Origin of the sequence: Mucilaginibacter panaciglaebae, assembly GCF_039539265.1 — a bacterium.
Classification (GTDB): domain Bacteria; phylum Bacteroidota; class Bacteroidia; order Sphingobacteriales; family Sphingobacteriaceae; genus Mucilaginibacter; species Mucilaginibacter panaciglaebae.
On record NZ_BAABCV010000016.1, the window covers coordinates 1 to 57,671 of the forward strand.

Sequence of the window (57,671 nt, forward strand, 5' to 3'; positions counted from 1 at the left end):
CTACCTGTTGCACAACCTGCAACTTAAAGGCAAGACTGTAATCGCGCTGACTGCGCCTGATAACTCGTTTTAAGTGTTTCTTCATAATAAGTCAACTTGGATGTCAACTTATTTCAGGACGGGACACTGCTAGTTCAGAGAGGCTTTTCCGTTTTAAAGCCCCTTTTAAAATGGATAGTGCAGGTTTTTAATCCGTTAAGGAAAATTTTACTTCTGTTTGGCATTCGCTGACTTGTACTTGGTGACGGCATTGGCTATTAATATAAAAACATTTATAAAGGTCGTCCGGGTTTTAATTCCGAAAAAACCAGGTCGAAAAGCAATTATTTTGCTACCTTGAAACCACCACGCTTCGAAATAAAAAAATTTGGATAAAGTGATGCTAACATACTTTCTTTGTAGTTGGCGCCTATTTTTAAGAAGAAATTATTTTCTAAGATGACATAATCACCATCTACCGAGTGGATCTTTGATTCGTTTACAAGATGTGATTTATGAATGCGCAAAAATGACGTATTTGATAACTTCTGCTCCAATTCCTTCATGGTTAAATAAGTGACATATTTGCTTTTTTCCAGGTGAATGGTCACATAGTTTTGGCAAGCCTCAATATAAAAAACATCATCATGATTCAGGCGAATCATCTTTCCTTTTGCTTCGCTTTGAATATAAAAATGCCGGGGGCCGTCATTGTGGCGCTCAGGGTATTTGCCGGCTCTTACTTTATCTAAAGTATAGTTCAACTGCGTTAAACATATCGGGTTGATCAGAAAATCGACAGCGTTGTAGCTAAACGCCAGCACCGCATCTTCCGGTGATTGGGAGGTAATGATCAGTGAGGTATGATTCGTTATCAATTCGGGCAGATTGCTTTGATGGGCCGCGCACACTTCAACATTTACAATTACTGCATCAGGGAATCGTTCTTTTTTAAGAATTTCTTCTAAAGCAATATTTGGGTTGTTTTGACTGCCGGCCAGTATAAAATCGGTATGATGGTGTAAATGGTTAGCTATGGCATTAGCTGCCACGCTTTCTTCAATCACGTACAATGAAAATATTTCCGTTTTGGCAAGGTGAGATATCATAAAGGAAAAATTGGTTTAGGTGTTAGTCTTAGAGCTAAAACTAATCTTTTATACGTGTATCGTATAATAAAGTTACTTCGCAGGCGAAAAATTAAGCAGGTATAATTTGTTTAGTTCCCGCGGTTTGGTAACGGTCGACTATATACCAGCAACCTTGTGCAAACTGATAGGTATTTGTAGCTTTTGTTGATTTGTGTATGCAAAAAGCCATTTCGTCATGACAAAACCTGTTGTTCGTGTAATAAAATAAAAAATGAATTTCCTTTTGGTTAATATTGGATAACTGAAAATTAAAAACATGAAAAACTTAAACACAACTATCGAAAAGGCTACTATGCCGAAAGCAAATGCTGTTAAATCAGCGAGCCGCAAATTAATTTGCAGCTTATTAACCGTATTATTTTTGCTTACCTGCTCTTTGTCAACTATGGCAAAATCTGGCTTCACCTACCGACACTTATACCATTACGGCTACGGTTTCTTCTACGGTTCGCAAACCAGCGATAACAGCGGTAAAGACATGAGCAATCCTTATTTATTGCCTTTTACATTAGGCTTCGGCACCAACGACGTAACCTATAACCAAGACACTGAGAGGACTGGGAGTTCTCCCTTTGTTAATAACTATGGGGATCCTACACATTCCGGCAATGATAAATATCTTCAACTCACTGTAAATGACGATGGTTACGTGACTATACAGGGCGACGAATCCGAATTTGACAGCGTTTTCTATTTGTTTGATTCCTCCTGGAACCTAATTACATCCGGCGATGATGGCGCGGGCTCTGGGGATCCCAACCACTTGGCTCTGCAACCCTGGATCGTAGAATACCTGACTGCCGGCACTTACTACGTAATAGTAGATGGAACTGACAAATATGGTGACGCAACCAGCGGCGACATGCTTATCAACTTTTCTATACAAGCCTTTTGATGATACAAAAATTGTTAAAAAAGGAGACCGTCTCATAAGTTAATTATGAGGCGGTTTTTTGTTGTGATACTTTGATCGATATTAACCCAGCTACAACAGCGTGGGTTATAAAGACCATTGCATTACTGCTCTTATAGTAGAAAGTTACTTAACTCGGCAAGCTAAACAAGGTGTTAAAGCCGGGCAGGCAAGTTTATAAAATACAAGGTAGAATGAGGAAATAAATTGATATAAAAATCCCCCTGCAGCTTACCGCCACGGGGGGATTTTCAATTTATAAAGTTTAAACAGACTTTTTTAAGAGGCGTTTGCCAGTAGCATTAATGGCGCAACTTCCGGCTCCAGAGTCTCTTGTTTTGGCCGGCTATCCAGCTCAGCGTATTTATCTCTTAACTTCTTAAAAATTTCAAAACTAAATGCATCTGCTATTGGTAAGTGATATTTACCAACCGTCTTCTCGTGCAATCTCAGCCTATCAAGCGGGACCCTAAGGTTCTCGTGGTTAATGTGCGTCAGCCCGGTCTCGGCATCGGTAGCAAAAATCACAAATGTATCAATCTCTCTTCCCTTGTTATCTGTGTACACTACAGATGCGTTTTCTTCAAATCTTTTCATATTGTTCATTAACGTTTTATCAGTAAAACAAAGAGCATCAATAACGGCCTCTTGTTTGTTTGCAGAGCTATTGTATTAAGCTGCCTTTTTAACCATTTCGCGATTAACGGCTTCGTTGGCGTGTTGTTTGTTTCTGAATCTTTTGATGTCTTCTGACAATAGCTTTTTCAATTCAATATCTAAGGCTTTCAATAATAATGCGGTGTTTTTCATATTGGCTGATATATACTCCCTAAGAAATAAAAATTGTGCCATGAGTTTTCCGAGCGTAAAAAAACCCTTTTACACTTTGTTACGTATGTTTTTGCGTACACATGAGAGCGGCAAAACGTCCAATAAAGAATATGATTTGCTTTTTTTGAGGTGTAAATACCCTGTAAGCCGGTAGTAATTACAATTGTATACTGATATTGAAAATATCCTTCAACGCAAGGATAGCTGCCGCCATGCCGTTGGCCCCGACCCTACTACAATGGTATCATAATCGCGTTTTTCTAAGCTCATTCGTAAAGCAAATATAGAGTATTACAACGCGAGGTTTCTGAGAGCTACTTATGGGTAGTGTCTCAGTTTGAATTTATTTTTTAATGATATAGCATTAGAGGATGGATTTTATTGGAAATACACCCACAATCCAGTTATTACGATAAATGCGATATAGAAACATAATCCATATAGTGTCCATCTAACCGATTCTCTATATTTTCTAATATATCCATCTGCTTTATAAGTTACTGCAAATAAAAGCATCAAAAATCCCGGAAATAAAAAGGCGAATATTTTCGCAACGATATTTAATGGCTCGTTTGCTTTCGTTTCTAAATTCTGCTCTTTTTGTTTTATTTCAGTTTTGGCGGCTGATATTTGGTCGTTGGAAAGATTTCTTTTTTCAAACTCTCTTTTAGCCGCTTCGACTGCTAAAGGTTGATAATCACCAACTGGACTATTAATTACAGACAATAATTCGGCATCTGTCCGTTTTGCCATTACCGCTTCAAATTGGTTACTCATGATCAGGTTTAAAGTGAAAATAAATAGAATAAAAAAAGCCACTTATTAGGTGGCTTAAATATATGAATAAGTTAAGATTGATTAGTCCGCTAACCTTACAATATCTTCAATAGTCATTACATCTTTTGTCAATCCTGCTTCCATTGCAGGGGTAACTCTTAATGTTTTATGGATTTTAGCGAAATTGTAATAAACAAAGTGCAGGGCTATAGCATAGCAATGGTTTTCCATTTTCTTGCTAAATGCATTTGTAAGCCTTGTAAATCTACGCATGTGCATACGCATAGTCAAGATTGCTCGACTAAAAACCTATATAAAGCAGACAATGGATGTTTTGGAAAGCTGCACAGAAGAATATGAGTTTAGAAAAAAAATGTTTGAAATGTATAAAGTACCCCTACAACGGCAATTATTTAGAGATTAATTATCAGAACCCCATCTTTTTTTAGCGGCTCTTTTAGCTATTTCTGAACGTTGTTCGGCTGTGAGGCTATTTGCCCTTGCTTTACCGCCAACAAGTCCGCCCGAGCGACCCTTTACGTCCTTATCGGCTTTTTTTGATTTATTCTTATCTTCGGCATCTCCAGTAGCTATATCTGTAATAAATTTAGCTAACTGATTTATGTCCTTTTTTGCCATGCAGCAAATTTATATATAAGTTGTCAAGCATAAAAATTATTTATTTTTCAAACTGAGACACTACCTACTTATGAGGTTACTCGGATATCGACAATTGCTTTAACAGTAAACCTTTCCACTCCTGGTAAACCGGCTCAAAGGCATCGTTATTTGGCTCAATAAGTTGCAGTGGCTGCATTTGTCTAAAGGCTTCCTGTGGCGAAGCAAATATTCCGGCGCCAATTCCCGCACCTAAAGCTGCACCCACGCTGCCGTCGTTGTTATAGAGTTCGACAGGAATCCCGGTAGCGTTAACAAAGGTTTGTGCAAACAGGTTGCTCAAAAACAAATTGGCTTTACCTGCGCGGATAACCGTTGGGTTCATACCGTTTTCGCGCATAATATCAACCCCGTATCTAAACGCCGAGGCTATCCCCTCTTGCACCGCGCGGAAAATATGTGCCTGGGTGTGCAAGTTTAAGTCGATATGATGAAAATGTACGCCAATTAATTCGTTGTTTAACATGCGCTCGGCCCCGTTACCAAAAGGCAAAATGCGCAGGCCGTCGCTACCCAAGGGTATTTTAGCAGCCTCGCTATTCATTTGCTGATAACTTACCGCAGCGCCGAAGAGGTTCTTTGTCCAGCGATATAAACTGCCGGTGCCATTGATGCAAAGCAGCACACCCAAACTCTTTTGCTGTTCGGTATAATTAACGTGCGCAAAAGTATTTACGCGCGATTGCGGGTCATAGGTCAATTCATCGCTAACGCCATAAATTACACCCGAAGTACCGGCTGTGGCAGCTACTTCTCCCGGATTCAGTACATTTAGTGATAATGCGTTGTTTGGCTGGTCGCCGGCCTTATAGGCGATGGGGATACCGGCTTTTAAACCCAATTGCTGCGCTACCGACGGCAGCACACCCCCATGATTTGAAAAAACCGGCTGTATAGGAGGGAAAAAGCTCTCGCTAAAGCCGTAGTGATTGATGATGTCTTTTGATATAGTATTATTAACAAAATCAAAAAATACGCCTTCTGACAAAGCCGATACAGAGGTAGTGATCTCGCCGCTCAGTTTCATAGCGATGTAATCGCCGGGCAGCATGATCTTATCTATCTTCGCATACACCTCAGGCTCATTTTGTTTTACCCAGGCCAGCTTGCTGGCCGTAAAGTTTCCGGGCGAGTTAAGCAGATGCGACAAGCATTTATCATGGCCTATGGCATTGAAAGCCTGTTCTCCTATCTCAACCGCACGGCTGTCGCACCAGATAATACTGTCCCGCAGCAAATTCTGATCTTTATCAACTAAAACCAGTCCGTGCATTTGATAAGCAATGCCGATGGCTGCTATATCCTGTGGATTGTATTTACCGCTTTGATTACAGGTCTTCAATGCTTGCTGCACATGCTGCCACCACATGTCAGGCGACTGCTCTGCCCAACCGGGTTGCAATGTCGTAATGGCCGATTCTGTTTCGGGATATTGCGCCGATGCTACAGTTTTCTGTGTTTGAGCGTCAACTACTGATACTTTGATAGACGATGTGCCTACATCAATTCCTAATAATAACATGCTGTTAAGCTGAGTAATGGTTTATAATTGGTTAGCGATTAGCCGGTGCAAATTAAATTTTTTTCAGTTTTAAAATACAATCGATTGCAAGAATATTTTTCTAAAGTTTAATAATCCACTTTCAGCTATCATTCAGATCACTCACTTCTGTTTCATTTCAGACCATTCCGGATATCAATTTGCGGTTAGTCTTAATCTGAAAATTTAATATTTTTTCAAGCCAATATTGAACTGGTTAAAAATCAGCCAATTAAAATTTAACAAAAATTAGTATCTTTTTTGTTACAATAAAATAGATTAATTATACTTGTATCTACAAGCCTAATTAATTTAAACTATGAGATACCCCAACCGCATATTGTGGTTGGTTATTGGTGTTTTGGTTTTTTATGCATTTTCTTGCAGCAAAGAAACCAAAATGCCGGTAACCGATCCATATACCCCCAGTACAACAGTGGCGCCGTCATCTCAAGCGGCAGGCGGTAGTCAGGGCTCTTCAGCATCCACCGGGAAAACATCTTCTTCAGGTTCTCACACCTCGGCCCCATACTATGATGTATCAGTGGCCAATCCTGATGACGGCACGCCCTATACCGGCTGCTGCAAAACCGAGAATGTAATTATTATTGTAATGGATGGGCCCCGCTTTAGCGAGACCTTTGGCGACTATACCAAGCAGTACATCCCTAATCAGCAAAAAATGTATACGCGTGGCGCCATGCTGGGTAACTTCAGAAACAATGGCACTACCAATACCGATTCGGGCCATGATGCTATTTGCACCGGCAACTACGAGGATCTGGAAAATACCGGACAGGTGTTACCGCAATACCCCTCTATTTTTCAGCAATATTTAAAGGCAACAGGCAAACCGGCCGAAAAAGCCTGGGTAGTTGCATCGAAAGATAAATTGCAGATTTTAGCTGATTGCCAGACATTGGGCTGGGCCGGGCAGTACATGCCGCGTACAGACTGTGGCAAAAATGGTTTATTTAGTGGGTACCGGTCTGACGATACGACATATCATCATGCTGAAAATATCATAAGTGCTTATCACCCTAATCTGATGTTGATCAACTTTAAAGATCCTGACGTCTTCGGGCATTCAAATCAGTGGGGGCAATATCTGACTGCAATAAAAAAAACCGACGAGTATATTAAAGCGCTATATGATTTTATTGAAAACGACGAGATATACAAAGGCAAAACCACCGTCATTATTACCAACGACCACGGCAGGCATCTAACCGGCGTGGCCGACGGCTTTATGAACCACGGCGATGGCTGCGAAGGGTGTCGTCATATTGAGTTTTTAGCCCTGGGCCCGGATTTTAAACAGGGAGCTGGTATTGATCCACCTTATGAACAGATTGATATAAGCGCAACGGTTGCTAAACTGCTTCATTTTAACATGGACTACGGTAAGGGTAAAGTGATCGACGCTATTTTCAGATAGAACCATTCTAAATATAATCATAATTGGCATCCTCTGTTACTAAGCAAACGTTTACGTAACAGAGGTTTTGCTTTATAGCACATTTTATTGTTCAGGGAATAACTAAAAAAAGTTACTTTTAGCACCAACATTTAAGTTTAACCAATTATTAAACCATGAAACTTATTAACAAATTTGTTTGCTGCATATTGCTGCTATCAGTAGTTAGCGTAAAATTGCGTGCGCAAGGCAAATCTATTAACCTTACATCGCCAAATGGCGAAATTAAGGTAGCCATTACACTGGGCGACAAAATCTATTACTCCGTATCTGACCAGGGCAGAGACCTATTGACCAAAGATCATTTAGCATTAACGCTTCGCGATGGTGTATTGGGCGAAAATCCAAAACTTGCCGGCACCAAAAAAGGCAAAGGCGATGAAGTGATCAGGCCTTATGTACCTGTTAAATTTTCGACTGTAAGAAGCGTATATAACTGGGTATTGTTGACCTTCAAAGGTAACTATGCCGTCGAGTTTCGCGCATTTGACGATGGTATTGCCTACCGTTTCATCACCAGCAAAAAAGGCGACGTAGAGGTTTTGAATGAGGACTTCTCGATCAACTTCCCGCAGGATTATACACTTAATGTTCAACAGCCGGGCGGATTTAAAACATCGTACGAAGATGCTTATACCCACATTTCATCGGCCACCTGGAAACCAACTGATAAAATGTCTACCCTGCCGGTATTGATCGACACCAAACAAAACTACAAGATACTGATCAGCGAGTCTGACCTGAGCGACTATCCGGGCATGTTCCTGAAAGGCACCGGCGAGAATGGCGCTGTAAGTACTTTTCCTAAAGCTCCGCTTGACTTTGGCCCCGATGGCGACCGCAGCTTGAAAATCTTAAAATCTGCCGATTACATTGCCAAAACAAAAGGCACCCGCAATTTTCCGTGGCGCTATTTTGTAATCACCAGTAATGATAAACAGCTGATTGAAAACACCATGACCTTAAGGCTGGCTTCAAAAAGCGTTATTGGTGATCCTACATGGGTTAAACCGGGCCAGGCAAGCTGGGAGTGGTGGAACGATGCTGCTCCTTACGGACCGGATGTAAACTTTGTATCAGGATATAACCTGGATACTTATAAATATTACATTGACTTTGCTTCGAAATATGGTGTTAAATATATTGTAATGGACGAGGGTTGGGCTAAAACCACTACTGATCCGTACACTCCGAATCCTGAAGTTGATGTAAAAGAATTGATCCGTTACGGAAAAGAAAAGAACGTAGGTATCGTATTATGGTTAACCTGGCTAACTGTGCATAATAATATGGGTTTATTTAAAACCTTCCATGACTGGGGTATTAAAGGTGTTAAAATTGACTTCATGGATCGCAGCGACCAGTGGATGGTTAACTATTATGAAGATGTAGTTAAAGAAGCAGCTAAAAATGAAATATTTGTCGATTTTCACGGCGCATTCAAACCATCGGGTTTAGAGTATAAATATCCTAACCTGATATCGTACGAAGGCGTACGCGGTATGGAGCAGATGGGTGGCTGCAGGCCTGACAACAGTGTTTATTTTCCGTTTATGCGTAATGCTGTAGGCCCTATGGATTACACCCCGGGCGCAATGATCAGCATGCAGCCCGAAGCTTACAGCGCCAGAAGGCCGAATGCCGGCAGCATAGGCACACGTGCTTACCAAATGGCGTTATACGTAGTATTTGAGAGCGGTATCCAGATGCTGGCTGACAACCCTACGTTATACTATCGCAATGCCGATTGCACCGAGTTTATTACCAGCGTACCTACTACCTGGGACGAAACCAAAGCACTGGTTGCCGATGCGGGACAGATTGCAGTTGTGGCCAAACGTAAAGGGCAGAAATGGTTTATAGGTGGTATTACCAACAACCAGGAAAAAACCCGCGAGGTTGAGTTGAACTTTGATTTCCTTGAAAAAGGTAAAACGTACACCATGACCTATTTTGAAGATGGCATAAACGCAGGCCGTCAGGCTATGGATTATCGCCGCAAAACAGCGCAAGTAAAAGCTGGTGACAAAATGACTATCAAAATGGTTAGAAATGGTGGTTTTGCTGCCGTATTGCAATAAGATCATATTTAACATAACAAAAGGTCCGGCGCTCCATGAGCCGGACCTTTTTTGTTTATCCCCAGCCCAAAGAACATTCAGGCATATTGATGGTTGTATGGGATATAATGTCAGCCATGAAAAAACTATTCCTTACGCTTATAACAGTCACTTGCTTTACCATTACCACGAAAGCACAGGATACTTTACGAGCTTCTTCGGCCTATCATGATCATTTAGATAAGGTAGTCACTTTATGTGATGTGGTGTATGAGGTAAAAATTATCAGCGATACTGTAGCCTACCTTTATGCAGGCGGATATCACAATAATGCTAAATTTACTATCGCCGTAAAAGGCAACAAGCTACAACTGGACTGGGCTAATCTTAAACGTAAACATTTGTGCGTGACCGGGGTGCTGCAATTATATAAAAACACCTATCAAATTATAGCATCAGAACCCAAACAGATTACGGTTGCCAAATAAAGTTTTCCTTTTTTGCAGATTTTGTAACAATCGCCATTTATAGTTTGAAAAAGCGTGATATAAAGTTTATAATTGCCAAACCAATTTTAAACTTTAAAAATGAATAAGCTGACAACCGGCGACTATGTAGTATTTGCAATCTACTTTTTTGTAGTAGCTTTTTATGGATTATGGGTATACCGACGCAAGCGTAAAGCTGAAACCGGCTCCAACGATTATTTCTTAGCAGAAGGGTCACTGACCTGGTGGGCCATCGGTGCATCACTGATCGCGTCAAATATCTCAGCCGAACAATTTATCGGCATGAGCGGTTCGGGTTTCAAAATGGGTTTGGCTATTGCTACTTACGAATGGATGGCTGCTGCTACCCTCATCATTGTAGCAATATTCTTTATCCCGGTATATCTCAAGAATAAGATATTTACCATGCCGCAGTTCCTGAACCAGCGATATAATGGTACGGTGGCCATGATCATGGCTATTTTCTGGCTTTTGCTATATGTAGTGGTTAACCTAACCTCGATACTCTTCCTGGGTGCCCTGGCGGTAAGTGCAATATCGGGTGTAAGCTTAAATGCTTGTATCTGGGGCATGGCTATTTTTGCGGTAATCATTACACTGGGCGGTATGAAAGTTATTGGTTATACTGATGTTATCCAGGTATTCTTCCTGATCTTAGGCGGCTTAGTTACTACTTATATTGCAGTAAATCTGGTAGCAACCCACTTTGGTTCTCCAGGTATCTTGAATGGTTTAAGCATCATGAAAAATCAGGCTGCCGACCATTTCCATATGATCTTTAACCATGACAATCCGAACTACCTTGACCTGCCCGGTTTAAGCGTGCTGATTGGTGGTATGTGGATAGTTAACCTGAACTATTGGGGCTGTAACCAATACATTACTCAACGCGCTTTGGGTGCCGATTTAAAGACGGCCCGCGGCGGTATATTATTCGCAGCGTTCCTGAAATTATTAATGCCGGTTATTGTGGTATTACCTGGTATAGCAGCTTTCGTTCTGTATAAACATGATGTATTTGATTTTTCACACAAAATAGGTACAGGTGGCGATATGAACCCTGACCGCGCATATCCTATTTTGCTTAATCTGTTGCCATCGGGCTTAAAAGGCTTATCATTTGCAGCATTAACTGCCGCTGTGGTAGCTTCTCTGGCTGGTAAAGCCAACAGTATAGCTACCATATTTACGCTCGACGTTTACAAGAAAATCAATCCGGGCATCAGTGAAAAGCAAACAGTAAACATTGGTAAAATAACGGTGGTTGTAGCCATGTTTTTGGGTATTATTTTATGTACGCATTTGGGTATCGATAAAAAAGGCGGTTTCCAATATATTCAGGAATATACGGGCTTCGTATCTCCAGGCATCTTTGCCATGTTTATTCTTGGTTTCTTCTGGAAAAAGACAACTTCAAACGCGGCACTGTTTGCCACCGTTGGCGGCTTCATTCTGTCTTGCGGATTTAAGGTATTACCTCAATACGTCAATCTGGCTGCACTAGCGCCTTCAGGTTTCGCAGCCAAAAATGCGGACACTGGTATATACGAAATGCCCTTTATAGATCGTATGGGCTTTGTGTTTCTGATCTGCGTTATCGGCATGTATATTATCTCGATGATTGAGAATGCCAAAGGCGATAAAGTGCACGGGCTGGAGGTTGACAGCAGCATGTTCAAAACATCAAAAGGCTTTGCCGTGGGTACTTTAATAGTTTGCGGTATCCTGGTAGCGCTTTATTCATTTTATTGGTAAGATTAAATATATTTATCTTTTTTTGGGGGATAATACTAAACGCCTTGTATAGCAATATACAGGGCGTTTAATTTTAAATAATGTAATTTTGGTTCATCTATCATCATCACACATGATCAATAATTTAGAACAAACTTTCCGTTGGTACGGACCAAACGATGCTGTTACGCTACAGGCTATCAGCCACACCGGCGCTACCGGAATTGTAAATGCGCTGCACCACATCCCTACCGGGGATGTATGGAGCCCCGGGGAAATTAAGAAACGTAAAGACATCATCGAAGCTGCGGGCTTTCGCTGGTCGGTTGTAGAAAGCGTGAACGTGCACGACAGCATCAGAACAGCCACTCCCGAGCGCGACCGGCTTATAAAAAACTATATCGAGACTTTAAAAAACTTATCCGCCGCAGGCATTAAAACCGTTTGCTACAATTTTATGCCCGTGTTGGACTGGACACGGACCGATATTGATTATCGCCTACCCAACGGCGCCTCTGCCCTGCGTTATCACGCCCCAGCCCTGGCGGCATTTGATCTGTATATCTTAGAACGCCCCGGTGCATTTGACGAGTTTAGCCCGGCACAGCAGGAAGCCGCAAAAGCTTATCTGGATAGCATTACGCCTGAGCAAAAACAAGAACTGATCAATACGGTTATGGCCGGCTTACCAGGAACCAAAGACGTACTGACCATAGATGAATTTAAGGGGTTTTTAAAACGATATGCTGACGTCGATGCTACTGCATTGAAGGCCAACATGGCTTACTTTCTGCAAGCCGTTATACCCGACGCTGAGAAACTTGGTATTAAAATGTGCGTTCATCCGGATGATCCGCCGTTCCCGATATTTGGCCTGCCCAGGATCGTATCGACCGAACAAGATCTAAATGATGTGGTAAATGCTGCCCCGTCAAGCAGCAATGGAATTACTTTTTGCACAGGCTCCTTAGGTGCACGTGGAGACAATGATCTGCCGGGAATAGTTGAGCGATTGGGCCAGCACTTTCATTTTCTGCACCTGCGCAACGTAAAGCGTGAAACCGATGGCAGTTTCTATGAGGATAATCATCTGGAGGGCAGCACCGACATGTATGCAGTGATGAGAGCCATTGTGCTTGAACAAAAGAAAAGGCAAGAAGCTGGTCGCGATGATGTGGCCATCCCGATGCGCCCTGATCATGGACACAAACTGCTGGATGATTTTAATTATGATACTTTTCCGGGATATTCAGTTATAGGCCGCCTAAAAGGCCTGGCAGAACTACGGGGCTTAGAGCTGGGCATAAAACGTAGCTTAGTGTAAACCAATGTTACTTATAAATGAAAAACCTGTATATGTAGAATATACGGGTTTTTATTTTTTTTTAAGCCCTTTATCAAAACAATTGGCCGTTTCGCGGGCTTATGTATTGGGCAACTTGAGCCCGTGAAGCCCCGTAACCACAATATGCCTCATATAGCAGCAACATCTACCATAGATCTACCTTATAAAACAAAACAGCAAGACGTTAAGCAACAGGCGAAGGAGCTATTCTCGGCCAACTTTCCGCAAACAGACAGGTTGATATTTGCGTTTGATAACACCGAAATAATAACCCGCAATTTTTGCAAGCCCTTGTCCTATTACACAAAGCAAAATACCTTCGAACAACGCAATAATGACTACATCGAAATTGCGCTCAATTACTCAGTACAGGCTGTTGAAGATTGTATCAGGAAAGCAGGTATCAGTAAAGATGATATTACCGACATCGTGTTTGTATCTACGACAGGTTTGGCTACCCCGAGTCTGGACGCGTTGATCGTCAATAAAATGCACCTTAATCAGCATGTAAACCGCAGTCCGCTTTGGGGCTTGGGCTGCGGTGGCGGAGTATCTGGCATGGCTAAGGCCAATATGGCGGCCATTGCCAACCCAAATGCGGTGGTGTTACTGGTAGCGGTGGAACTATGTTCGCTTACACTTATTAAAACTGATTACAGCAAGAGCAATTTCATCGGCTCAAGCTTATTTTCAGACGGCATAGCAGCCTCTATTATCAAAGGCGATAACTATCACCAACAAAATAACAAAGTAGCTTACGTGGCGGCTAGCAGCAAATTATACTATGACTCGTTAGAAGTAATGGGTTGGGATTTTCATGACACCGGCTTTAAAGTGCTTTTCTCGAAGGATATCCCCACCTTCATACATGAAAATGTAGGGGCTGATATTACCGAATTTCTGACTAAACAGAACCTGCAGCTCAACGATATCAAAAGCTTTATATTTCACCCCGGCGGCAAAAAGGTTTTAGATGCCTACGCTGAGGCCTTGCAGGTTGAAGGAGATTTCCTGAATAAAACCCGTGCGGTAATGAACGACAACGGCAATATGAGCAGTGCCACCGTATTATATGTTTTAGAACGGTTTATTCGTGAGGGATTTGAAGATGGTTACGGATTAATGATGGCTATGGGGCCGGGGTTTTCGAGTGAAATGGTGTTGTTAAAGCTCACTAACGGTTAACATGTATTTCATCCTATTTATTTCTTTCCTCCTTCTCCAGCGTTTATCTGAGCTGTATATATCCAGTAGAAACGAGAAATGGTTGCTGCAAAACGGCGCCGTTCAATATGGGCAAAGCCATTATCCATTTATGGTGTTAATGCATACCCTTTTTGTTCTGTCTGTTATTGCCGAATACAATTGGCGCGGCGGGCCACCAATAAGTTGGTATGCCCTGACCGCATTTTTAGTGGTTCTATCGTTTAAATATTGGGCACTATCGTCGCTTGGCAAATATTGGAACACTAAAATTTACCGTATACCGGGTGTTTATCCCGTTAAAAAGGGACCCTATAAAATTTTCAAACATCCCAACTATATGGAAGTAGTATGTGAGATTGCCATTATTCCGCTGGTATTTCACCTTTATTACACAGCAATAGCATTTACACTGCTTAATGCAATTATGCTAACTGTAAGAATAAAGGTTGAAAATAAAGTTTGGGCACAATAGTTTAAAACCGCAGGGCGCCGGAGCGCACCGCGAAAAGCACTGATAACATTAGTTTTATAATTAGAGGCTAGGGACCTGGGGCAACTAATAATTAGTTAATAATTATCAATTGCGTCTCTAATATAAACGCTTAAAAATCTAAAAATCAAAAATTTAAAGAAAATATACTTTCACATTAAGCGCCATTTACCTTCAGGAAAACTTTTGCCTATTACTAAAATAGCTTTATAGAACAGGCAATTATTTACACTAGGCATTTCAATTACACCATTTTAAACACCGCAGCTGCCAATGGCGGCAAAGTGATATTAATTGAATTGCTTCTGCCGTGCCAACTTACCTCTTCGGTTTGAAGCGGCTGCGTGTTTTCAGTGCCGCTGCCCCAATAGTTTTTATTATCAGAATTAAATATCTCTCTCCATTCGCCGGCAGCAGGCACGCCTATACGATAATCATGGCGCGTAACCGGTGTCATGTTGAGCACCACCAGCAAATCATTTTGCGGATTATTGCCCTTGCGCACATAAGCCACTACCGAGTCATGAGCATTACCGCCATCAATCCATTCAAAACCTTCCGGCGAAAATGCTTTTTCATACAGGGCTGGTTCAGAGCGGTACAGTTTATTCAAGGCCTTAACAGTTTCACTGATACCTCTGTGGTTTGGATATTCCTGCACATGCCACTGCAGCGCAGTTTGGTAGTTCCATTCGTCGCCCTGGCCAAACTCACAGCCCATAAATAACAGTTTAGTGCCAGGGTGGGTAAACATATAACTATACACCAGGCGCAGGTTGGCAAATTGCTGCCATTCATCGCCAGGCATTTTGCGTAGCATAGCGCCCTTGCCGTACACCACTTCGTCATGCGAAAAAGGCAGCATAAAGTTTTCGGTGAACGTATAGATCAAGCTAAAGGTAAGCTGATTATGATGATACTTTCGATTGATGGGGTCTTCAGCGAAATACTTCAGTGTATCATGCATCCAGCCCATCATCCATTTCATTCCAAAACCTAATCCGCCTAAAAACACCGGCCGACTTACCCCGGTAAATGAGGTAGACTCCTCGGCGATAGTCTGCACATTGGGGAAATGGCTATAAACCGCCTCATTAAATTCTTTCAGGAAAGATATAGCTTCCAGGTTTTCATTACCACCGAACATATTAGCTTCCCACTCCCCGTGTTTGCGCGAATAGTCCAGGTAAAGCATTGATGCTACTGCATCCACCCGCAAACCATCTACATGATAACGATCTAACCAAAAAATAGCATTGCTGATCAGGAAAGCCCTAACCTCATTGCGGCCATAGTTAAATATGTATGATTTCCAGTCGGGATGAAAGCCTTTGCGGGCATCTTCATGCTCATACAGGTGCGTACCATCAAATTTGTAAAGTGCCATTGCATCGCCGGGGAAGTGCGATGGAACCCAATCGAGTATCACGCCGACACCTTCCTGGTGAAAACGTTCTATCAGGTACATCAATTGCTGCGGCGTACCATAACGCGACGACGCCGCATAATAACCACTAACCTGATAGCCCCAGCTAGGATAGTAAGGGTGCTCCATTATCGGCATAAATTCCACATGGGTAAAGCCCATATCACGCACATAAGGCACCAGCATATCGGCCAGTTGTTCGTAATTGTAAAACTCGTCCGGGTGGTCGTAATCGCGCGCCCACGAGCCCAGATGCACTTCGTAAACTGAATAAGGTTTATCTAACGCATTATGTTGATGACGGTCGGTCATCCATTTGGTGTCATTCCATTCGTAATAAGTATCCGCTACTATAGAACCTGTAAGCGGGGGCACTTCCCAACGCAAGGCAAACGGATCACTTTTTTCGAGGTCTTCGCCGGTTGATGAGTTGATAAAATATTTATAGATCTCACCATTACCCACATCAGGAATAAAGCCTTCCCAAATACCTGAACCATCCCAACGGTTATATAAAGGGTGCGAACCGCGGTCCCAACCGTTAAAATTGGCTATGACAGAAACATATTGTGCATTTGGCGCCCAAACGGCAAAATAAGTACCTACTACCCCGGCGTGCTCAACCACATGCGAACCCAATTTTTCATACAGCTTATAATGTTTGCCCGACTGAAACAGCGCTATATCAAAATCAGAAAAACGGCTGTAAGGTATAACCCGGCGTACATTATTTAGCTGCGCGATATGATCAACCACCGTTTCGGTTTTGGTTACTTTTTTAGCTGCGGCTTTTGGTTTTGCCGGAGCTTTTTCTTTGGCAGATTTTTCTGTCACTACTTTAGCCTTCGCCGTCTTTTCGGGCTTTGCTTTAGCAGGTTCAGGTTGGGTAGTTGTAGTCTTTTTTGCCATGGTGGATTAGCCTTTGCAGGCGATTAGATAAACTCAATTAAGTTAATGAGTTTAATAATAACAATCAAATATATCATTATTGTTTGGGAGAGGGCAATAAATATCATTACAGTGGGCTACATCCAAATGCTTTGTTAAAATGTTAATATTTTCATTTGAAGTAAAAACAAAAAGCGGGGCTGACTATAAAGTACATCCTTTATGTCAGCCCCGGTTCCTGATATTAGGGTATCACCTGTATCATGATACGGTACTATAAATTCAATGTCCTGATCAATTAATTGCGATCTCGATCTTTTTAAAGTTTTTGCCGTATCTAAACTCTAACAGGCCATTTGCGTTTGTAGTGAAACCTTTAATAGGTTTACCGTCTGCAGTAATTGCCGCCGGTTTAAATGGCAGGCCCGATATAGTGAATGCATAAGTTTCATAACGCGGTGTGTACAACCCTTCCATACTTTGCTGGATAGTCAAGCTGGTTTTATCGCCGTTTGTTACAAATTTCTTTTCCGAGTAGATATCTTGCTCATAGGCAAAGGTTTCACCATAATCCTCAAAAAAGAATGAGTTAACCTCATGTTCAGCGAAATAGATATTAAGTTTAACTTCTTCAATTTCCTTCTCGCCAACATATTGCTGTATAGGATATTCAGGAATAACAGCGCCTGCTTTGATAAAGATCGGGATGGTTTCCAGCGGAGTTTGAACTTCAACCTCCTTACCGCCTTCAACCACTTCCAGCGTCCAGAAATTGTACCAGGTGCCGGTTGGCAGATACACACGGCGGCTTTTCTGACCCGGTTCGAGTACCGGGCAGATCAATATCTTATCGCCATAGGTAAACTCATCCTGACGGAAATAATTATCAGACTCAATCTGTTCCTGCATTACAATTGGCCTCAGGATAGGAAAGCCATAACGGTGGTGCTCCCAAAAGGTTGAGTACAGGTAAGGCAATAATTTATAACGTAATTCGATGAACTTGCGATTGATAGAAGTATACGGTTCGCCAAAGCTCCAGGGCTCGCGCTCCTTGGTATCGCCGGCAGAGTGCGCACGCATAAACGGCGAGAAAGTACCCAACTGTATCCAGCGGGTAAACAACTCGCCATCGGGCTCGCCGCTAAATCCGCCAATATCAGTACCGCAAAAAGGGACCCCCGACATTGACAAACGTTGCAGCTGGATATTACCTAATTTCAAATGCTCCCAAGTGGCTACGTTGTCGCCAGTCCAAACAGATGAGTAACGCTGCACACCCGAATAACCCGCGCGGGTAATAGTGAACGGACGTTTATTTTTCATGATGTTGCGCAAACCTTCGTAGGTAGCACGCACCATTTGCATACCATAAACATTATGCGCCTTACGGTGCGACCCCCGGTAACCATCATATTGGTGGCGAACATCATCGGGAAAGGTACTGGTACCAAATACTGCAGGCTCGTTCATGTCGTTCCAGACCCCGGCTACACCCGCGTCAACCAATCCCTGGAATAAACCACCCCACCATTCACGCACCTCTGGGTTAGTAAAGTCAGGAAACTGGCAACGGCCCGGCCATACGTGGCCTTCCATAAAGTAATCATCACTCCGGCGGCAGAAATAGCGTTTTTCTTTACCCTCTTTAAACACCCAGTAATTATCATCCACACGAATACCCGGGTCAATGATCACTACGGTCTTAAATCCGTCGTTAGACAGATCTTTTATCATCTTTTTAGGGTCGGGGAAATATTTTTTGTTCCAGGTAAAGCAACGGTAACCATCCATATAATCGATATCCAGATAAATACCATCGCAAGGGATTTGCTCCTGACGAAATGTGCTGGCGATCTTTCTGACTTTCGACTCTGGATAATAACTCCAACGGCACTGGTGATACCCCAAAGCCCAAAGTGGTGGCATAGGGTGCGTACCGGTGAGTTTGTGGTAGTTTTTAACCACATCCATCATGTGGGGCCCGTGGATATAATAATATTGTAATTCACCTCCATCGGCCCAGAAACTGGTTTTATCTTTCTCTTCAGAACCGAAATCAAAGTGCGATTTAAAAGTATTGTCAAAGAAAATACCATGCGATATACCTTCATTTATACTAATATAAAAAGGGATGGTACGATAAATAGGGTCCTGGTTCCACTGGAATGAATACGCATCTGTATTCCAGTTTACAAAGCGCTTGCCACGCAGGTTCAGTTCGGTTGGTTTATCGCCCAGGCCAAAGAAACTCTCGTTTGGTAAACAAACCTTGGTACAGAACACATAGTAGCCGCCAAATGCCACATTCTCTTCCCAGTGCATGGGCACTGCATCCATGCTGGTAATATTATCATCAGCATCAGAGAACGAGATAAAGAAATCAGCTTTACGGATATGGCAATTTACAACGCCGGTTGAAACACGAAATTCTGTGTCATTCTCAAATAACGTAAAGACAGCGGCCTTAGATGTTAACTTAGGTACGCCATATGAAAACTCTTCCAGGAAAACGCCATGCGGAGCCAACCTTACCCGAATTATTTCATCGGAAACAACAACGATCTCTACTTTAGCTTCGCCGTCAGTAAAGAAAAATTTATTGGCTATCTGATCGGCTTGATTGGGTACGCCGAGGTACTTTTTTATGATGGGTTTTAAGCCTATTATAGGATTATTTACATGCTGAAATACTTCCTCTTCGGCAGTTTTGTTTAATTCTAATTGGGGATCTATCGTATTCTCTTTCATATACTATACTCGATTCGGCTCTGCACCCACCTTTATTTGCGCTAATAGCCAATACTGGCAATTGCCCGTTTCAACAGCTAATAAACGACTTTTATTCTATAAAGTGACGGAGTGCCTCCGGAAAAGATCGGCAAGCGCGAAAAATTATGAAACTCGTAAATTTCAGTACTTTAAAGTCCGAAATATAGCGATGGGTTTACAACGCATCGCTATATTGTCTTTTTAAATTTATAATGAGCTGAGGGCCGATTTTAAGCCAACTACTGCAGCATCGCTGCTTTTTCCGGTTTCAAATATCTCTGACGATGTCATTTTATTGTTGTAGAAAGCGTGGTTAGCATCTTTATCAATTGCCAGGTTTGAACCATGAATGGATATACCGGCAAACAAACCACGGCTGCGTGAATAAGAATACACTTCGGCTTCTAACTTATAATCTGTAGTAGCCTGCGAGCTGCGACCAACCGGACCCGCCGCTGCTGAGATATCACCCCCAATAGTAAAGTCGCCATTTTTAACTTTTGCGAGCACGCCTTTGTGACGAAATACCAATACTAAATCAGTCGACTGTACGCCTATTTGTAAACCAACACTCCCTCCGGTTAAGGTGATAAACACAGGATCACTCCATTTACCGTCAGGCAATTTAACTAAGGCAACGCCTTTGCCACGTTTAGCACCCACGCCCAAACCGGCATTCAACAGTCCCGGAATAATTACTACGCCTTCATATTCGGACATTAACTGGTGCGGGATACTTTCTTTCATTTTACCAAAGGCTTTCAAAACCTCGGTTGATTTATTTACACGCTCTGCTTCCTTGCTTACATCTGTAGCTGAGGCCAATACAATAAATACGCTTAACAGCATCAGCATTATAAAGAATTTCGGTGTTTTCATTGTTTGAATGTTTTTTAGAGAAACCTGTAATAACAGCAGTTGTTTTTAGAAATATCAGATAGTCGGTCATTTAATTGTCCTATATGTGCCTGGTTTGGCACTTATCTTAACGTCTGCTTATCTTTGCCGCAATGAAGCCCGATAAACAGCAGGTATTTTCTATCAACAGCCGTGCAGCATTTGCTGATACAGCCTTACAGGTTTTCAGGCACCAGGCGCAACAGTGTGCAATTTATGCTGATTTTATTGCCGGTTTGGGAATTGATGCACAAACCATTACAACTGTTGAACAAATTCCTTTCCTGCCTATTGAGTTTTTTAAAGGTCACCATATATTGAGTTCTGAGGATGAGGTACAGGTAACTTTTACCAGTTCAGGTACTACGGGCATGATAACCAGTAGTCACTATATCACAGATATTAGCTGGTACGAAGAAAGCTTCCGTAAAGCGTTTGAGTTGTTTTATGGCGATATCAAAGGCTATACTGTATTGGCCCTGCTGCCGTCTTACCTGGAACGCCAGGGGTCATCACTCATCTACATGGCGCAGGATCTGATTACGCAATCTGAAAATCCTGACAGCGGCTTTTATCTATATAACTATGACGAGTTGGCCGCAAAACTCGCCAAACAGCAAAAAGCCGGCAAGCCTACACTATTAATAGGTGTAACCTTTGCATTGCTTGATTTTGTAGAGCAATATAAAATAAACTTCCCGCAACTGCTGGTGATGGAAACCGGCGGCATGAAAGGGCGCCGTAAAGAAATGATCCGCCAGGAATTGCATGAAGCTTTATGCAAAGGTTTTGGTGTAAAAGCAATTCATTCGGAGTATGGCATGACCGAACTGTTATCACAGGCGTACTCCAAAGGCGAAGGCATTTTTGCATGCCCGCCGTGGATGAAGGTTATTACACGCGATACCAATGACCCGCTGAGTTTAGTTACCGATGGCAAAGCCGGGGGCATCAATGTCATTGACCTGGCTAATATCAATTCCTGCTCGTTCATTGCAACAAAAGATTTGGGCAAGATTTATGCTGATGATAGTTTTGAAGTTTTAGGCCGTTTTGACAACGCCGACGTTCGCGGCTGTAATTTATTGATAGCGTAAAACTTATAAGCAACTAACGGATTTTATATATTTTTGCACCTCATAAATATTAACTCAAATGATAGACAAATTTTTGCGCGACGAGCAAGATCCAAAAGCAGTTGAAAAAATTCACAACCGCCTTGTCGATCTTCTAACATCCGGAGAAGAGATTATATATATCGCTGTACAGAAAAAACCTTTGGTAAATATCCTGCCAGACTGTATTGCTATCACCAATAAACGTGTATTGTTTTTTACTCCTGCTAACCTCGGCCTTTCTATCAAATTTGTTGACTTTGTTTGGAAAGATATTGTAGATGTTTATACTAAGGAAGAGATTATCGGCGCTATTTTCAGTGTAAAAACAACCAACGGCGCCGAAATGGGCGTTGACTATCTGCCTAAAATACAGGCGCGCAAATTATATCAATACGCTCAGGAGCGTAAAGAGGCTGAACGTGAGGCCCGTCGCCTGCGCGACCTGGAAGAAAAACGTGCAGAGTCGGGCGCAGTGCAATTTGAGCATCAGGCGCAGGCATTCCAGCCAACTCCCCCGGTATCCCCATCGCAACCAGCGCCTGTGGTTCAGCAAGACGAAGTTAAACCTGACGTTTTAACCGAAAAATTGAAAAAGCTAAAAACCTTATTCGATAACGGTTTAATATCTCAGGAAGAGTACAACCAAAAGAAACTGGATTTGCTGAGCGATTTGTAAATTGTCAGGGAAGTCGTGAATCAAAGAAAAACGGCTCGATAGATATGATCTTTGCTTCAGCCGCTTTAGGATGAAGCGGATTAAACAAAAAATTAAACTCTTGCTTAACAATTGCCGACGGCACTTTAAGCAGGAGTTTTTCTTTTTTAAGCAGGAAATTATTACCTATTTGTTAAGTACGTATTGATCGTCGTAATGTTCCCAATTTCGAGGCAATGTAGCGGCATCCAATTCGGTGGCATCATCAGGAACTTCTACCTGCATCAGGCATAAATAATTAGGGATGTTAGTTGGTTCTAAATGCACCAGCGCCTCCAGCATCGCCAACGAGCGCGATGAAGCCAGGTAAACCGCTGCTTTACCCTCGCTGTTCCAGCGCCCGCTATATAAACGCGAACCCGTACCGCTTAGATCGGCAAAGTCCTTTCGGGTAATACGATAAAGTAACATTAAGCAAAAATGCCGTGCTCAATACGCCCCAACTCTTTAAAAACAATATCAAATCCAACCGAGGTATCCAGAAGAGACACAGGTGCTTCACCATTAAAAACGTAAAGTGGGGTTTTCATCCAGGTTTTGAATTTGTCAAGAGAGCCAAATACTTCTTCGCCACGGGTATACAGGCGTGCCAGTTCAACGGCTTTCTCGGCATACTCAGTTTTTATTATAGCATCATCATCATAGCGTTGTAAGGTACGCTCAGATATATGCATGATGTTTGAAAACTCCTGAATAGTTAATGAGATTTTCTTTGCCAAAGCCATTAAGCCACGTTTAGGCAAGCCTTGGCGACTTAATTTTACAAGCTCCTGGTTACCCATAATATTAAATTGCCTTGCCGCAGTACTCAATACTGTAGCAAACAAATTAGGTTGAGTGCCATAAGCCAGCATCGGTTCATTGAGTTGGTTATTTGAAGTATCGTCGCTCATAAATCAGACATTTGTACAAATGTCAAAACATTTTGTCTGATATCAGAATTATTCTACAACAATTAAAAAATAATTTTTCTTCCCTTTTTGGGCTACCAGGAATTTCCCACCAATCAGGTTATCAGCATTATAAATATCCTCCGGCGTATTTATTTTAATTTTATTAACAGCTACTCCACCGCCCTGAATCATCTTTTTAGCTTCTCCTTTTGATGGGAATATTTGTGTATTTGCGGCTAGCAGATCCGTCGCATTAATACCCGCTTTCAAATCGCTCAGTGCAATTTTAAAATTAGGCACCCCTTCAAATATTCCTATTACTTCAGCCTCGCTTAGTTCATTCAAAAACTCGATGCCCGTGTTACCAAATAAAAACTCAGACGATTTAATAGCTTTTTCATATTCAACCTCGCCATGAACGCGAATGGTGATATCTTTGGCTAATGCCTTTTGCAGTACACGCAGGTGTGGGGCGGCATCGTGCTCGGTTTCCATAGCCACAATTACCTCGCGGTCAAGCAGTGTAAATATGCGTATATAAGATTTAGCATCTGCATCAGTAGTATTTAGCCAAAACTGGTAAAATTGATAAGTCGACGTACGTGCCGGATCAAGCCAAACTGCTCCGCTTTCTGTCTTGCCAAACTTGGTACCGTCCGCTTTTTTAATCAACTGCGTAGTTAGTGCATAAGCTTCACCCCCATCTTTCCTGCGGATTAGTTCGGTACCGGTTACAATGTTACCCCATTGGTCAGATCCGCCCATTTGCAGCACACAATTATTATGCTTCCATAAATAGTAAAAATCATAACCCTGAACTAACTGATAGGTAAACTCAGTGAATGACATCCCGGTATCGCCTTCAAGCCGCTTTTTCACCGAGTCTTTAGCCATCATATAATTCACCGTAATGTGCTTACCAACATCACGTATAAAATCAAGAAAAGTAAAGTTTTTAAACCAATCGTAATTGTTAACCATTTGGGCACTATTTGCCCCGCTGTTAAAATCCAGAAATTTTTGCAGCTGTAGTTTTACAGATTCAAGATTATGTTGCAATACATCTTCTGAAAGCAAATTACGCTCGGCAGATTTACCAGATGGGTCGCCTACCATACCGGTAGCGCCCCCAACTAAAGCATAAGGTTTGTGGCCGGCGCGCTGAAAATGAATCAAAGTCATGATCTGAGTAAGGTGCCCCACATGCAATGAATCAGCAGTTGGGTCAAACCCGATATAGCCTGATGTCATGCCTTTATTTAACAGTTCTTCCGTTCCGGGCATAATATCATGCAGCATGCCCCGCCAGCGTAATTCTTCAACAAAATTCATCGATGTAGTATCTTTTTAAATACCCGTGACTATCGGGCCGCCAAAGATAACAGATTTACACCTTTATACAGATTGATACACAAAGAATAACCAGGCAAGGTTTATTTACGTTTAAATACTACAGGCTAATTAAAACATTTTTTTTATTTTTAGCTGAGGCCTATTTATGAATTTTTTATCCCATTTTTATTTCGACCGCGAGGCTACCGACTGCTATTTTATATTGGGTACGGTATTGCCAGACCTATTAAAAAATGCTGATAAAAGCATCGTTCTTCACCCAGAAAAGCTGCATCATCCTAACCCCAAAGTAAACAGTATAGTTTCCGGATGGAATAAACATCTGGATGTTGACCGTTATTTCCATTCGTCTGATTTTTTTTTAACGCATTCGCATCAACTCAAAAAAGAGCTGAACCCGGCCATTGCAGGCTCGCCGGTTAAGCCCTTCTTTTTGGGTCATATCGGTATCGAGCTAATTCTTGACAACCTACTAATTACCACCGGCAAAATAACGGTCGGAGATTTTTACGATCATTTAAAGAGCTGTGATACAAATGTTATCCAGTTTTTTTTAACAGCAGCGGGATTGGAAGACTGCAGTCGCTTTTTTCGTTTTTTTGAGGGATTTAAACACGATGCATACCTGCACACCTATTCTGAGACCGAACATATTGCCTATGCGCTTAAACGCATCTGCATGCGCGTATGGGAAAACCCTTTTACTGCGCAACATGAGACGCAAATGAACCAGATACTTGTAGCATACCGTCAATTATTACTACCCCATTTTATGTCTATCTTTAATGAAATAGAAAATAAATTATAGAGGCAATGGCTTATTTTAGATGTTCTAATAAGCTGTTAGTGAATAATATCCCTAAAGTACTTCTATGAATGCGCAAAAACCCCTAAAAATCAGCAGATAACATCAAATTAAATTTTACAGAATAAAATATAGTCGTACCTTTGCAGTCCCAATTAACAAATTGGGAAAAGGAGATAAATTAATTAATGGCAAAAAAACAAGAAGCAGAAAAAGAATTAAAAGCTAAACAAGCTGAGCTGGAAACAGTAAAAGCTGGTGGCGAAAAAGAAACTATTGAATCAGAAGCTGATTCGATATCGATCGAAGAGATTAAATCTCAAATTGCTTCAGTACCTAATGCAGATTTTGATTGGGACGCTGATGACAAAAAATTTGGTAACTACAGCGACAGCGAGCGTGAGAAATTAGAGAAATTGTATGATGGAACTTTCAGTTCTATCACCAAAGGCGAAATTATCACTGGTACTGTTGTAAGTGTTAACAACAAAGACGTAGTATTAAACGTCGGATTTAAATCTGATGGTTTGGTATCAGTTTCTGAATTCCGTGACACACCTGATCTGAAGATCGGTGACACAGTTGATGTTTTTGTTGAGTCGCAAGAAGACGCTAACGGTCAGTTAGTATTATCTCGCAAACGTGCGAAAACTCAAAAATCATGGGAGAAAATTAATTCGGCACTGGATAACGACGAGATCATTACCGGTTTTGTTAAGAGCAGAACTAAAGGTGGTCTGATTGTAGACATCATGGGCGTTGAAGCCTTCTTACCAGGTTCACAGATCGACATTAAACCTATCAGGGATTATGACGTGTATGTGGGCAAAACAATGGAATTCAAAGTTGTTAAGATCAACCACGAGTTTAAAAACGTGGTAGTATCGCACAAAGTGTTGATAGAAGACGACTTAGAAAACCAAAAAACCGAAATCGTTGCCAAACTTGAAAAAGGTCAGGTATTGGAAGGTACAGTTAAAAACATTACCGACTTTGGTGTATTCATCGACTTGGGTGGTGTTGACGGTTTATTACACATTACAGATATTTCATGGGGCCGTATTGAGCATCCAAGAGAAATTTTATCATTGGATCAAAAAATCAACGTTGTTGTGCTTGACTTTGATGATGAGAAAAAACGTATCGCTCTTGGCTTGAAACAATTGACTCCGCATCCTTGGCAATCACTTGACGAGACTATCCAAATTGGCTCGAAAGTTAAAGGCCGCATAGTTACTGTTGCCGATTACGGTGCTTTCTTAGAAATCATCCCGGGTGTTGAAGGTTTGATCCACGTGTCAGAAATGTCATGGTCACAAAACCTGCGCAACCCACAGGAATTCCTGAAAGTTGGTGACGAAATTGAAGCACAAGTACTGACATTAGACCGCGATGAGCGCAAAATGTCATTAGGTATCAAACAACTGACTCCTGACCCTTGGCAAAACGCTGCTGATCGTTACGCAGTTGGTACTCAACACGTAGCTACAGTTAAAAACATGACCAACTTTGGTGTGTTTGTTGAACTGGAAGACGGTATCGACGGTTTGATCCATATCTCTGACCTTTCATGGTCTAAAAAAATCAACCACCCTAATGAGTTCACCAAAGTTGGTGAAAAACTGAATGTGGTTGTATTAGAGCTTGACGTTGAAAATCGCAAATTAAGCTTAGGTCACAAACAATTAGAAGAAAACCCTTGGGATACTTTTGAAACTGTCTTCACTATCGATTCGTTACATGAAGGTACTGTGTTGAAAGTAACAGACAAAGGTGCAATTGTTGCTTTACCTTATGGTGTTGAAGGCTTCGCTCCTACCAAACACCTGGTTAAAGAAGATGGCAAAAGCTTAAAAGCTGACGAAACTGCTGAATTCAAAATCATCGAGTTTAACAAAGAAAACAAACGTATCGTTATTTCACACTCACGTATATGGGAAGACGCCCGCGCTGACGCTCGTGTACAAGATTTCGAAAACCGTAAAAAAGAAGCAAAATCTGCTAACAACGCGGTTAAGAAAGTGAAAGATTCAGTTGAAAAATCAACTTTAGGTGATTTATCTGTACTTGCCCAATTGAAAGAACAAATGGAAGGTGCAGAAACTAAAGCAGCCGCTAAAAAATCGGCCGCTAAAAAATCTGAAGAAGAAGCTAAATAAGCTTTAACCCATATTTTTCGAAGCCCTGCTGAGTAATCGGCAGGGCTTTTTTGTTGACCTTTCATCCTGAGCAGTAAAATACCAGCGTCGCTATGAAGATGGAATGACATATTTAAACTGGTCATGCCAAATTATTTCGGCGTCTCACACATTAAGCAATTCAATTTTTTCTCCTTTATATAGATGCTGAATGAATTCGCACCTCTGTGAAAAGAGTGATGTTAGGGAAGCATTGAAGAGTTATACAGTGATAAACGACGGTGTCTTCCGATAAGGTTTATAATTGTCCGCAATGATTGATATTAATAACGATCGAACTGAAACTATTATCGCTATTGCTTTTCGCAACTAATAACTAAAATTATTACCTTTGCCCAAATCCACCCATACGATGCAAAACCTTACGCTGCTCGACGGTCAGAAATTTCAAATCACTATACAGCGTTTATGTCGTCAGTTAATTGAGAATCATAACGATTTTTCGCAGACAGTGTTAATTGGTATTCAGCCACGTGGGATTTTCCTGGCTAAGCGTGTCGCTGAAGAATTACGTAAGATTTTACCAGAACATACTATTGAGCAAGGCGATCTTGACATTACGTTTTATCGTGATGACTTTCGCCGCCGCGAATCGCCGCTGGTGCCTAATCAAACCAAGATCGATTTTATTATAGAAGATAAAAAAGTGGTTTTGATGGACGACGTACTGTGGACCGGTCGCACCATCCGCGCCGCTATGGATGCCATGCTGGCCTTTGGCCGCCCGGAACGTATAGAGTTGCTAACACTGGTTGATCGCCGTTACTCGCGGCATATACCAGTTGCAGCCGATTACATAGGTATTGAGGTTGATTCTATTGCATCGCAAAAGGTAGTAGTAAGCTGGAAAGAAACAGATGGAGAGGATAAAATAGTTTTGGTATCAGAAGCAAAATGAAATTAGAAATATCGACTGACAAGAAACTTCATCATTCAAAATTCAGTATTCAATATTCGATATTATAATAACTCACATGGCAGGATTAAGCACACGTCATCTACTTGGAATTAAAGGTTTAAACGCAGCTGATATTCAGTTGATCTTTGAAACAGCCGACAATTTTAAAACGGTACTGAATCGCCCTATAAAAAAAGTTCCGTCATTACGTGATGTGACTATCGCCAACATTTTTTTTGAAAACTCAACCCGTACCCGCCTATCGTTTGAGCTGGCCGAAAAGCGTCTTTCTGCAGACGTAGTAAACTTCGCAGCCTCTTCCTCCTCGGTAAGCAAGGGCGAAACGCTGATTGATACCGTAAATAACATTCTGGCCATGAAGGTAGACATGGTGGTAATGCGCCATCCGTATGCCGGTGCGGCCACTTTCCTGTCCAAACACGTAAATGCGCAAATCGTCAATGCAGGCGACGGCGCACATGAGCACCCTACCCAAGCCTTACTCGACGCCTTTTCCATCCGCGAAAAATATGGCGACGTAGCCGGCAAAAAAGTGGTTATTGTGGGCGACATCCTGCATTCGCGGGTGGCGCTTTCAAATATTCTTTGCCTAAAGCAATTGGGGGCCGAAGTAATGGTCTGCGGGCCGACTACACTAATACCAAAGTACATTGGCACCTTAGGGGTTAAGGTTGAGCACAACCTGCTCAAAGCCCTAAGCTGGTGCGATGTTGCCAACATGCTGCGTATTCAGTTGGAGCGCCAGGATATTAAGTACTTCCCGTCGTTACGTGAGTACACCATGCTTTATGGCCTGAATAAACAAATACTTGACTCGCTCGATAAAGAGATCACAGTCATGCACCCCGGCCCGATTAACCGCGGCGTAGAGATAACCAGTGACGTAGCTGATAGCAAGCAATCTATTATACTTGATCAGGTAGAAAACGGCGTTGCCATCCGTATGGCGGTACTTTACCTGTTGGCCGGTCAAACTCCATGATTTATGCCTAGAGTACTGCGTGGGGTATTGATTTGTGGGATGGGTTTATTGTTAAACCTGGGCGCAAATGCACAAGCACGTCAACTGCGCAAAACTGATTCGGTTTTTGCACGCATCAAACAATACATCATCACCAAAAATGCCGATGCCATTTATAACCTGGCCGACGCGCGATTTAAAAAATCCATCCCGCATGCAGATTTTAACGATTTCTTAGATCGGGAGCTGTTCCCTTTGGGAATAGTGAAGAAAGATTCGCTTATAAGCTTTGTTAATAATGTTACCGCAGCTTACAAAGTACAGTTTGATGTCCTGACCATGCTGCTGACTATTAGCCTGAGCGAAAACGACAAGTTATCATACTTTAAGTTAGAACCTTACAAAGAATCGTCAGTTAATAAACCATCACTGGCGGCATCGAACAATCAGTTAAAAACCCGAACCGACAAGGTGGTTGATTCAATAGTGCGTAAATACATCCAACGCTCAAACACGGTAAGCCTAAGCATTGGCATCATAAACAAAGGCGACGTGCGCACCTATAATTACGGCGAAATAAAGAAGGGAAAGGGCCAATTACCCAACATCGGCACCATTTACGAAATTGCCTCTATCAGTAAAACCTTCACGGCCACGCTGCTGGCCTGGTATGTAAACGAGGGTAAGCTGAGTTTGAATGACCCAATTACCAAATATCTTCCCGACTCGGTTGCCGCTAACCCTGCGTTAAAAGACATCAAACTGGTAAATCTAAGTAACCACACAGGTGGCCTGCCGGGCCTGCCTTCAAACTTTTCGGCGCAAAAAGATTATAACGATGCTAATCCGTATAAAAACTATACCCGGCAAATGCTTTTTGAGTACCTGAAAAGTTGCACGTTAAGGAGCCAGCCGGGCACAAAATATGCTTATTCAAATTTGGCAGTGGGGCTACTAGGGGTAATTCTGGAACGCGTAACCGGCAAGCCGTATGAGCAGTTAGTTAACGAGATAATTTGCCAGCCGCTGGGAATGAAATCAACCCTACAACATTTATATCCGCTTATTGCACCCCGATTGGCTGCTGGTTATAATGAAGATGCCAAACAAACCACTTCGTGGGACTTTGATGCACTGGCCGCCTGTGGATCACTTAAATCAACCATTAATGATCTGCTGATCTATGCCAGGGCTAACATGACTAAGTCTGACACTAAGCTCTCAAAAGCCTTTCAGCTAGCTCATCAGGTAACTTTTAATAATGGGGACAGCCAGGTAACCTTGGGCTGGCATATCATAAAAATAGACGGTATAAGCTATATTTTTCATAACGGTGGTACAGAAGGAAGCAGCAGCTTTTTGGCTTATAATATTGAGAAAGGCCTGGCGGTTGTACTGCTGTCAAATGCAGGCGCCAGTACCGACAATACCGGTGTAAGCCTGATCTCTAAACTTCAGTAACTGCAAGATACCTTTTAATTAAATGGTAATACTATCGCCTACCTTATAAATATTATGAAATTTGATGCCTTGTTTATCAAAGTGTTTGGTGTAAGCCTCGTACCGTTGTTTGATAAAAAACTCTTTGGCATAACCATCATGTACCGGCAAAATTTGTTTCGGTTGTAGCTTATCTGCAAAAGTGGATATGCGAACCTCGTTAGCAAAAGGCGCCATGGTTACCATAATAAGCAGCTCAATCCCTTTATACCGTAACAGCTCATCTTCCATCGAGTCAACCGGATGCAATATCGTATCATTAATCACAAAACCCATCATCTGCGGCAAGGGATTATCCATAATTAGTTCATGCAGAACAGTTACGGCCTGCAATTTAAACGGCCCCAATTGGTGAATACCATCCTGCCACACCGTATGCGCCATAGCTTGTTTTTGCAATACCTCGCCTACCTGCTCATTAGTATAAACAGCAGCACCGCTCAACTCAACTATCTTCTTCAGATTTTCAGTATCCAGGTGATCAGGATGTAAATGCGTAATGATAACAGCATTTACATCTGCAAACATAGCGGCGGTCACATCACCCTCAGCAAAACTAAACTTACCCGGATCAAACAATAACTTATAGCCGTCCAGTTCAAAAACGAGACAAGAATGCAGGTATTTAGATATTTTCATATTGACAGTATGTATCAATTCAACTCTGCGACGACAGAAAGGTTTGGGTATTACAGCAATCCAGCCAGTTCAGTCAACGACGACACAGTGGCGATCTGCCCCTCGTCAACCTTGCCAAAACCATAGTTTACAAAGATAAAGGGAACACCGGCTTTAGTAGCTGCATTATAATCGCCCATAGTATCGCCTATATAAACAGGCGATTTCAGGCTATGGTCATTCACAATATCGGCAATATTCTCAGCCTTCGGTTGATTTTTGGTACCATAACACTGATGGCCCGCAAAATAATGTTCAAAGCCGCTGATCTTGAAAAATACTTCTATATAACCGCTCTGACAATTGCTTACAATAAATAGTTTATATTTTGCTGACAGCTGTCTCAGTGCCCTTTCTAAACCCGGATAAAGCTCGCCGCCTTTTTCGTACAATATCTCCAGCTCGTACTTACCCGCCAGCGCTTTAAACTCTTCGCGCTGCTCTTCGTTCAGGTAGGGTAATAAAGTCTCGAAGATAGCCTTGTAGGTCATGCCAGTTATCGAGTGGATCATGGGACGGGTAAAATCTTCTTTGATATAGTTAACCTGCTCTTTGGCGGTTTGCCAGGCCACCACTACATTAGCCGAACTATCCCAAAGCGTACCATCCAGATCAAAAATTATGCTGTCGTATTTGTTTTTTAGTGAAGTATCCATCGCCGCAAAAATAGTGTTATTGCGCGTAGTTGGTAAAATCTTTTATTGGTTTGGGCTCAATATAAACAACCTGCATTTCGGTCAGCACTCCGGATCGGGTCGCCTTATTCAGGAAAACCGGCTTTAGCCTGCTTATCCAATAGCGTTCAAATGATTTTAGCAGCTTTATATGCCAGCCCAGTTGGCCCAATTGCTCAATTCTTTGGGCGGGAGCATAAAGTATAAAAGGTTGCTTAGGATAATTGATAGGGTTGTCATCAGTGACAGTAATGAGCGGCTGCGTGATATAAAAATTAAAAGACGATTGGTATTCGTCATTCAACTGTACAACTTGCAATTGTCGGGGGTTATTCTGATTGACCCACATAGCGGCTTCGCTGCCAGCCTGATATCTTAACAGCGAACTATAGAACACTGTATTTAAATAGACATTGATAAAAAACGACACCAGTAATGTCCGCAATACTACTTTGGATATAGTAGCTTTTACAATATCCTGAGGCAAAAACAATAGTGCAACAAGCAAGGTCAACAAGCATATGCCAATGGTCGCCGTCAACGTTTCTGGCTCATAGAAATAGTTTAATACTACAATGGTAGCCACTAACAAAAATATAACTGCCGTTTGTGTGATACGGATAGCACGGATGCTTTTGGCCAGCTGTACGGTATACAGGTACTGCGCAGTAATAATGGCAAAAAACGGGTAGACAATGTTCAGATAATGCGGTAACTGAAATTTAGAAGCCGAAAAAAGCAGCGTAGTAATTAATGCCCCTGAAATGCAATACCACTCAATGTTCTTAACCTGCTTAATACCTTTTTTTATAAATTGAAAAACAGCCACAAATAGTAAAAATGACCATGGCAAAAAGGCCCAAAGTGTAGTGTGAATAAAGAAAGTGGGGTCGCCATGCCCTTTAATGGGGCCGGTATTAAAAAAGCGGCCAAACTGACTATCCCAAAAAAAGAACCGCACACCGGAGACATAATATCTGCCAAACATCAGTTTTTCAGGGTGCATATCGAACTGCTGGTAAAGGCAATACAGCTCGGGCAGGATGAAGATCAGCACTAAAACAATAGCTACTAACCAACGCCGGTTAGACACTTCTTCCCACTGCCTGGTGATAATGAAATGTCCCGCAATCGCCCCGCCAATGGGTATAACGGCAAACACTCCTTTGGTCATAACAGCGCAGGCCGCGAAAATGCATCCCCATAGTAATTGCCAATAGCTATTGGTGCTATGCGCTTTATATAGGTGATATACTGAAGCAATGATCAGGCCGGTTAGATAAGGCTCGGCACGAACATCATTATTCGACAGGACGATATGCTGGGCTGTCAGCAAGATGAGCGTGGCCCACAGGCCAACTTGTTTATTATAAAGCGTCTTGCCAAACAGATACGTATAAAAGGCGCCCATCATCATAAACAGTATGCCCGGCAGCTTATAAGCCCAGGTATTGATGCCAAAAAGTTTAAACGAAAGCGCAGTTACCCAGAATGGAAAATGAGGTTTATCCAGCCAATCCTGGCCATAGGCATATAAGTCGACAAAATTATTGGTCTTTGCCATGGCTTTGGCAATAGAGGCATAAAGCGTACCGTCGGGACCAATAATGGGGACAAACAATCCGCTAAAATTCACTATGACAGCTATACCAATAAAGAGATAGAGCCATTTAGTGCTAATTGTGGGATTTTGCTTATCTATCTGGAATGACATCTTTATTTTTGTATGTTGCTCAATAACCGGTATCCGACCAATTCATCCCAACGGCCACTTACCGGGCGATAATAAACCAGCAGCTGGTATTCATTCTCCGTTTCGAAATGACTGCCTTCAATCGGTACATCATCGGCTTTGCCGGTGTTTTTATCTACCCACACATACTCGTAATCATAAACGCCCTGCTTTAAAAACAGGCTGGTAAAAAAGCGGCCTTTTATAGGATCGAAATCCATTTTACTGTTATCGTCCAGCTTATAATCGTTAAACTTACCTACGATGTAAGCAGCGCCTTCTTTATCGGTTTTATTAGCAAACATGCTGAAATACATATGCGCATAATCCGCATCACGGCGTGGCTCGCCACTGCCGTCCTGGTTTAGAATGAAGAACTTGCCGTCGTTATCATAAAGCAGCGTATAACCTTCCTGGTTAGGTGCCGGGTCAGTCAGCAACGTAACGGTATAAGCTGTATCGCGGTAGATATGACCTATCCTTTCTGAGTTAAGTCGCAAACTACGTGTATCGAAATGCCTGAACTCATTACGGCCGGCAAAATCATTGGTATTAATGTCGTTGTAAACTAACTGCGTACCGCGGATGGTTGACGGCACACTATTCCAGATAGCGGTTTCATAACGGGCGTTTTGCATCAACAAAACTTTGATATCGGTATTAGGATTCTGCACATTCAAACCGGCATACGCTACCTGAAAATTGATCTTTTGGTTTTCTTGTCTTAATGACGGATTGCTAGACGGCACGATATTGGCCGCAACTGAAACTTTAGCATCAATAACATACAAACGGCGTGTCAATACCGTTTTTGATTGATCAGCATCCTCATAAACCTTAAGGATATAGTTGCCTGATATTTTTGGTTTGATATTACTGTTAGGCACCTTCAGCTCGTAATGAGTATATTTTTGCAGTGTAGAAGTTGAATAGGTATAATCCAGCAAACGATCATCCTGAAAGCCCTGTAAATACTCGGCTTTTGATATGTTTGACGGCTGCCAGTTACTGCTGCAGTGCTCTAAGGTGTAATAATAATTGCGAGTGCCGCCGCGCAAATCGTCAAAAGTGAGCAGGGCCTGCTCGCCTTGCAGGGCAATTACCGGGAAAGACATCTCCTTCTTAGTGTTATAAAACTGAACCGTTTTAATATGAGCATTGTAAACACTGTCGGTATAGGTTACTTGCGCCAGCGCATTCAGACTAATGAACATTAACAGGATTACAACGCATTTTCTCATAATGCAAGTATACATACTTTTCCTTTCTGTCATTCTTTGCTACGCTCGGAATGGCAGAAGGTTTAAAAACAAAGCCACCAATCTACCGACTGATGGCTTTTTTAAATTATATTGAACGTTTACGCTTCCAGCTCCATAATTTGCTCGGCCAGTTCCTCCCATTTTTGCTGGGTTTGTTTTAGCTCCGTCTGCTTTTGAGCGTATGCGGTATCTGCTTCTTTTAACTTAGCCGGATCGTTATAGATTTTATCGTCGGCCAGCTTTACTTCCAGGTCTTTCACTGCTTTTTCTAAAACTGAAACCTGCTCTTCCATTTTTGAAAGATCCTGATTCATTTTCTTTAGTTGCTGCTGTTTGTTATCAGATGGTTGCTGTTTAACCGGTTCCGGTTTTTTTTCTTCCTTTTTTGGTTGAGAAGCCGGTAGACCTTTTGGTTCTATCTTACGTTTAGCAAACCATTCATCGTACTCGGCATAGGTACCCGGATATTCTTTGATCTTTTGATCTTCAATGAACCAAATTTTGTTAGCTACGTTATCCAGAAAGTAACGGTCGTGCGATACGACGATCACGGTACCTTCATACTGCTGCAGTGCCTGGATCAATATATTAACCGATGCCATATCAAGGTGGTTGGTAGGCTCATCGAGTACCAGGAAGTTAGCATCGGCAGTTAATGCTTTGGCTAAAGCCACGCGCGACTTCTCGCCACCCGACAGCACTTTGATCTTTTTAAACACGTCATCGCCGGTAAACAGGAAGGAGCCTAATATAGAGCGCAATTCTGTATCGGTGTGTTTTGGAGCAAATGCCTGCAGTTCCTGTAATATCTGGTTTTCAAGGTGCAAGCTCTCCAATTGGTGCTGCGCAAAGAAAGTTTGCGTAACATTATGGCCCGTTATTGCTTTACCTTCAAATTCTTTATCGGCACCGGCTATAATGCGCAGTAAAGTTGATTTACCACGGCCGTTAGCACCTATCAAAGCAATTTTATCGCCTTTTTCGATGATTGCCTCGGCATCATCCAAAATATCAATTGCCGGATATTTTTTGGTAATATGTTCCAATGTCACCACGTGCCTGCCAGATTGTTTACTGAATTTAAAGCTGAAGTTAACCTCGGGGTTATCGTCATCTACATCCTCAACACGCTCCATTTTATCCAGCATTTTGATACGCGACTGCGCCATTTTTGCTTTGGATGCCTTGGCACGGAAACGTTCAATTAAACGCTCTTCCTGTTTTATTTTCGATTGCTGATTTTTAAACTCGCCGCGCTGAATCTCTGCACGCAGTGCTTTTTCTTCCAGATAGAAAGTATAATTGCCGGCATAAACATTCAATTTACCCTTGCGTGATTCAACCGTGCGGTTAATTACTTTATCCAGGAACCATCTATCGTGCGACACGATGATAATAGCACCTGTAAATGCTTTCAAATAATCTTCCAGCCATTGTATTGACGGTAAGTCTAAGTGGTTGGTAGGCTCATCCAGCAACAGGATATCAGGTGCCTGTAAAAGTATCTTAGCCAGCATAACACGCATACGCCATCCACCCGAAAAGGTATTTAGCTTCCGATGGCAATCAGCTTCGCTGAAACCCAGACCGGCTAAAATTTCGTGCGCTTTGTATTCAATGTTATAACCATCAAGCGCTTCAAATTCTGATTGCTTATCGCTCAGTTTATGGATAAGATCCTCCGTATAATCGGTTTCTAACTTTTTAAGTAAGGCTTCGATCTCGTCATGCAATTGGTTTTGGCGCTCAAAAGCCTCCATAGCCACATGCACAATATTTTTGTCGGACGAGTAAGACAACAGATCCTGGTTAAGGTACCCCATGGTGAGGTCCTTAGCCATTGATATAGTACCCGACGTCGGGGTATACTCACCCGTAATAATTTTTAGAAGGGTAGTTTTTCCGGTTCCGTTAGCGCCAATAAGGCCTATCTTTTCTCCCGGTTTAATATGCCAGTTGGCTTCGTCATACAATGCCCGCGCACCAATCTCGAACGTAAGGTTATTTATAGCAATCATTTGCGCACAAAGGTACGCTTTTTAAGCTTAAAGGCGAAAGCTTAAGGCTTACGATTCGAAGATAAGCTTTCGCCTTTCTGCTTTACGCTTCTAGCTTATTTCACCGCCTCCAGCCAGGTATGCGCCATCAGGGCTGCGCCTGCTACCGATGGATGTACACCATCACCTGTCCAGTAGGCTGGCGGTGCCTGGGTTATGGCTTTGTCGAAGGCGGCCTGGTAGGGTACAAATGGTGCGTTGTACTGGTCGGCTATGTCCCGTGCCGCTTTTTTGAATTGATTAAAAGTAGGATACCAGGCATCGGTTACGGACTTTACCCCAAGTACGCCGAATGGCTCACAGATAATCAGTTTTACATTTGGCAAAGCCTCTTTGGTACGGTCAAGTAATTTTCTATAATCGCTGATATAATTATCGATAGTGCCGGTATAACCGTTGGTTAGCGTGTGCCAATAATCGTTTACGCCAATATGGATGCTCAATAGGTTAGGTTTGATAGCCAATGTGTCGGCATCCCATCGTTCGGCCAGTTGATAAACTTTATTTCCGCTGATGCCTTTGTTATAGATTTTTAAATCTTTACCTGGGTTTTGCAATAGCAATTGACTGGCAGCAATCATGGCATAACCATTGCCTAGTGCGCCGGCGTTATTTGGCGAAAAAGCGTTGCGGTTATTTCTACCCGCATCGGTTATAGAATCGCCCTGAAACAGAATCACGTCGCCCGGCTCAATACTAACTTTTTTGCCTTTTGGTACAGCAGCCAAAGCTGACGATACAATTTGCGGAATACTGATAGCGGCAATAGTGCCTATTGATGCGTTTCTGATAAAACTGCGACGATTGTTGTCTTGATTTCCCATAAGTTTAAATTGGTTTGTTCCTGAATAGGAGTACCGAATTTACAGATTTATTTAAGAAACCAAACTTTAGCAGAAAATAAGCTGATTTAAATTTTGAGAGTAATAATATTGAAAAACCGATGCATTTTAACGAGCCGTGATGCCATCGCCTGAAAAGGACGTTCTATAAATAGCATTACTATATAACTCATAGCAATGGTTAAGAAAAGCCCGGTAATTACTGCAAGGTATGACCCCGACCAAGCTATCATGATTGACGACAGCGTCAGCAAAATCGGGAAATGCATCAGGTAAAAACTATAACTTATCGTCCCCATAAAAACAAACGGGCGTTGTTCAAAGAAATCAGATAGCCTGCTACTTGCAAGTACCAAAGCAATTATCACAGCACTGCCAATTGCCGGCAGACAATAAATAAATATGACATAGTATGCAGATGCATGCAGATTTAAAAACTGCATACCGGCATTATACAAAATCAGCGCCACCAGGGCGAGCAATATTTTAATAGTCATGGACCAACGTCTTATAGTACTTATGATCGGTTTTCTGTGCTTTGCTAAAACAACGCCGAGATAAAATATACCTGCATGAAAAGTAACATAGGTATGGCTGGTGTACGACCAATAGGAAAGCAGTATAAATATCCCTGCATTGATAATGATGTGGCAGCGCGAAGCGATCAGGATAAAAAACGGAATAAAAAAAGCCATGATCATTTCCACCGCGAGCGACCACATCGGCGGATCGACCAGCTTGAACTTAATATGGGGCGCTACCAGCAACAGCGTGTACAAAATTTCTTTAAAGTTGGCAACATTCATATCCCAAAGCCAATATTGGTTCAGCCACAAGCCCCCGGTCGGTTTAGCATGAGGCAGAAATACAAACTCTTTTAAAACTATTGCCACTATAATTGCCATTACGAATGCCGGATAGATCCTGAAAACTCTTTTAGTATAAAATGCCAGGAGATTCAAAGGCCTTTGACCGTCAATAAAAGGCAGGCTGAGCACAAAGCCGCTAAGCACAAAAAAGAACATTACAGCCGCATTGCCATTAATAAAAATGCTTAAAGGGGTATGCAGCAGCTTAATTAATAGCGGCAAACCAATAATACCTGCAATACTGTGACCTCCAAAAACAGCTAAAGCCGCCAATCCCCTTAAACTATCCAATTGTGTAAACCTGTGTTTGCCGGGGGAAAGATTGTGCATAAATAGAAACTTGTTTATACACATACGGGGTTAATGCCGGATAGTTGCCTGGGGTAGGGTTATGCTGTAAAATTGCTAACTTTGCCGTTATGTACAAGTTGATCAAACCTATCTTCTTCCAATTTGACCCTGAAAGCATTCACTACTTTGTAACCCGTAACCTGAAACGCTTTAATCGTGTTCCGGGCGGCGCGGCTGTGAGCAGGGCGGTTTGGGATATCAAGGACCACCGATTGGAAAAAGAAGTTTTCGGCTTGAAATTTATTAATCCGGTTGGCCTGGCCGCAGGTTTTGATAAAAATGGCGAGGTGATCAGCGAGATGGCTAACCTGGGCTTTGGTTTTATTGAGGTGGGTACGGTTACTCCCCTGCCCCAGCCGGGTAATCCAAAGCCCAGGATGTTTCGCAGTCCGCGCGAGAAAGCGTTGATCAACCGCATGGGTTTTAATAACCTGGGAGTTGATGTAGTAGCAGGGCGCATCGCCGCTTACCGCAAAAAACAACCGTCTGCACAAAAAGGGCTGATCATCGGTGGCAACATCGGCAAAAATAAAAACACACCTAACGAGGATGCGGTGAGCGATTACATTAAATGCTTTGACCGCCTGTTTGATGTAGTTGACTATTTTGTAGTAAATGTAAGTTCGCCTAACACACCCGGCCTGCGTGAGCTACAAGAGAAAGGGCCCTTGATGGCGATTTTAAATACTCTACAGCAACGCAACAACAAAACCGGCATCAGCAGACCTATCCTGCTCAAAATAGCACCTGACCTGACTAATGAGCAATTAGATGACATTGTGGAAATCGTTCAAGAATCAAAGATCGCCGGCGTTATAGCTACTAATACTACTATTGATAAATCATCATTGTCAAACCCCATACTCAAAGAAGAAGCCGGCGGTCTCAGCGGCGCGCCGTTGACCAGGCGTTCAACAGAAGTGATTCGTTACCTTACAGATAAGTCAAACGGTTCTTTTCCCATTATTGGTGTCGGCGGCATACACTCGGCAGAAGATGCACTGGAAAAACTAGAGGCAGGCGCATCACTGGTGCAATTATATACCGGATTTATTTATGAAGGGCCGGGATTAATCAAGAAGATTAATAAAAAATTATTATCCTAATCGTAGAGACTCAACATTTTGCGTCCAATTATGCAAATCACAGAAGCAAAACATTGCGTCTCTACGGGTCATAAAAAAAAGTCCCGCCGGCATCGCCAACAGGACTTTCTATATCTGAATGTCTTAAATTAAATTATTTAAGAGCGGCAGCAGCTTTAGCCAAAGCATTGTTGTTGATGTTAATCTGGCTATTTGCTGACTCGTGAGAACGGCTTCCTGCTTCCAGGTTAGTAGCGTTCTTTAAAAACTGAACTTCTAATCTTGAGAAGGTTTTGTTTCTTCTATCTTTTCTTTTTAAACGTGTTACGCCCATGACTTTGTTTTTAATATCTGTTAACCCTGAGGTCGGAAGCGGATTCGAACCGCTGTAGGAGGTTTTGCAGACCTCTGCCTAGCCACTCGGCCATCCGACCCTATTTTTAAAGGCTTGCAAAAATAGCAATTATTTATTGTCAACCAACATTTATTTAAGCTTATTTCTGTTTATTTCTGAGCAAAATATAGCTGTTGCTATAGCAACGTTTAAAGATTCTGCCCTGCCACCACGTGGAATAGTGATAGCCCGGGTAACAAATTGCTTCACTTTATCGGTTAAACCCTTGCCCTCATTACCCATTACAATTAAACCTTCCGTGCCGAAATTGGTATTATAAATATTTTCGCCATCTAATAACGCACCATAAACCGGCAGTTTGGTGTTTGTGAGTATTGAAGCAAGATGGATATAATGAACATTAATACGTGATAAAGAGCCCATGGTTGCCTGTACCACCTTAGGATTGTATACTTCTACACAGTCTTCTGAGCAGATAACATTCTCAATGCCATACCAATCGGCCGTGCGGATAATGGTGCCCATATTGCCGGGATCTTGAATGCCATCCAACACAATCGAGAATTTTTTGTTAAGGGTATCATGAACTAAGGCCGGCCATTGGGGTATCTTAACTGTCGCCACAACATCGGCAGGGGTTTTTAGGGAACTTATTTTTTCAATTATGGCAGATGATATCTCGATTGAGTTTATTTTCTGCGATAATTTAAGCATTTTTGGGGCAGTGGCTGCCGTATGGTAAACAGCTTCAATTTGATAAGCCGAATCAGCAAATTCGCTTACAGATTTGTAGCCTTCAACTAAAAACAAGCCATGTTCCCTGCGAAACTTTTTTTGTTGTAAGGACTGTAATAAACTAATATTAGATTTTGAAAGCATATATAGGCACAGCTAAATACCGTATTGCAATATTAAGTATTCTTCTGCTTTTTATAGGCTCAGGTTGCAGTTTAACACGCGGACTAAAAGGAAATGAAAAACTGGTACGCAAAGTCACCATTAAAGGCATAGACGAAGAGTTTGAGGAGCAGGCCCTTAATTACGTTGACAAACAACAGCAGCCCAACAATGCCTTCAACCTGCAGCTTTATTATTTGTTCAATAAAAACGGTAAAAAAAATATAGGTGAGCCACCGGCGATATTAGATAGTGACCTGGTTGAGTTTTCGCGTCTGCAGATCGAAAAATTCACGCAAAGCAAAGGTTACCTTAAAGCTAAAGTTGAGGATAGCATCACCATAAAAAAGAAAAAAGCGTTTTTAACATTTACCGTTAACGAAGGGCCAATGTTCAGGATACGTAAGATACAGGATAGCATTGCTGACCCCAGAGTACGTACACTTTATCGCAAAACCCGTCTGGTATTTTCGCACCTGCAACCCGGCGGAAGATTTGATGCAGACAGTTTAGCGTTTGACCGAGATGCGTTTTTTCAGGAGATGAAACGCAATGGTTACTATGACTTTTACCGCCAGTATCTGAATTATACCGTTGATTCGACATACAATAGCGGTGTGGTTGATCTAACCCTGTTTATTGATAATCCTGCCGATAAACTTGCGCACCCCATTTATACCATAAACAACACCTTGATAACCATATCAAACAGTTATGGGCGGTATAACGGGAAAGAAGACACATTAAAGGTTGATTCGCAATTTAAATTCGTGGACTTTTCGCACCGTTTTAAGCCGCACCCGGTAGTTGATTATGTTTTGCTGAAAAAGGGACAGCTGTATAATGCCGATATGCAAACTGCTACTACTTCGCGCTTGTCAGAGTTAAATGTGTTCAGAAATGTGCCTAACCCCGAATACACCAAAACGGCAGACAGCACCAATCGTCTGAACATGGTATTAAAGCTGATACCGCTTAAACGCATGTCTGACCGCGTAGAAGGTGAATTTTTGTTTGCCGATGGCCGGTATGGCTATAATATCGGCAACACTTTTACCGACAGGAACATTTTTAAAAAAGCTGTTACCCTACAGGTTAAACTTAACTTAAGTGTACTATACGACAATGGCAGAAACACCTCCAGCAATAAAAGCATTGTAGAGAACCAGGATTTTAAGGTGGGCGCCAGCTTAATTTATCCCTGGATAGTTACACCGTTTAATTTTGCCAAGCCTGGTAAATACGGCGTTCCGCACACGACATTTTCAAGCAACTATTCATTGTTCTTCCAAAAAGGGCTGGTTCAACGCACCAGTTTGGTTAACTCTGTTACTTATGATTTCCTGGAGACGGCAAACAAGGTACATAGTGTAACCCCTATCAATATCGAATTCTCCAGAGGCATTATTGACCCTGAGGCTTATCAGGAATTATTGAAAAAAAACAGCTATTCATATATCAAACTAATTGGCCGCACCGTTTTTACAACGGGTAGCCAATACACTTATCAGGCCAATGGCAACCTGTTAAATACCTATCAAAACTTTACCTATTTTAAAGGATCATTAGATGTGGGCGGCAACATGCTTTCGCTTGCCGCAAACACTTTTAACACGCCAAAAGACACGCTGGGTAAACGCAAACTTTTTGGTTATACTTTTTATCAGTATGCAAAAACTGAAATAGACCTGAGGTTCTATCATAGTTTTGGCGGCGAGCGTCAGTTTATATTCAGGGTAAATCCGGGCATTGGCATCCCCTATGGCAATAGCGATCAGCTGATATTTGAAAAAAACTTTTATGCCGGTGGCGCTAACGACATACGGGCATGGCTTCCGCGTACATTAGGCCCTGGCCAGTTTAATCGCGGCACTTATTATGGGGGCGACACTACGCTGCGCAGCCGGTTAAAATACATCGACCAGTTTGGCGAGATCAAATTCATCACCAATGCCGAGTATCGATATAAGCTGGTCAACAATTTCTTTGGTTCGAAGTTGAAAGGTGCCGTGTTTATAGATGCCGGCAACGTATGGCGGTTACACAAACAGCCGGAAAACCCGAATGGAGAGTTCAGGTTTGGTAACTTTTTGCAATCAACTGCTATTGGCATTGGTACCGGTTTACGTTTTGACGTAAGCTTCTTCGTCTTCAGGCTGGATGCTGCGTTCAAGTTTAAAGATCCGCAGTTTAGCGGTTCAGATCAATGGGTGTTGCTTAAGCATGGCAATGAGTTGTTTCATCCCGGCGCATTTAAGCAAGCTTATCTTGATGCTAACCGCGTGGGCGTTGATAAGAACGGCCGATCCGTTGGCGATACCTACAACTTTATGCAGCTAAACTTTGGCATAGGAATGCCGTTCTGATGTGCGGCATCCGCAAATCAAAACATCCCTTTTAATCCATCAAAAATACTTTCGAAGAAGGTAGGCATACTCAGGCCATTGTGGTGATTAAAGTAGATAAAGATCAGGAAGATCACTATGGCGATGATGATAAAGCGCTTAAACATATACCCCAACAGCACCAAAGCCAGCGGAATGATAACCAGCAACGTCCAGCTCACATGCAGGGGCTTCAGCTTGCCATCTTGCTTATAAATGTAATATAGCATAGAGTGCGTACCTGCGTTATTAATATGCTTAACATAGAAAAAGCTTGACTTATCTAATTTATGGCGATAAAAAGCTGTTCCCTTTTCAAACTGCATTTGTTCTTGAAAACCATTTATTGTGAAAGCAAAAACACCGTCCACGTTTTCCTGTATGTTACCGAGGCTATCGGTAGCAACTATAGCTAGTTCGCTATCGGCAAACGGATTTTCTTTTACTACAAAATGTTTGATGCTCACAGAATCTGCATAAACAAATTTACCGGCAAATAATAACAAGGCAGCCACAAATAATATCTTTTTCATTTTTTAGTATTAGGTTTGAAACTTAAAAACAACCCGCAATAAATTTAGTTAATATATCTTATCAAATTGAGTTTGTAACAAGCGGATTTTCAACTAAAGCAATAAATACCGAACAACCTACTAATGTTTAAATTTTTAACCTTATTTTTTTTAACGGGCATTATAGCCCAGCCCGTTAAACCTAATAGTGACGCCGACCGTATTTGCGGCAAATGGATATCATCAAACAAAAACCTGATTGTACAGATTTACAAAAGCGGCAACAGTTACCGTGGCAAAATGGTTTGGTTTAAAAGTGATGACAACAGCAAAAGTATGGAAGAGTGGACAGACAAGCACAACCCCGACCCTGCCCTGCGCAGCCGCAAAATATTGGGTATGGATGTAATTAGCGGTATTGTGTACGATACAAAGTCAGAAAGTTGGGAGAACGGCAAAATATATGAGGCGCAAACCGGGCACTACTGGAGCGCATCGGCTCGCCTGGATAAAGACGAGGTTTTAAAAGTCATTGGCTATTGGCATTTTAAGTTTATCGGCAAGACCATGGTCTTTAACCGGATGCCATAAAAAGAGCCGGTGAACAACATCGCTTACCGGCTCTTTCTTTTCCGAGTAATTTTACTTCCCTTCGTTCAGATTCGGCAGATCATTCTTGCCTTTCAGGTATTTCTCCAGGTACTGAAATTCAACATTGTATATTAACATGTAGCTTTGCAGATCATAAGCCGCACCATGCGCGCCCTTTGGATAGATACGCAGATCAACGTCTTTGCCTGCTGCGGTTAATGCAGTAAGCAGTTGCATGGTATTAGCCGGATGTACATTATCATCACTCATCGAGTGGATCAGCAGTAAACGATCCTGCAGACTACCGGCATGCATAAGCGCAGAGCTTTGGTTGTAGCCCGCCTCGTTCTCGTTCATCAGGCCCATATAACGCTCGGTGTAGATGTCGTCATATAAACGCCAATCGGTCACTGCCGAATTTGCTATGCCTGCAGCAAACACACCCGGATGTGTCAATAACGTATAAACCGTAGCAAAACCGCCGTAGCTGGTACCCATAATCGCTATCTTACCTTTATCTACATAAGGCAGTGTATTCACGTATTGAGCCGTTTCGGCAAAATCGGCGCTTTCATATTTACCCAATTGTTTGTAGCCGATTTTTAAGAAAGCACTACCATAGTTAGAGATACCACGATTATTAACATCGACAACAATATAGCCGCTTTGAGCCAGCCATTGCTGCCACGGGTTCGCCGAGAATTTGTTATAAAATGAGTGCGATTCCGGTCCGCCGTATACGGTAAGTACTACCGGATACTTTTTCGTGGGATCAAAATTGAACGGCTTAATCATATAAGCGTCCAGCATAACGCCGTCGTTGGTTTTTACCTTGAATGGTTCGGGCGCAGAATAAGCGTGCGTATTCAAGAAATTGGTTACGTCTTTATTATCCTCCAGCATTTTCAGGGCTTTGCCGCTATTATCAAATAAACCAACATGTGTTGGCGTACTGATACTACTATAGCTGTCAATGAAATACCTGGTATCGGGCGACATATTGACGGCGTGAAAACCATTAACCTGGCTTATCTTTTTCTTGCCGCTGCCATCAAACTTAATGCTATAAAGCTCCTGTGCCAGGCCTGAAGATTCTGCCGACAAGTAATAGATACTTTGGGTTTTAGTGTCTATGCCCTCAACCTTGATCATATCCCAGTTGCCTTTGGTTACTTGGTTGATCAGCTTGCCGCCGTAACTGTATCGATAGATGTGATAATACCCTGAACGGTCTGACACCCAGAAAAACTCTTTGCTATGTTCGGGGAAATAGATCATATCATTCACATCGGTATAAAAATCGAATACTGCTACCCAGGTGTTATTCTTTTCATCAAGTACTACCTGATGTTCACCCGTCTTTACGTTGAAAAAGTATAACTTCATGTGGTTCTGTTGGCGGTTAAGCGTCATCAGCGCCAGCACATCGGGGTTACTTGTCCAATATATGCGGGGGATGTAAAAATCGCCGGTTTCGTCGGGCTTTAACCAGATTTTTTTGCCGGTGGCAACATCGGCTACACCTATCCTGACACTCGGGTTAGCATCGCCTACCTGCGGCAGCGGGATGTGAACAATCTCACTATGATGACCTTCAAAATTGGTCATTTCAAAATCGGGCACTTTATGTTCATCAAACTGCCAGTAAGCTATATACTTACTGTCGGGCGACCAGTTCCAGGCTTGCGGTTGGCCAAACTCTTCTTCATACACCCAATCATAATGGCCATTGAAAATACCTTTATCGCCCGTAGCATCGTTGGTTAGTTGTTTTTCTTTACCGGTAGCAAAGTCATATACATACATATTACCCTTGCGCTCTACACCAACCTTTTTTCCATTTGGCGACAGCTCGGCAGAACGCGCATCTTTTGCTGCCTGTTTAAGCTGTTTGCTTTGCAGGTTATATATGTAATAATCGGCTATGCCTGATTTACGGTAAATAGGTCTGAAATTAGATTGAAAAACCAGATTCCTTGAATCGTGCGACCATTGGAAAGAATTATAAGCGAACGGATTTTTTGTACCCGGAAAGTTCAAGCCTTTTTTATCGAAGATAAGCTCATCCTTCAAAGTGGCCGGCTCCATCGACCTAATCTCTTCGCCGGATATGTAGGAATACTTTTGGCCCTCGTTTATCCAGTTTACACTTTGTGGACCGGATTTGCCGTGTAGTTGGCCTGCAGACATTAAGGCTTCGCCAAGATCTTTGTATTCTTTTTTGTCTTGTGCCTCTGCGGCATGGGTGAAAATGCCCAGTGAAAAGAGCGCAATGCACAGGTATTGTGCAGCAATTTTATTCATAGTTCGGTTAATTTGGCTAAAGCTAAAGTATTTGCTGCATTTGGACAATTATATCAGGTTTTAGTTACATTATAGCCGTATATTTACCTTCAAACATATACCTATGAATACCAAAACGCCCAAAGATTCGCTTACTGTTATGAATGAGTTGGTATTGCCTAATGATACCAATATGCTAAACAATTTAATGGGTGGCCGCCTGCTGCATTGGATGGATATTGCAGCCGCTATTTCGGCGCAGAAACATTGTAATCGCATTACCGTAACTGCCTCTGTTGATAATGTGTCTTTTAAGCATGCTATCAAACTAGGTGATGTGGTGACTATCGAAGCCAAAGTAACACGGGCTTTCAATACCTCGGTGGAGGTGCGCCTGGATGTGTGGGCGCAAAATGTACCGTCGGGTACCCGGGTAAAAAGCAACGAGGCCTACTACACCTTTGTGGCGCTTGACCAGGATGGCCATAAAATAGAAGTGCCGGGCCTTATCCCTGAAACGGCTGCGGAAAAAGAATTATTTGCCGGAGCCTTACGACGACGCCAGTTGCGCCTGGTGTTAGGCGGCAAAATGAAAGCAGATGAGGCTACCGAATTAAAAGCCTTGTTTATAAACGACGGGAATAAAGGCTAACTGCCCAACTCAACGATACGATCGAACTCCTCTCTTTTCATTCCCATTACCGATAAACGCCCCTGGCGTACCAAGCCGACATCTTTTAAACGCTCATCGGCTTTGATTTGCTCAAGGGTTACCGGCTTCTTTAGCGTCTCTACTGGCGATAGATCAACAACCAGCCAGTTCGGGTCGGTGGTGGTTGGGTCTTGATAGGCGGTTTTAACTACTTTGGCTATACCTACAACCTCTTTGCCCTCATTACTGTGGTAAAACAGCACCAGGTCGCCCTCTTTCATTTCACGCAGGTTGTTACGCGCCTGGTAATTGCGCACGCCATCCCAAAAGGTACGGCCATCTTCATTAAATTTTTCCCAGCTATATTTATGAGGTTCGGATTTTACTAACCAGTAGTTCATTGATGTTCTTTGTTTTGATAGTGTTAAAGTACATTCCTATATCGTTAGACGAGCTATCGACAAAAGTGGCGACAAATTAAGCAATATCCACGAAACGATTAAAAAGTCGCTTCAGATTTAGCGAGCCGAAGATTATGGGCTTCAATTACGTCTTACCTATTTTAAATTTCGGCGCCGGTCGCTTCTTCCCTACAGATTTCTTTAACGTTTCTGCAGTTTTCCAGTCAACGTCTTTCTTCATTTTCATCACCTTCTTTATGTCGTTACGAAGCTCCTTGCTATTGTAATAATTGATACAACTCATAAAGATCGCCTTTCGTCCTTCCGTACGTGGGGCCACATCTCCTTCAAGGTCAGGGGGAAGCTTAGGAGGAAAGAAGATAGATTTAACCCTTCTTGCAACTAACGAATCCAAATATTGAGCAATCTCACCGTTTGAAATGGTTCCTTCACTTAGCTCATCATAGATACCTATACTCAGATCGTTTGAAAAAAGAACTTTTGCATCAAGCCCCTTTTCAAGACAGCGATACAAAACGTAGTCTCTGTAGGTTCTTTCGGAAAGTTCAGAGGAATCATAAGGCTCTATTGTTTTGCAACTTATAGCTACAAAACAATAAAACAGGCTGATAGAAACGATACTTCTGTTCATCATGGTAATTTATTATTTGCACACGTCGTTGCCCATTCTTTCCGCAATCAACGGCGCCCTAAAGTGCTAAAGCATCAATGCAATATCTTAAACATCAATTCCTTCATCAATCCGCCATGATCGGTGTTTGATTCAACACCCTTGCTTTTCACATCATATTCGCGCAGGTAATGGATGATCTGCATCGTTTTTCCGTAAGGATAACTGCGCGCCGCCTGCTCATAATCCTTCACAAAAAACGGGCTGACACCCAGTTCCCTCGCCAGGTTTTGCTGCGATTTATCTTTTACATAATGATAGACAAGCACTTTGGTAAAAAAGTTATTCAGGTTACCCAATACCAAAACAATCGGATTATTCTTCGGATTAGCCTCAAAATAATTAATGATCTGATTAACTTTCAAAGCATCCTTTCGGCCTAGTGCGCTTTGCAGTTCAAATACATTATATTCTTTGCTGATGCCGATGTTGTCCTGAATTAATTTGAGGGTGATCTCCTGTCCCGCCGCTACATTCAACATCAACTTGTCTAACTCGTTAGCTATTTTTGAAAGATCATTGCCGAGGTACTCTGATAGCATAGCCGACGACTGTGCATTGATCTTGTATCCCTTTTCTGCAATATAACCTTCTATCCAACCCGGTATCTTACTGTCATATAAAGCCGCCGACTCGAACACCAATCCATTTTTTTCTATCGCCTTGTAGACCTTTTTGCGCTTGTCGAATTTGCCATATTTATAGCAAAATACCAGTATAGTGCTTTGTAATGGGCTCTCCAGATAGCTCAGCAGCGGATTGATATTTTTTTTATCATCGCTCTCTGTGCCCCATTTCATTTCCTGGGCCTCTTTCACTAAAACTACCTGGCAGTCTGACATCATCGGGTATCGCTTGGCGGCATTAAGCACCGTCATTACATCCGTATCCTTACCGTATAGCACCGTTTGATTAAACCCCTTCTCAGCATCCGACAGTAAACTACGCTCTACATAATCACTTACCAGATCGATAAAATACGGCTCATCACCATGTAATAAGTATACCGGTTTCAGTTTGCGGTTTTTAATATCCTTGATAATATCGGCAGCAGTCATCGAAGTCAAAATTAAAAATTCAAAAGGCAAAAATAGGATGATTGATAAATAAACTTCAATGCATTACACGTTGAGCGTCATTGCTTCGTCGTTCCTCCTCGCTATGACGCGGTATAGATTAGATTAAACCCCAATAATCATTTTGAATTTTTACTTTTACTTTTTGAATTTCCACAAATGCTCCAGCCTTTAAATCTGCCACCTTACCCTTTCAAGATCACTGATCAGGACGGAACTTTAATTTTGTTTGATGAGATACGTAGGCGCAACATCGTCATCACGCCTGAGGAATGGGTACGACAGCATTTTGTGCAATATCTTATTGGTCATAAAAATTACCCTAAGGCTTTGTTAAGGTTAGAAGGGGGGCACAAACTTTATGGCAAACAAAGACGGTCTGACATTATTGCTTTTAATTCGGCGGGCCATAAGGTTTTAATGGTGGAATGCAAGGCGCCGTCTGTTACTATTGATCAAAAAGTATTTGATCAGGTGGCCCGCTATAATATGGTGCACAAAATTGGTCTGCTGGCCGTAACCAACGGGTTACAGCATTATTACTGCCGTATTAACTTCGAACAAAACAATTACCAGTTTATTGAGCAACTACCTGACTATCAGAAAATATAAATGAGCCGGCTGGCGATTTAACCAGCGTTTGTATCTTTTCAAACAACTCATTAGGTTTGAATGGTTTTGATACATAATCGTTCATCCCCGACTCATACACACGTTCGCGGATATCAAATAAAGCCGACGCTGTAAGCGCTATAATAGGTATGCTTGATTTTTGGTGGTCGCGGATATTACGGATCTCTTTGGCGGCATCAAAGCCGTTCATCACGGGCATCTGCAAATCCATTAGTATAATATCAAAGTTGCCATATTGCACCAGTTCAACAGCACACTCGCCATTTTCGGCAATAGTTGGTATGATACCCCATTTTGAAAGCAGCTTTTTCATCAACATCACGTTTACGGGGTTATCTTCAGCAATCAACATTCGCACGTTGCTTAATTTATCACTATTTTCAGGTGATACCGGTTGTTGATTTAGCACCGGCTCAAATGCTTCAGTCGATACCGGGAATTCCATATTGAATGAAAACTCAGAGCCCTGGCCTACCGCGCTGCTTACCTTTATTTTTAGCCCCTGCAATTCTAAGAGGCGTTTAACTATGGTAAGGCCTAAACCCGTACCGCCATACTGACGAGTGGTACTGATCGATTCTTGTATAAACGGCTCAAATATGATAGCCAAGCGGTCTTTTTCAATACCAATACCTGTATCTTTTACGCTAAAATTTACCGTAACGCGATTGTGGCGGTCTTCAATGCAACCTATCTTAACAAATACACTGCCCTGCGCAGTGAACTTAATAGCGTTGCTGATCAGGTTAAATACAATCTGGGTAATTCTGGTGGGGTCGCCAAACAGTACTTTACGACTAAGCGCAGTGTCAACATCCAGTTTAAATTGCAAACCTTTAGCTTGCGCAGTCAACGCCTGCCCGCCACAGATATTTTGCATCAGCTCGATCATATTGAACTTAATATTTTCAAATACCAATCTGCCTGATTCAATTTTATTAAAGTCGAGTACGTCATTTACAATCGACAAAAGGTTACCTGCCGAAAATTTCAATACTTCCAGGTTTTCACGCTGATCAGGCCTCGGGTTGCCGCTGATCAACAGATTACTCATACCAATAACGGCATTAAGAGGTGTCCTGATCTCATGCGACATCGTCGACAAAAAATCAGATTTAGCTTCTGCCGATTTCTGTGCTTTTTCCATTGCCGCTTCAAACTCGGCAGTCAATTTGCTCTGTTTCTTGCTGGTATCCTTAAGCTGGGTAAAGGTTCTGATAAATGCAGTATAAAAATGGCTGATCATAAAGGTTGTCAGCGCAAAACAAGCAAACATAGCTACAATAGATGTAGTTTGGTCTACCCTTTCTGGTTTAAGAGATAACACATAATTACTGCTGTATTGAAGCAACATTAGCATCAATACGGGTATAATATTGAGTAAAGAATAAATCAATCCGTACTTCTGACCCAGCATATAAAAGCCAAAGAGCAGGATCATGATCACTGCCCCGACCGTAACAATATCGACGTTTTGAATAGCAATAAAAATATCAACGATATTAGTAACTGTAGCAACAACAAGTATAAGATGCGAAATGAGCGTCCAACGCGGGCGAAAAGTTAAAAATTTAAACAGCACCGCCACTGTTATCAGCATTACCGCTGTAGTAATACTCAGAATAACATGATGTTGATAAAGCACATCGGCTAATATTACCGAAAGCGTAAAGAAAGCTAAGGCTAATCCATAGTAAAGCATGCGCAGACGGGCATTATCCAGGATCGAAAGGTCCTCGGACAAGACGTTACGCAGCGAAAAATTAAAAAAGCTTATATTTCTATTCATATCCAGTGGTTAGCATACGCCATATCAATGGGATTTTTAAATTAATATTTACGGTTAGTTAACCGATTAATTTAAAATATCAAAGATGCATCAACCACTGATGCAATTAATTTGCCAATCCCAGTAACCCCTCGTCTATGATCCTTAATTTGGCCTCAGCATCGGCTTTCTTTTTTTGCTCAGCCTCAATGATTTCGGGTTTGGCATTAGCCATAAATCTTTCGTTGCCCAGCTTGGCATTAACAGATTTCAGGAAGCCCGTTAGATATTCTTTTTCTTTTTGCAGTCTCTCACTTTCGGCTATGGGGTCAATGGTTTCATTAAGCGGCACATAACATTCGTCTGTTGACACTAAAAAGCTGCTTGCACCTGCTAATTTATTATCAACCAAAGTCAACTCGCTTAAATTTGCAAGCCTCGTTAAAATAGTTTTGTAAGCCAGGTAATCAATACCCGAGTTTGATTTAATTGACAGCTGCAACGCCTCTTTAGGCGACAATTGTTTGCTGTTACGAATATTTCTAACCTGGGTTATTATTTGCTTAACATTTTCGACGTCGGCTAAAATGCGAGAATTAATTTCCCCATTAGCAGGCAATTGTGCAACAATGCAACAATCCAGCCCGTTGCGCCCCCCGAATAACTCGTCATGCCACAACTCTTCAGTGATGAAAGGCATAAACGGATGCAGGATTTTAAGGATATTTTCAAAGAAGGCAATAGTCTTGTTATAAGTGTCCCGATCTATAGGCTGCAGATAAACCGGCTTGATCATTTCCAGGTACCAGGCGCAGAAATCATCCCAAACTAATTTATAAGTTGCCATAAGGGCTTCTGATAAACGATATTGCACAAAGTTATCCTCAATTTCGATCATAGCCTGATTGAAACGGCTTTCAAACCAATCAATCGCTATCTGGTTTGGATTATCCAGCTTATCGTCAACCTCCCAGCCTTTTACCAGACGGAAAGCATTCCACACTTTGTTATAGAAGTTACGGCCTTGTTCGCAATGACTCTCGTCAAACATCAAATCGTTACCCGCGGGCGAGCTCAACAACATGCCAACCCTGACGCCGTCTGCCCCATATTTCTCAATCAGATCCAACGGATCGGGCGAATTACCCAGCGATTTAGACATTTTACGGCCCAGTTTATCACGAACGATACCGGTCAGGTAAACATTTTCAAACGGAATTTTACCTTTGAACTCATGTCCTGCCATAATCATTCTGGCAACCCAAAAGAAAAGGATTTCGGGCGCCGTAACCAGGTCATTGGTTGGATAATAGTAGCTGATGTCGGCATTTTCGGGATCTTTAAACCCATCAAACACCGATATCGGCCATAACCATGAAGAGAACCAGGTATCAACTACGTCTTCGTCCTGAACCAGTTCTTGAGTAGTGAGCCTTGAGTTTTGAGTCAGTTGTTGGGCTTGTTCAAGTGCTTCGTCAATGGTTTTGGCAATGATATAACGTCCGTCCGGCAGATACCACGCCGGTATCTGTTGTCCCCACCACAACTGGCGGCTGATACACCAATCCTTCACATTTTCCATCCAGTGACGGTAGGTATTGATGAATTTCTCAGGAATCAGTTTGATATCGCCTGCCAATACATAATCAAGCGCAGGCTTAGCCATTTCTTCCATCTTGCAAAACCATTGCATAGACAGTTTAGGCTCAATAACCGCATTGGTACGCTCAGAAAAACCGACTTGCGATTTATATTCCTCTACCTTCTCCAGCCCCCCGGCCTCTTCAAGCATCGCCGCGATCTTTTTACGCGCCGCAAAGCGGTCTTCACCAACTAAGATCTGCGCTTTAGTGTTCAGCGTACCGTCGTCATTTAAAATATCAATTACCGGCAGATTATGTTTCTGGCCAAGTTCGTAGTCATTCAAATCGTGCGCCGGGGTAACCTTCAAACAGCCGGTACCAAAATCCATTTCCACATATTCATCCAGGATAACGGGTATCTCCCGATTAATTAATGGAATGAATACCTTTTTGCCATGCAGGTGAGTATAGCGCTCGTCATTAGGGTTAATGCAGATTGCTGCATCTGCCATGATGGTCTCAGGCCGTGTCGTCGCTATGGTTAAAAACTCAGAGCTTCCTACGATGAAGTATTTGATATAATATAGCTTCTGGTTTACTTCCTTACGGATAACCTCTTCGTCGCTCACTGCAGTTTTACCCTGCGGGTCCCAGTTTACCATGCGGATGCCGCGATAGATCCAGCCTTTTTTATACAGGTGAATAAACGTATCAATTACCGCATCAGACAGATCATCGTCCATGGTAAAGCGCGTGCGCTCCCAATCGCATGAGGCACCTAACTTTTTTAATTGATCAAGGATAATGCCGCCGTATTTTTCTTTCCACTCCCACGCGTAATCCAGGAACTCAGCACGGCTCAGATCTTTTTTGCTGATACCTTTTTCTTTAAGCATGGCAACAACCTTAGCCTCGGTAGCAATACTGGCATGGTCTGTACCCGGCACCCAACAGGCATTTTTACCTTTCATGCGGGCGCGGCGTATCAGCACATCCTGTATAGTATTGTTTAACATATGGCCCATGTGCAGCACACCGGTAACGTTTGGCGGCGGCATAACAATGGTATACGGTTCGCGGTCATCAGGTACAGATCTGAAAAAGTTATTTTCTAACCAGTAGTTGTACCATTTTTCTTCAGCTTCTTTAGGCAGATATGTTTTAGCAATACTCATAAGTCCACAAAAATAAGCTTTTGCCGCAAACTTTGCAGATAGATTATCGGGCGATAATTGTTGGCTTGTTGCTTCCGTTTTACTTAAAATAATTATTAATATTGTAGTAAATAACTGACTCAATTATTCACATGAAACCAAGAATCACTCATTTGATTTTAGCTGGGGGCGTATGTCTTGCTGCCAGCGCTTTCGTTATCGACAACGTAAAGCCCAAACCTAAATTTATTGACCGGGCCAACATGGACTTTTCTGTAAAGCCCGGTGACAATTTCTGGGAGTATGCCAATGGCAACTGGATTAAACATCACTCCATTCCTGCTAAAAAAACCAGTTGGGGCGCTTTTAATATTCTGGCTCAACAAAATGTTGACCACGTGGTAGCCATCCTCAAAGAAGCTGGTAAAACACCGGCGCCAAAAGGCAGCGTAAAACAACGTGTGGGCGACTTGTTTGCCAGCGGTATGGATAGCCTGGCTATAGAAAAATTAGGCTATGCACCAATTAAAGCAGATCTGGAACGCATTGACCGTGTTAAAACTACTGATGATGTGGTTGTCGAAATTACTTATCAACGTGTTCATGCACTGTCAAGCCCGCTGTTCTCATTCGGCGTTGGCCCCGACTCTAAACATCCCACCGTAAACATTGCCAGCTTCCATCAGGGTGGCACTACTTTGCCCGATCGCGATTATTATTTAAAAGATGATGCGCGTACAGTCAAAATTCAAAACGCCTACAAGCAATATATAGTTAACCTGTTCACTTTAACCGGCGAGGCTGACAATGCCAATAAATATGCCGATGTTGTGTTTGATATCGAAAGCAAATTAGCTAAGGCACAATTAAGCCGCACCGAATTGCGCGACCCCAACAAAAGCTACCACAAGCTTTCTGTGATCGACTTTAAAAAGTCCACTCCGCACTTTAACTGGGTAAAACTGATGGTGGATATGAAAGCGCCCGGTCAGGATAGCGTGATTGTAGGCCAACCCGACTTCTTTAAGTTTGAAGACGACCTGGTAGGCTCAACAACGGTTGATGACTGGAAAGTTTACCTGAAATGGCAGATTCTGAAAAACACTGCCGGTGAACTAAGCTCCCCTTTTGTAAAAGCAGCATTTGACTTTAGCAGCGTACTAAGCGGTCAGAAAGTTCAAACTCCCCGTAACGAGCGTATGGCTGCTCAGATTGACGGCAGCCTGGGCGACTTATTAGGCCAGCTATATGTTGCCAAATACTTTAAACCTGCCGCAAAAACGTACATGATTAACCTGGTAAACAACCTTAAAAGTGTATTTGCCGATAGGATAAAGCGTGCAGAATGGATGAGCCCTGAAACTAAAACCCGTGCCCTTAAAAAACTGGCTGCATTCAGCGTAAAAATTGGCTATACCAACAAATGGGAAGATTACAAAGGATTGGTGATTGTGCGTGACGATTACGAAGGCAACCTGCGCAGAATAGGCGAATGGCGATATAATTTTAATGTTAGCCAATTGGGAAAACCGGTTGATAAAAACCGCTTTAACATGACGCCGCCAACAGTTAATGCTAATTACAGCCCAACCAAAAACGAGATCACGTTTCCGGCAGGTATCCTTCAGGCCCCTTTCTTTGATTTTGCAGCGGATGATGCTGTGAACTATGGTGCCATTGGTGCTGTTATTGGCCATGAAATGACGCATGGTTTTGATGATCAGGGCCGTCAATATGATGCTGATGGTTCATTACACGACTGGTGGACCAAAGATGACGCCGACAAGTTCAAAGCACGTGCTGATAAAGTGGTTGAGCAATTTAACTCTTACACAGTTAATGATACGCTTCATTTAAATGGCCGCCTGACTTTAGGTGAAAACCTGGCCGACCTGGGCGGCGTTAACATTGCTTACGAAGCTTTCAAGAAAACCAAACAAGGAAAATCAAATGTAAAGATTGACGGTTTTACACCCGATCAGCGTTTCTTCCTGTCGTTTGCGCAG

At 42.3% G+C, this 57,671-nt stretch carries 49 protein-coding genes, 1 tRNA gene and 1 pseudogene (1 of these 51 running past the window's edge); 21 read left to right on the forward strand and 30 right to left on the reverse strand.

Annotated elements, in window-relative coordinates:
• Positions 1 to 323 precede the first annotated feature (323 nt).
• Positions 324 to 1,088: a LytR/AlgR family response regulator transcription factor gene (locus ABD772_RS16880; RefSeq protein WP_345107174.1), complete on the reverse strand. Its 765-nt coding sequence runs from the start codon at positions 1,086 to 1,088 to the stop codon at positions 324 to 326.
• A gap of 298 nt (positions 1,089 to 1,386) precedes the next feature.
• On the opposite strand from ABD772_RS16880, the gene ABD772_RS16885 reads away from it, so the two are divergent.
• Complete coding sequence (locus tag ABD772_RS16885) at positions 1,387 to 2,025, forward strand: hypothetical protein (protein WP_345107177.1); 639 nt, start codon at positions 1,387 to 1,389, stop codon at positions 2,023 to 2,025.
• Positions 2,026 to 2,322: 297 nt separating this feature from the next.
• Here ABD772_RS16885 and ABD772_RS16890 read toward each other — a convergent pair whose 3' ends face one another.
• From ABD772_RS16890 to ABD772_RS16915, 6 genes and pseudogenes are all read right to left on the reverse strand, one after another.
• Complete coding sequence (locus tag ABD772_RS16890) at positions 2,323 to 2,640, reverse strand: hypothetical protein (protein ID WP_345107180.1); 318 nt, start codon at positions 2,638 to 2,640, stop codon at positions 2,323 to 2,325.
• 75 nt (positions 2,641 to 2,715) lie between these two features.
• Entirely contained in the window at positions 2,716 to 2,853 is a 138-nt protein-coding gene (locus tag ABD772_RS16895) for a hypothetical protein (protein WP_345107183.1), read from the reverse strand.
• Positions 2,854 to 3,252: 399 nt separating this feature from the next.
• Positions 3,253 to 3,651, reverse strand: a complete 399-nt coding sequence (locus tag ABD772_RS16900) for a hypothetical protein (RefSeq protein WP_345107185.1) — start codon at positions 3,649 to 3,651, stop codon at positions 3,253 to 3,255.
• Between the two features lie 81 nt (positions 3,652 to 3,732).
• Positions 3,733 to 3,951 (reverse strand): annotated as a pseudogene (locus ABD772_RS16905) (IS1 family transposase); the annotation flags it as partial.
• 120 nt (positions 3,952 to 4,071) lie between these two features.
• The gene (locus ABD772_RS16910; RefSeq protein ID WP_345107188.1) at positions 4,072 to 4,290 is read right to left on the reverse strand and encodes a hypothetical protein; all 219 of its coding nucleotides are present in this window, start codon (positions 4,288 to 4,290) and stop codon (positions 4,072 to 4,074) included.
• A 76-nt stretch (positions 4,291 to 4,366) separates the two neighbouring features.
• Positions 4,367 to 5,851 (reverse strand): xylulokinase, encoded by a 1,485-nt coding sequence (locus ABD772_RS16915; RefSeq protein ID WP_345107191.1) that lies wholly within the window; start codon positions 5,849 to 5,851, stop codon positions 4,367 to 4,369.
• Positions 5,852 to 6,188: 337 nt separating this feature from the next.
• On the opposite strand from ABD772_RS16915, the gene ABD772_RS16920 reads away from it, so the two are divergent.
• From ABD772_RS16920 to ABD772_RS16950, 7 genes are all read left to right on the forward strand, one after another.
• Positions 6,189 to 7,307, forward strand: coding sequence for an alkaline phosphatase family protein (locus tag ABD772_RS16920; protein WP_345107194.1), 1,119 nt, complete (start codon positions 6,189 to 6,191; stop codon positions 7,305 to 7,307).
• Positions 7,308 to 7,462: 155 nt separating this feature from the next.
• Positions 7,463 to 9,427 carry a glycoside hydrolase family 97 protein gene (locus ABD772_RS16925; RefSeq protein WP_345107197.1) on the forward strand — a complete coding sequence of 655 codons (1,965 nt, stop codon included), beginning with the start codon at positions 7,463 to 7,465 and terminating at the stop codon, positions 9,425 to 9,427.
• Between the two features lie 116 nt (positions 9,428 to 9,543).
• A complete protein-coding gene (locus ABD772_RS16930) occupies positions 9,544 to 9,894 on the forward strand; it encodes a hypothetical protein (RefSeq protein WP_345107199.1) in 351 nt (116 codons plus the stop codon).
• A gap of 99 nt (positions 9,895 to 9,993) precedes the next feature.
• A complete protein-coding gene (locus tag ABD772_RS16935) occupies positions 9,994 to 11,670 on the forward strand; it encodes a sodium/sugar symporter (protein ID WP_345107202.1) in 1,677 nt (558 codons plus the stop codon).
• Positions 11,671 to 11,782: 112 nt separating this feature from the next.
• Positions 11,783 to 12,973, forward strand: coding sequence for a mannonate dehydratase (gene uxuA / locus ABD772_RS16940; RefSeq protein WP_345107205.1), 1,191 nt, complete (start codon positions 11,783 to 11,785; stop codon positions 12,971 to 12,973).
• Positions 12,974 to 13,117: 144 nt separating this feature from the next.
• Positions 13,118 to 14,179, forward strand: a complete 1,062-nt coding sequence (locus ABD772_RS16945; RefSeq protein WP_345107207.1) for a type III polyketide synthase — start codon at positions 13,118 to 13,120, stop codon at positions 14,177 to 14,179.
• 1 nt (position 14,180) lies between these two features.
• Entirely contained in the window at positions 14,181 to 14,672 is a 492-nt protein-coding gene (locus tag ABD772_RS16950; RefSeq protein ID WP_345107211.1) for an isoprenylcysteine carboxyl methyltransferase family protein, read from the forward strand.
• A gap of 262 nt (positions 14,673 to 14,934) precedes the next feature.
• Here the strand turns inward: ABD772_RS16950 and glgB are convergent, their stop codons facing one another.
• The 3 genes from glgB to ABD772_RS16965 all read right to left on the reverse strand — a co-directional run bounded on the left by glgB (position 14,935) and on the right by ABD772_RS16965 (position 20,655).
• Positions 14,935 to 17,025, reverse strand: a complete 2,091-nt coding sequence (gene glgB, locus ABD772_RS16955) for a 1,4-alpha-glucan branching protein GlgB (protein WP_345107214.1) — start codon at positions 17,023 to 17,025, stop codon at positions 14,935 to 14,937.
• Positions 17,026 to 17,298: 273 nt separating this feature from the next.
• Positions 17,299 to 19,755, reverse strand: a complete 2,457-nt coding sequence (locus ABD772_RS16960) for a glycoside hydrolase family 31 protein (RefSeq protein ID WP_345107217.1) — start codon at positions 19,753 to 19,755, stop codon at positions 17,299 to 17,301.
• Between the two features lie 228 nt (positions 19,756 to 19,983).
• On the reverse strand, positions 19,984 to 20,655 hold the full coding sequence (locus ABD772_RS16965; protein WP_345107219.1) for a lipid-binding SYLF domain-containing protein: 672 nt from the start codon (positions 20,653 to 20,655) through the stop codon (positions 19,984 to 19,986).
• A gap of 131 nt (positions 20,656 to 20,786) precedes the next feature.
• Here ABD772_RS16965 and ABD772_RS16970 point away from each other — a divergent pair, with 131 nt between their 5' ends.
• Positions 20,787 to 21,770: a LuxE/PaaK family acyltransferase gene (locus ABD772_RS16970; RefSeq protein WP_345107221.1), complete on the forward strand. Its 984-nt coding sequence runs from the start codon at positions 20,787 to 20,789 to the stop codon at positions 21,768 to 21,770.
• A 58-nt stretch (positions 21,771 to 21,828) separates the two neighbouring features.
• Positions 21,829 to 22,467, forward strand: coding sequence for a PH domain-containing protein (locus ABD772_RS16975; protein ID WP_345107224.1), 639 nt, complete (start codon positions 21,829 to 21,831; stop codon positions 22,465 to 22,467).
• Between the two features lie 165 nt (positions 22,468 to 22,632).
• On the opposite strand, the gene ABD772_RS16980 is transcribed toward ABD772_RS16975, so the two are convergent.
• Genes ABD772_RS16980 through tyrS form a run of 3 tightly spaced genes read right to left on the reverse strand, consistent with a single transcriptional unit; the run spans position 22,633 to position 24,731 of the window.
• Positions 22,633 to 22,917, reverse strand: coding sequence for an RES family NAD+ phosphorylase (locus ABD772_RS16980; protein ID WP_345107227.1), 285 nt, complete (start codon positions 22,915 to 22,917; stop codon positions 22,633 to 22,635).
• On the reverse strand, positions 22,917 to 23,399 hold the full coding sequence (gene parS, locus ABD772_RS16985; protein ID WP_345107230.1) for a type II RES/Xre toxin-antitoxin system antitoxin: 483 nt from the start codon (positions 23,397 to 23,399) through the stop codon (positions 22,917 to 22,919). The genes ABD772_RS16980 and parS overlap by 1 nt, the downstream gene beginning before the upstream one ends.
• A 48-nt stretch (positions 23,400 to 23,447) precedes the next feature.
• A complete protein-coding gene (gene tyrS, locus ABD772_RS16990; protein ID WP_345107234.1) occupies positions 23,448 to 24,731 on the reverse strand; it encodes a tyrosine--tRNA ligase in 1,284 nt (427 codons plus the stop codon).
• Between the two features lie 166 nt (positions 24,732 to 24,897).
• On the opposite strand from tyrS, the gene ABD772_RS16995 reads away from it, so the two are divergent.
• The 5 genes from ABD772_RS16995 (at position 24,898) to ABD772_RS17015 (ending at position 31,096) form a co-directional block, all read left to right on the forward strand.
• The gene (locus tag ABD772_RS16995) at positions 24,898 to 25,560 is read left to right on the forward strand and encodes a hypothetical protein (RefSeq protein WP_345107237.1); all 663 of its coding nucleotides are present in this window, start codon (positions 24,898 to 24,900) and stop codon (positions 25,558 to 25,560) included.
• A gap of 185 nt (positions 25,561 to 25,745) precedes the next feature.
• Positions 25,746 to 27,716: a 30S ribosomal protein S1 gene (rpsA, locus tag ABD772_RS17000; protein WP_345107240.1), complete on the forward strand. Its 1,971-nt coding sequence runs from the start codon at positions 25,746 to 25,748 to the stop codon at positions 27,714 to 27,716.
• 391 nt (positions 27,717 to 28,107) lie between these two features.
• Complete coding sequence (gene pyrR / locus ABD772_RS17005) at positions 28,108 to 28,653, forward strand: bifunctional pyr operon transcriptional regulator/uracil phosphoribosyltransferase PyrR (protein ID WP_345107243.1); 546 nt, start codon at positions 28,108 to 28,110, stop codon at positions 28,651 to 28,653.
• A 76-nt stretch (positions 28,654 to 28,729) separates the two neighbouring features.
• A complete protein-coding gene (locus ABD772_RS17010) occupies positions 28,730 to 29,656 on the forward strand; it encodes an aspartate carbamoyltransferase catalytic subunit (RefSeq protein ID WP_345107245.1) in 927 nt (308 codons plus the stop codon).
• A 3-nt stretch (positions 29,657 to 29,659) separates the two neighbouring features.
• Positions 29,660 to 31,096, forward strand: coding sequence for a serine hydrolase domain-containing protein (locus tag ABD772_RS17015; RefSeq protein ID WP_345107246.1), 1,437 nt, complete (start codon positions 29,660 to 29,662; stop codon positions 31,094 to 31,096).
• 18 nt (positions 31,097 to 31,114) lie between these two features.
• On the opposite strand, the gene ABD772_RS17020 is transcribed toward ABD772_RS17015, so the two are convergent.
• The 7 genes from ABD772_RS17020 to ABD772_RS17050 form a co-directional block, all read right to left on the reverse strand.
• Positions 31,115 to 31,774, reverse strand: a complete 660-nt coding sequence (locus ABD772_RS17020; RefSeq protein ID WP_345107249.1) for an MBL fold metallo-hydrolase — start codon at positions 31,772 to 31,774, stop codon at positions 31,115 to 31,117.
• Positions 31,775 to 31,824: 50 nt separating this feature from the next.
• A complete protein-coding gene (locus ABD772_RS17025; RefSeq protein WP_345107252.1) occupies positions 31,825 to 32,469 on the reverse strand; it encodes an HAD family hydrolase in 645 nt (214 codons plus the stop codon).
• 16 nt (positions 32,470 to 32,485) lie between these two features.
• Positions 32,486 to 34,201: an ArnT family glycosyltransferase gene (locus ABD772_RS17030; protein WP_345107255.1), complete on the reverse strand. Its 1,716-nt coding sequence runs from the start codon at positions 34,199 to 34,201 to the stop codon at positions 32,486 to 32,488.
• A 2-nt stretch (positions 34,202 to 34,203) separates the two neighbouring features.
• Complete coding sequence (locus tag ABD772_RS17035) at positions 34,204 to 35,460, reverse strand: type IX secretion system plug protein (protein WP_345107258.1); 1,257 nt, start codon at positions 35,458 to 35,460, stop codon at positions 34,204 to 34,206.
• Between the two features lie 119 nt (positions 35,461 to 35,579).
• Entirely contained in the window at positions 35,580 to 37,499 is a 1,920-nt protein-coding gene (locus ABD772_RS17040; RefSeq protein ID WP_345107261.1) for an ABC-F family ATP-binding cassette domain-containing protein, read from the reverse strand.
• Positions 37,500 to 37,594: 95 nt separating this feature from the next.
• A complete protein-coding gene (locus ABD772_RS17045; protein WP_345107264.1) occupies positions 37,595 to 38,362 on the reverse strand; it encodes an SGNH/GDSL hydrolase family protein in 768 nt (255 codons plus the stop codon).
• 86 nt (positions 38,363 to 38,448) lie between these two features.
• Positions 38,449 to 39,579: an acyltransferase family protein gene (locus tag ABD772_RS17050; RefSeq protein WP_345107267.1), complete on the reverse strand. Its 1,131-nt coding sequence runs from the start codon at positions 39,577 to 39,579 to the stop codon at positions 38,449 to 38,451.
• A gap of 89 nt (positions 39,580 to 39,668) precedes the next feature.
• Between ABD772_RS17050 and ABD772_RS17055 the strand changes: the two genes are divergently transcribed.
• Positions 39,669 to 40,706 carry a quinone-dependent dihydroorotate dehydrogenase gene (locus ABD772_RS17055; protein ID WP_345107270.1) on the forward strand — a complete coding sequence of 346 codons (1,038 nt, stop codon included), beginning with the start codon at positions 39,669 to 39,671 and terminating at the stop codon, positions 40,704 to 40,706.
• Between the two features lie 133 nt (positions 40,707 to 40,839).
• Here the strand turns inward: ABD772_RS17055 and ABD772_RS17060 are convergent, their stop codons facing one another.
• The 3 genes from ABD772_RS17060 to ABD772_RS17070 form a co-directional block, all read right to left on the reverse strand.
• Entirely contained in the window at positions 40,840 to 41,019 is a 180-nt protein-coding gene (locus tag ABD772_RS17060) for a spore protein (RefSeq protein WP_345107273.1), read from the reverse strand.
• Between the two features lie 29 nt (positions 41,020 to 41,048).
• Positions 41,049 to 41,119, reverse strand: a tRNA-Cys gene (locus tag ABD772_RS17065).
• A gap of 50 nt (positions 41,120 to 41,169) precedes the next feature.
• Entirely contained in the window at positions 41,170 to 41,919 is a 750-nt protein-coding gene (locus ABD772_RS17070; protein WP_345107276.1) for a TrmH family RNA methyltransferase, read from the reverse strand.
• On the opposite strand from ABD772_RS17070, the gene tamL reads away from it, so the two are divergent.
• Complete coding sequence (gene tamL / locus ABD772_RS17075; protein ID WP_345107279.1) at positions 41,910 to 44,303, forward strand: translocation and assembly module lipoprotein TamL; 2,394 nt, start codon at positions 41,910 to 41,912, stop codon at positions 44,301 to 44,303. The genes ABD772_RS17070 and tamL overlap by 10 nt on opposite strands.
• Before the next feature lie 17 nt (positions 44,304 to 44,320).
• Here the strand turns inward: tamL and ABD772_RS17080 are convergent, their stop codons facing one another.
• The gene (locus ABD772_RS17080; RefSeq protein ID WP_345107282.1) at positions 44,321 to 44,854 is read right to left on the reverse strand and encodes a hypothetical protein; all 534 of its coding nucleotides are present in this window, start codon (positions 44,852 to 44,854) and stop codon (positions 44,321 to 44,323) included.
• 123 nt (positions 44,855 to 44,977) lie between these two features.
• On the opposite strand from ABD772_RS17080, the gene ABD772_RS17085 reads away from it, so the two are divergent.
• A complete protein-coding gene (locus tag ABD772_RS17085) occupies positions 44,978 to 45,424 on the forward strand; it encodes a DUF2147 domain-containing protein (RefSeq protein WP_345107284.1) in 447 nt (148 codons plus the stop codon).
• 51 nt (positions 45,425 to 45,475) lie between these two features.
• Here ABD772_RS17085 and ABD772_RS17090 read toward each other — a convergent pair whose 3' ends face one another.
• Positions 45,476 to 47,728 carry a S9 family peptidase gene (locus ABD772_RS17090; protein ID WP_345107287.1) on the reverse strand — a complete coding sequence of 751 codons (2,253 nt, stop codon included), beginning with the start codon at positions 47,726 to 47,728 and terminating at the stop codon, positions 45,476 to 45,478.
• Positions 47,729 to 47,831: 103 nt separating this feature from the next.
• Between ABD772_RS17090 and ABD772_RS17095 the strand changes: the two genes are divergently transcribed.
• Positions 47,832 to 48,359 carry an acyl-CoA thioesterase gene (locus ABD772_RS17095; protein ID WP_345107290.1) on the forward strand — a complete coding sequence of 176 codons (528 nt, stop codon included), beginning with the start codon at positions 47,832 to 47,834 and terminating at the stop codon, positions 48,357 to 48,359.
• Here the strand turns inward: ABD772_RS17095 and ABD772_RS17100 are convergent.
• The 3 genes from ABD772_RS17100 to holA form a co-directional block, all read right to left on the reverse strand.
• Positions 48,356 to 48,760 (reverse strand): EVE domain-containing protein, encoded by a 405-nt coding sequence (locus ABD772_RS17100; protein WP_345107293.1) that lies wholly within the window; start codon positions 48,758 to 48,760, stop codon positions 48,356 to 48,358. The two genes, ABD772_RS17095 and ABD772_RS17100, sit on opposite strands and share 4 nt — an antisense overlap.
• Before the next feature lie 145 nt (positions 48,761 to 48,905).
• Positions 48,906 to 49,415: a hypothetical protein gene (locus ABD772_RS17105; RefSeq protein ID WP_345107296.1), complete on the reverse strand. Its 510-nt coding sequence runs from the start codon at positions 49,413 to 49,415 to the stop codon at positions 48,906 to 48,908.
• Positions 49,416 to 49,486: 71 nt separating this feature from the next.
• Positions 49,487 to 50,509, reverse strand: a complete 1,023-nt coding sequence (holA, locus tag ABD772_RS17110; protein ID WP_345107299.1) for a DNA polymerase III subunit delta — start codon at positions 50,507 to 50,509, stop codon at positions 49,487 to 49,489.
• A gap of 177 nt (positions 50,510 to 50,686) precedes the next feature.
• Between holA and ABD772_RS17115 the strand changes: the two genes are divergently transcribed.
• Complete coding sequence (locus ABD772_RS17115; RefSeq protein ID WP_345107302.1) at positions 50,687 to 51,139, forward strand: type I restriction enzyme HsdR N-terminal domain-containing protein; 453 nt, start codon at positions 50,687 to 50,689, stop codon at positions 51,137 to 51,139.
• On the opposite strand, the gene ABD772_RS17120 is transcribed toward ABD772_RS17115, so the two are convergent.
• The gene (locus tag ABD772_RS17120; protein WP_345107305.1) at positions 51,105 to 52,949 is read right to left on the reverse strand and encodes a response regulator; all 1,845 of its coding nucleotides are present in this window, start codon (positions 52,947 to 52,949) and stop codon (positions 51,105 to 51,107) included. The genes ABD772_RS17115 and ABD772_RS17120 overlap by 35 nt on opposite strands.
• A gap of 106 nt (positions 52,950 to 53,055) precedes the next feature.
• The gene (locus ABD772_RS17125) at positions 53,056 to 55,686 is read right to left on the reverse strand and encodes a valine--tRNA ligase (RefSeq protein ID WP_345107308.1); all 2,631 of its coding nucleotides are present in this window, start codon (positions 55,684 to 55,686) and stop codon (positions 53,056 to 53,058) included.
• A gap of 131 nt (positions 55,687 to 55,817) precedes the next feature.
• Between ABD772_RS17125 and ABD772_RS17130 the strand changes: the two genes are divergently transcribed.
• Positions 55,818 to 57,671, forward strand: the 5' portion of a protein-coding gene (locus ABD772_RS17130; protein ID WP_345107311.1) for a M13 family metallopeptidase. The gene runs 183 nt beyond the window's last position; the window shows 1,854 of its 2,037 coding nt (coding positions 1-1,854); it begins with the start codon at positions 55,818 to 55,820; the stop codon falls past the right edge of the window.

Bases quoted from the DNA above. Each gene is read 5' to 3' on its own strand.
- ABD772_RS16895 (WP_345107183.1), bottom strand. From the start codon at position 2,853: ATGAAAAACACCGCATTATTATTGAAAGCCTTAGATATTGAATTGAAA.
- ABD772_RS16975 (WP_345107224.1), top strand. From the start codon at position 21,829: ATGATAGACAAATTTTTGCGCGACGAGCAAGATCCAAAAGCAGTTGAA.
- ABD772_RS17040 (WP_345107261.1), bottom strand. From the start codon at position 37,499: ATGATTGCTATAAATAACCTTACGTTCGAGATTGGTGCGCGGGCATTG.
- ABD772_RS17020 (WP_345107249.1), bottom strand. From the start codon at position 31,774: ATGAAAATATCTAAATACCTGCATTCTTGTCTCGTTTTTGAACTGGAC.
- ABD772_RS17010 (WP_345107245.1), top strand. From the start codon at position 28,730: ATGGCAGGATTAAGCACACGTCATCTACTTGGAATTAAAGGTTTAAAC.
- glgB (WP_345107214.1), bottom strand. From the start codon at position 17,025: ATGGCAAAAAAGACTACAACTACCCAACCTGAACCTGCTAAAGCAAAG.
- ABD772_RS17060 (WP_345107273.1), bottom strand. From the start codon at position 41,019: ATGGGCGTAACACGTTTAAAAAGAAAAGATAGAAGAAACAAAACCTTC.
- ABD772_RS16970 (WP_345107221.1), top strand. From the start codon at position 20,787: ATGAAGCCCGATAAACAGCAGGTATTTTCTATCAACAGCCGTGCAGCA.
- ABD772_RS16980 (WP_345107227.1), bottom strand. From the start codon at position 22,917: ATGTTACTTTATCGTATTACCCGAAAGGACTTTGCCGATCTAAGCGGT.
- ABD772_RS16920 (WP_345107194.1), top strand. From the start codon at position 6,189: ATGAGATACCCCAACCGCATATTGTGGTTGGTTATTGGTGTTTTGGTT.
- ABD772_RS16965 (WP_345107219.1), bottom strand. From the start codon at position 20,655: ATGAAAACACCGAAATTCTTTATAATGCTGATGCTGTTAAGCGTATTT.
- ABD772_RS16880 (WP_345107174.1), bottom strand. From the start codon at position 1,088: ATGATATCTCACCTTGCCAAAACGGAAATATTTTCATTGTACGTGATT.
- pyrR (WP_345107243.1), top strand. From the start codon at position 28,108: ATGCAAAACCTTACGCTGCTCGACGGTCAGAAATTTCAAATCACTATA.
- ABD772_RS16930 (WP_345107199.1), top strand. From the start codon at position 9,544: ATGAAAAAACTATTCCTTACGCTTATAACAGTCACTTGCTTTACCATT.
- ABD772_RS17070 (WP_345107276.1), bottom strand. From the start codon at position 41,919: ATGCTTTCAAAATCTAATATTAGTTTATTACAGTCCTTACAACAAAAA.
- ABD772_RS17115 (WP_345107302.1), top strand. From the start codon at position 50,687: ATGCTCCAGCCTTTAAATCTGCCACCTTACCCTTTCAAGATCACTGAT.
- ABD772_RS16945 (WP_345107207.1), top strand. From the start codon at position 13,118: ATGCCTCATATAGCAGCAACATCTACCATAGATCTACCTTATAAAACA.
- tyrS (WP_345107234.1), bottom strand. From the start codon at position 24,731: ATGAATTTTGTTGAAGAATTACGCTGGCGGGGCATGCTGCATGATATT.
- ABD772_RS16950 (WP_345107211.1), top strand. From the start codon at position 14,181: ATGTATTTCATCCTATTTATTTCTTTCCTCCTTCTCCAGCGTTTATCT.
- ABD772_RS17045 (WP_345107264.1), bottom strand. From the start codon at position 38,362: ATGGGAAATCAAGACAACAATCGTCGCAGTTTTATCAGAAACGCATCA.
- ABD772_RS17080 (WP_345107282.1), bottom strand. From the start codon at position 44,854: ATGAAAAAGATATTATTTGTGGCTGCCTTGTTATTATTTGCCGGTAAA.
- ABD772_RS16960 (WP_345107217.1), bottom strand. From the start codon at position 19,755: ATGAAAGAGAATACGATAGATCCCCAATTAGAATTAAACAAAACTGCC.
- ABD772_RS17100 (WP_345107293.1), bottom strand. From the start codon at position 48,760: ATGAACTACTGGTTAGTAAAATCCGAACCTCATAAATATAGCTGGGAA.
- ABD772_RS16890 (WP_345107180.1), bottom strand. From the start codon at position 2,640: ATGAAAAGATTTGAAGAAAACGCATCTGTAGTGTACACAGATAACAAG.
- ABD772_RS17105 (WP_345107296.1), bottom strand. From the start codon at position 49,415: ATGATGAACAGAAGTATCGTTTCTATCAGCCTGTTTTATTGTTTTGTA.
- ABD772_RS16885 (WP_345107177.1), top strand. From the start codon at position 1,387: ATGAAAAACTTAAACACAACTATCGAAAAGGCTACTATGCCGAAAGCA.
- ABD772_RS17125 (WP_345107308.1), bottom strand. From the start codon at position 55,686: ATGAGTATTGCTAAAACATATCTGCCTAAAGAAGCTGAAGAAAAATGG.
- ABD772_RS17085 (WP_345107284.1), top strand. From the start codon at position 44,978: ATGTTTAAATTTTTAACCTTATTTTTTTTAACGGGCATTATAGCCCAG.
- ABD772_RS17095 (WP_345107290.1), top strand. From the start codon at position 47,832: ATGAATACCAAAACGCCCAAAGATTCGCTTACTGTTATGAATGAGTTG.
- ABD772_RS16935 (WP_345107202.1), top strand. From the start codon at position 9,994: ATGAATAAGCTGACAACCGGCGACTATGTAGTATTTGCAATCTACTTT.
- ABD772_RS17025 (WP_345107252.1), bottom strand. From the start codon at position 32,469: ATGGATACTTCACTAAAAAACAAATACGACAGCATAATTTTTGATCTG.
- ABD772_RS17050 (WP_345107267.1), bottom strand. From the start codon at position 39,579: ATGCACAATCTTTCCCCCGGCAAACACAGGTTTACACAATTGGATAGT.
- ABD772_RS16900 (WP_345107185.1), bottom strand. From the start codon at position 3,651: ATGAGTAACCAATTTGAAGCGGTAATGGCAAAACGGACAGATGCCGAA.
- rpsA (WP_345107240.1), top strand. From the start codon at position 25,746: ATGGCAAAAAAACAAGAAGCAGAAAAAGAATTAAAAGCTAAACAAGCT.
- ABD772_RS17030 (WP_345107255.1), bottom strand. From the start codon at position 34,201: ATGTCATTCCAGATAGATAAGCAAAATCCCACAATTAGCACTAAATGG.
- ABD772_RS17015 (WP_345107246.1), top strand. From the start codon at position 29,660: ATGCCTAGAGTACTGCGTGGGGTATTGATTTGTGGGATGGGTTTATTG.
- ABD772_RS17055 (WP_345107270.1), top strand. From the start codon at position 39,669: ATGTACAAGTTGATCAAACCTATCTTCTTCCAATTTGACCCTGAAAGC.
- ABD772_RS16995 (WP_345107237.1), top strand. From the start codon at position 24,898: ATGAATTTTTTATCCCATTTTTATTTCGACCGCGAGGCTACCGACTGC.
- ABD772_RS17090 (WP_345107287.1), bottom strand. From the start codon at position 47,728: ATGAATAAAATTGCTGCACAATACCTGTGCATTGCGCTCTTTTCACTG.
- ABD772_RS16925 (WP_345107197.1), top strand. From the start codon at position 7,463: ATGAAACTTATTAACAAATTTGTTTGCTGCATATTGCTGCTATCAGTA.
- uxuA (WP_345107205.1), top strand. From the start codon at position 11,783: ATGATCAATAATTTAGAACAAACTTTCCGTTGGTACGGACCAAACGAT.
- ABD772_RS17120 (WP_345107305.1), bottom strand. From the start codon at position 52,949: ATGAATAGAAATATAAGCTTTTTTAATTTTTCGCTGCGTAACGTCTTG.
- holA (WP_345107299.1), bottom strand. From the start codon at position 50,509: ATGACTGCTGCCGATATTATCAAGGATATTAAAAACCGCAAACTGAAA.
- ABD772_RS16915 (WP_345107191.1), bottom strand. From the start codon at position 5,851: ATGTTATTATTAGGAATTGATGTAGGCACATCGTCTATCAAAGTATCA.
- ABD772_RS17035 (WP_345107258.1), bottom strand. From the start codon at position 35,460: ATGAGAAAATGCGTTGTAATCCTGTTAATGTTCATTAGTCTGAATGCG.
- parS (WP_345107230.1), bottom strand. From the start codon at position 23,399: ATGAGCGACGATACTTCAAATAACCAACTCAATGAACCGATGCTGGCT.
- ABD772_RS16910 (WP_345107188.1), bottom strand. From the start codon at position 4,290: ATGGCAAAAAAGGACATAAATCAGTTAGCTAAATTTATTACAGATATA.